Origin of the sequence: Pseudomonas syringae (assembly GCF_000737245.1) — a bacterium.
GTDB classification, from domain to species: domain Bacteria; phylum Pseudomonadota; class Gammaproteobacteria; order Pseudomonadales; family Pseudomonadaceae; genus Aquipseudomonas; species Aquipseudomonas syringae_J.
In genome coordinates, this window is the sequence record NZ_JPQU01000020.1 from 1 (window position 1) to 57,671 (window position 57,671).

Genomic DNA, 57,671 nt, shown 5'->3' on the forward strand with positions numbered 1-57,671 from the left:
AGAAAAAAGCGGCATAAACCGTAACCGGTGTCCGTGATTACTTGACCAGTTCAGCCTGCTCGCGAAGGGGCAAGAACCTTCACAAACTCGCTTGAATCCGATACCGCTTTCGCGAGCAAGCTCGCTCCCACACGATCTTCGTTTACTGAGCAACAGCGGGCCAAAAAAAGGGGGGGGCGGTAATAACCGCCCCCCCCTTTGCGTCCACCCGCTGGGTTATTCAGCCAGCTTGAAGGTGATGAAGCTCGCCCGGCCCTGACGCAGTACGCGCATGGAGACGGAGCGATTCTTCGGCAAGCCTTTAGCGACTTCGCTGAAGTTTTTTGCCGACGTGAGTGCCTGGTTATTCAGGTGAGTGATCACATCACCCGCTTGCAAGCCAATCAGTGCGGCCGGACCATCAGTCACTTCCTTGATGACCACTCCGCCCTTGATATCGAGGCTCTTCTGTTGCTCGGCTGTCAGATCGACAACCGATACACCAAGGCGATTGCTGCTGCGCTCGGCACCCGCAGATTCCGGCGTACCCATTTCCTGACCTTCATCCGGCAGCGCACCGACGGTGACCGTAAGAGTCTGGCGTTTGCCGTTGCGGATGACTTCCAGCTCAGCCTTGCTACCATCCTTGAGGTTGCCGATCAGATGCGGCAAATCAGCCGACATGATAATTGGAGTGCCGTTGGCGCTGAGGATAACGTCGCCAACCTGAACACCGCCTTTGGCCGCAGGACCGCTTTCCAGCACCTGAGCAACCAGTGCACCGGCTGGTTTGTCCAGACCGAATGACTCAGCCAGGTCCTTGTTGACCTCCTGAATCACCACGCCCAGCCAGCCACGATTCACTTTACCGCTGGCTTTGATCTGGTTCGCGACATCCATCGCAACGTCAATTGGAATGGCGAAGGACAGGCCCATGAATCCGCCGGAACGGGTGAAGATCTGGGAGTTGATGCCCACTACTTCACCATCCATGTTGAACAATGGACCGCCAGAGTTACCCGGGTTGATGGCCACGTCGGTCTGAATGAACGGCACGTAGGTGTCATTTGGCAGGCTGCGGCCCTTGGCACTGACGATGCCTTTGGTCACCGAATGGTCGAAACCGAATGGCGAGCCGATCGCCAGCACCCATTCGCCGACCTTCAGCTTTTCGGAATTGCCCAGCTTCACCGTAGGCAGATCCTTGCCTTCAATTTTCAGAACGGCAACGTCGGTACGTGGATCAGTACCTACCAATTTAGCTTTAAGCTCGCTGCGATCGGAAAGGCGAACCAGAATCTCATCGGCGCCATCAATTACATGGTTGTTGGTCAGCACATAGCCATCTTTGGAGATGATGAATCCCGATCCAAGCGACTGGGCCTCACGCTGGCGATCACTCTTCGGAGAGCCAGGCTTGCGCCCTTGTGGCGGAATTCCCCGCTCGAGGAACTCACGCAGCATCGGCGGCAAACCTTCCAGGTCAGGCATTTGCTGCTGAGCGACAGAGCGTTCCGGCATTTTCTGAGTGGTACTGATATTCACGACAGCGGGGGAAGCTTGCTCGACCAGCGTGGTGAAGTCTGGCAAGGCTTCGGCTTGAGCCGTGGCCATCTGCCCGAACATCAGCAGAGCGGCAACAAACGAGAAATAGGTTTTAAAACTGGGTATGGACATAGGGCTCCCGTGCACAACGAGCGAAGTTAAGCAATGCAGACCGAATAATCTGATGGGGGCTCACCTTCAGTTTTCAACCGGGGGTAAAACTCCATCAGCTAATTTTTCTGGCCTGAAAACAACAAAGGCCAGAGCGGCAAGGCTGTGACCTATAGAAAAAAACGAGAGTTTTTGCAACTCGCAAACCTCACCAAACGTTTCAGCGGAGGCGGCGAACATCCTGCAAAGGCTTGTGCTGCGGCGGAACGAGCCCAAGATGAAACCTTTTACACCTTGGGCCCTGCTATTCACTTTTCGAGCTACTTCTTGTTGGCTGGCGCATCAGCGCTGCGCAGTGAAAGCGCGATTCGCTCGGCGGTACCCAGGGGAATTTCACCTACGACGGTAACCATCGTGTCACCTTTTGGAGTCGTCAGTCGCCGCGATATGGCAACGGTCGGTCCGAGCTGCGTACGCGTATCAGTAATCGTCGGACCGCTCACGGGTGCGACAAACACCGAAAATCTCGCCAAGCCATCGTCGAACATCAAGTTGCTGATCTGAACTTTCGATTCAGCTTCCTTGCGCACTGCGCTGCTACTCAGCTCAAACCCGGGCGGCACCCACTCAAGACGCCAAGGGGCCGGCTTGCTGGCGGCCTTCTGCTTGGCTTTAACCGCTTCGACAGGCCGACATTCAGCGCTGGGTTGCAGCACGTCATCAGTGGGAACGCTGGTGCTCAGCTCGGTGAATTGAAAACGCTCAAGCAGCTGCCCCTTCTCGCTCAACAACAGCGATTTGACTGGCAGGCCGGTTTCGTTATCAACATGCAGTTCGACGCCGAAACGATGCTGGTCCTTGGGAGTAAGCGCGATGATCGTAGCGGGACGACCAGCCACCCGCGAACTGCCGACGGTTTTAATGTCGTACCACGCAGAGAGCTTCTTAGCGTCGAACCCGTGGACCGATGTCTCAGGCTGATTGGAGACTCCGCTTTCAAGCTTGCCGCTGACGCATTGGGTCAAACCGTCAGCACGAACGACTTCCTGAGCGGAACCATCGAGTTGGAGCAGGCGCTCACGAACCTTGCCATCGGTGACCCGATGCCAAATTCGATGAGTGGAGAAACTACCATTTCGTTCGTAAACGAAGGTGCCTTGAAAGCTTTGCTGCTGCTCAGCGTGCGCAAGACGCTTCAACGTGTCTTGCGCATCATCGGCGTGAGCGGGAAGGACGAGCCATCCACCAAGCAATAAAGGCAATAGAGGGACGGCGCGCATTATCTTCCTTAACGGTTTTCCAGGCTGGCGGCGCGTGCGTAAGGCAGAGCGCTTTCAGTTCCTTTCAATGCAGCTTGCTGGGCATGTTGACGCAAGTAACCTGGCAAACGCTGGTCTTGCGAACCTGCTTGACCTTGCAACACACCGTTGGCCATAGGACCTGGTGCCTGCTCAGTGCTTTCGGTGTAGCCAGCCAGTACGGCCGGACCTTTCACTTGCGGAACAGACAGGCTGGCAGGCTGCGGAGCCTGTTGCGCCAACTGTGCACCCGCGATGTCATCCTGGTTGTACAAACGTACGCCGGCCAGAACGGCAACAGTAACGGAGGCAGCAACTGCGAGACGACCCAGGCTACGCCATGGACCACGAGCAGCTTTCAACGGACTGACTTCATCGGCGATCGCGGCAGAGACTGCAGCCGTGATATCCAAGTGAGGGATCAACAGCTCTTTGTGCATTGCTGCACGAGCAATCTGATAACGCGACCATGTGGCACGTGTATCCGCATCGTCGATGGCATTCAATACCCGACGCAATTCCAATTCGTCCGCTTCGTTATCCATCACCGCGGACAGCGATTCCTGCAGGGCTTCACGACTCATGGCGGTTTCCTCTCTTGGCTATCGCCGCTGTCTCAGGATTCCTGCAACAACGGCTGCAGGGCTTTATCGATGGCTTCCCGAGCGCGGAAAATCCGAGATCGCACGGTACCCACCGGACATTGCATGACGCTGGCAATGTCCTCGTAACTCAGACCGTCGAATTCGCGTAAAGTTAGTGCCGTACGCAAATCTTCCGGGAGAAGCTGGATGGTTCGATGGACAGTGCCTTCGATCTCATCCCTCAACAATGCACGTTCTGGCGACTCGATGTCCTTGAGGCCATGATCGCCATCGTAGAACTCCGCATCTTCAGACCTTACATCGCTATCCGGTGGCCGCCGACCGCGCGACACCAAATAGTTTTTCGCCGTGTTAATGGCGATGCGGTACAGCCATGTATAAAAGGCGCTGTCACCGCGAAAGTTTCCTAGCGCACGATAGGCCTTGATAAAGGCTTCCTGCGCAACGTCCTGGGCTTCATGGGTGTCGTGCACGAAACGCACGATCAACCCGAGAATCTTGTGCTGATACTTCAGCACCAACAGATCAAAAGCTCGCTTGTCGCCGCGCTGTACGCGCTCGACCAGCTGCTGATCCTCTTCCTGGGTTAGCATGAACACTCCTCATTGAGCTTGAAGGAGCGCTGTACCAGCCACTGTGTTGGCTTGAATACATAGACTCGGGCTTCTCGCAAAAGTTCTCCCCTCCAGGCAAGTTTCCTGCTGGCACTCAATGGCCCGCACGAAAAACGCAGCTCGAACCAGGTCGGCTGCGCGAATAATCTGTCGTCGAATCCGCTGGCGGTAGCTGTTATCTAGCTCCGTTAAAGCCGACGCTTTCCCTTTACAGGCAACCTGCTATTGAGCCCGGGCCATGATGAAAAGTTCCCGAATTCAACTTGCAGGTGTAAGACCACCATTGCATCACCGTAGGAAAAATCCCGCGACAACGTGAAAAACTGCCGCCCCTATTGTGAGAATGGTATGCAGCAAGCGTCGGACTAAAGCACAATCCGGGCCCCGCTGTGGTACCACATTGCCATAAAGCGGGGCTATTGTGCCGCTCCCCCCTTACTTATACTAGTAGTCCGTCTCCCAAATACGCTCACTTCGGGCGAGTGGTTGATATTGTCAGACAAGGCGCGACGACCACTCATGGCTGGGCTCCAGGAAAGACTGGCAAGGTAGTCTGGCGAAATCAGGCGTCGCTCGAATGGCACCGCTTACTTTGCGAAACGGGCCACCAGTGGCCGCCGCACACGGAATTCAGACATGAGCCAATTTTTTCAACACGACGTACTGGTCATTGGCAGCGGCGCGGCGGGACTGAGCCTCGCGCTGACTCTCCCTGCTCATCTGCGTATCGCGGTCTTGAGCAAGGGTGACCTGGCCAATGGCTCGACGTTCTGGGCTCAGGGCGGGGTCGCGGCGGTGCTGGACAACGCGGATACCGTGCAATCTCACGTGGAAGACACGCTTAATGCCGGTGGTGGCCTGTGTCATGAAGACGCGGTTCGGTTTACCGTCGAACATAGCCGCGAAGCGATCCAGTGGCTGATCGATCTTGGGGTGCCCTTCACCCGTGATGACCAGTTGGGCACAGAAGACGGCGGGTTTGAATTCCACCTGACCCGTGAAGGCGGCCATAGTCATCGACGGATCATCCATGCCGCCGACGCCACCGGTGCAGCAATTTTCAAAACCTTGCTGGCCCAGGCCCAATCGCGACCGAACATCGAGTTGCTGGAGCAAAGGGTCGCTGTCGATCTGATTACCGAGCGCCGACTCGGCATAGACGGCCAACGCTGCCTGGGTGCGTATGTGCTTAATCGCAACAGCGGAGAAGTCGATACTTACGGCGCCCGCTTCACCATTCTTGCCTGCGGCGGTGCGGCGAAAGTCTACCTCTACACCAGCAACCCGGATGGTGCCTGTGGCGATGGCATCGCCATGGCCTGGCGGGCAGGATGCCGGGTCGCAAACCTGGAGTTCAACCAGTTCCACCCCACTTGTCTCTACCACCCACAGGCCAAGAGCTTTCTGGTCACCGAAGCCCTGCGCGGTGAAGGTGCCTATCTGAAACTGCCCAACGGTGAGCGCTTCATGCAGCGCTTTGATCCGCGCGCCGAACTGGCACCACGAGATATCGTCGCGAGGGCAATTGACCATGAAATGAAGCGTCTGGGCATCGACTGCGTCTATCTGGACATCAGCCATAAACCGGAAGACTTCATCAAAAGCCATTTCCCGACGGTCTATAAGCGCTGCCTGGAATTTTCCATCGACATTACTCGCCAGCCCATCCCGGTAGTGCCTGCCGCCCACTACACCTGTGGCGGAGTAATGGTCGACGAGCACGGCCGGACCGACGTCCCGGGGTTGTACGCCATCGGCGAAACCAGCTTCACCGGCCTGCACGGCGCGAACCGAATGGCGAGCAACTCGCTGCTGGAGTGCTTCGTTTACGGCCGATCGGCTGCAGCAGAGATTATCGGGCAACTGGCTAAGGTCGAGGCCCCGGCCAACCTGCCAGGTTGGGACGCCAGCCAGGTTACAGACTCAGACGAAGACGTGATCATTGCTCACAACTGGGACGAGTTACGCCGGTTCATGTGGGACTACGTGGGGATCGTACGCACCAACAAACGTCTGCAACGCGCTCAGCATCGTGTGCGGTTGCTGCTCGACGAAATCGACGAGTTCTACAGCAACTATAAAGTCAGTCGTGACCTGATCGAGCTGCGCAACCTGGCACAAGTGGCAGAGTTGATGATCGCTTCGGCCATGGAGCGCAAGGAGAGCCGTGGTTTGCATTACACTCTGGACTATCCGGACATGCTGCCGGATGCCATCGACACTATTCTGGTGCCACCCACCTACGTCGGCTGAATTTGAGCCGCACCCGCAATCGACGGTGCAAGTCCGGCGCCATGGCATCACAGGGGATGCAGATCCCCTGAGTCCTGCGCCAGCCACCACGGCCCTTCCCCGCGACCCGAAAACGCAGCACCACCAGCGGCGGCAGCGCGATGCTGTCGCGTTGTAACTGCACCGGCTGCCAACCGCCCTGCATGCTCCACAACTGCCAACCCTCACTGGTACGCCGCAACCCAGTGAAGGCCGTCGCACGACTGAGTGAGATCGAACCTGGCACCACCCACAGGGCATGGGCCAGGCAGGCAGCGAGCCCGATTGCAGACAGCCAGCCCGGGGCTGCCAACACATATAAAGCCACAATCGCTGCCAGCTGTACGGCCAGATAAGCCATCAGCAACCCTCGAGAGGGCTGCCAGTGGCATTCGAAGCAATCAGGCAGGCTGGACACGGTCCAGAATCATGCGGACCATTCGCTGCAGTTCCGCGTCTTCGGATTCGGCGCGCTGCATGAACCAGCCGAACATGTCCTGATCTTCACAGGTCAGCAGGCGGCGATACAGATCGCGGTCAACGTCATTGAGCGTCGGGTAAACTTCCCGGACAAACGGCACCAGCAGCACATCCAGTTCAAGCATGCCGCGGCGGCTGTGCCAGTAAAGGCGGTTGAGTTCGACTTCTTCGACCATGGAGCGCTCCTCAAAATAGGCGGCGAGTATACAACCGCAAGTCGAATCAGGGCACCGCGCATTGGTCGCAGTAGTTTTCAGGTACACATAAGCCGGACTCGGCACTATCATGTGCCCCAGACTTTTTCCGTTGCGATGACTCATGGCCGACTCAGCTTTCTACTGCCCGCTTTCCCATGAAGGTGTTCTCGCCGTCCGCGGCGTTGATGCCAGCAAATTTCTGCAGGGTCAATTAACCTGCAACCTTGATTACCTCAGCGACGCCAAAGCCACGCTCGGCGCGCGCTGTACGCAAAAAGGCCGCATGCAATCGAGCTTTCGCATCCTGCTCGAAGGCGACGGCTGCCTGTTGGCGATGGCCAGCGAGCTGATCGAAGCCCAGTTGGCCGATCTGAAGAAATACGCGGTTTTCTCCAAATCCAAACTGACCGATGAAAGTGCCGTCTGGGTGCGTTTCGGCGTACAAAACGGCGATGCAGCACTGGTGAATCTCGGACTCGATCTGCCGCAGGAGACAGACGCGGTCGCGCGCAGCAACGATATGATCGCCGTCCGCGTTTCCCCCGCCAGAGCAGAATTGTGGGTGCGTGCAGAGCAGGCCCCCGATATCCAGGCGCGTCTGGCGGCGCTGCTGACTGAGGGCTCGCTCAATGACTGGCTGCTGGGCCAGATTGAAGCCGGTATTGGTCAGGTGTTTGGCAGTACCCGAGAGGAATTCATCCCGCAGATGATCAATCTGCAGGCCGTTGGCGGCGTCAGTTTCAAGAAAGGCTGCTACACCGGCCAGGAAATCGTCGCGCGCATGCAGTACCTGGGCAAACTCAAACGTCGTCTTTATCGGCTGAGCCTGGCTGGTTACGACATACCTGAGCCGGGCGCGGCACTGTTTTCGTCGGTTCACGCCAGCGCCGTCGGCAATGTGGTGCTCGCCGCGCGTGCCGGAAACGGGGTGCAGTTGCTCGCGGTTCTACAGGCTGATGCAGCGGAAAGCGGTGACATCCATCTGGGCGCAGCCGATGGCCCGGCGCTGCAACTGGCCGAGCTGCCCTATATCCTGGACAGCAAGCTCGAAACACAGCGTTGATATGAATACGGTTGATATAACTACGAACGCCTTCATGCCGAGAATGTCTGCATATTGATTCCGCTTCCGTGCTCACCTAGAGCGCGGAGATGCGGGACGACCCCAACGCCTGTGAGATGCGACATGAGCCAGATGGCTGACGAGGTGCAGAGAAACTTGATCAAGGCCATCGACAGAGATGCCTTGTTTCTGCCAACCCTCCCTGAAGTAGCGCTAAAGATCCGCCTCGCTGCTGAGAACACCGAAATAAGTGTCGCCGCCCTGAGCAAAGTGATTGGCAGCGACACCGCGCTGTCCGCTCGCCTGATCAAGGTTGTAAACAGCCCCCTGCTGCGCCCTAACTTTGAAGTCAGTGACGTCAACACTGCGATCACTCGGTTGGGGGTCAATTACACCTGCAACCTGGCGATTGGCCTGGTCGTGGAACAAATGTTCCATGCCAAATCCGAGGTGGTAGAGCGCAAACTGCGTGAGATTTGGCAACAGAGCCTGCAAGTTGCGGGCATTGCTTACAAATTGAGCCAGAAGCGCGCGACGCTTAAACCTGACAAGGCAACCCTTGCAGGACTGATTCACCTGATTGGGGTATTGCCGATCCTGACCTATGCCGAAGATCACTTCGAACTGCTGTCTGACTCGGTCAGCCTGAATCATGTGATCGAACGCATTCACCCAGTGATCGGGGAGCGGCTGCTGCGCTCCTGGGATTTCCCCGAACTGTTGGCGACTGTGCCGACTAAATTTCAGGATTTCACACGGGTATCAACCAGCCCGGACTACATCGACCTGGTCCAGATCGCGACGGTGCACCTGCATCAGGGGACCAGCCATCCTTATAGCCAGATAGAAATGAGCAGCCTGCCAGCCTTCCATCAATTGGGGCTGGACCTGAGTGGCGGTCATCTGGGCGCGGAAATGGATGAAGCGAAGATGATGCTTTATTGAAGCCCGGCAAGGATTGCGGATTTCTGTGGGAGCGGTGCTTGCCCGCGATAAGGGCGATGCGGTCCATCAGGCAGGCCGAGGTGTTCTTATCGCGAGCAAGCTCAGCTCCCACAGGTAGATGAGCCCAACACATTACTACCCCACCACAAAACTCACCCGCACCTTCAACCCCCCAGCCGCACCATCATGCAGGCTGATCTGGGCCAGGTGTGCCCGGCAGATTTCTCCGACAATCGCCAACCCCAGCCCTGAGCCTTTGCCCTGCTGCTGGCTTCGGTAGAAGCGCTCGAACACTCGATCTCGCTCTGCTGCCGGAATGCCCGGGCCATCGTCCTCGACTTCGAGGATCCCCGGCGCACTGACGCGCAGGATCACGTTGCCGCCCGACGGCGTATGCGCCAGCGCATTGTCGATGAGGTTGCTCAGCAGTTCGTTGAGCAGCGTCGGCTCACCCAGCAACAACACCGGCTGATCGGCCTCCAGTGCCAACGACACCCCATGAGCATGCGCCAGGGGTGCCATCGCCATCCCCAGTTCCCGCGCCAACCGGCTCAAGTCCAGTGTTTGAGCGCCGCCTTCTGCAATGGCCCGCGCACCGTTTTCGATACGAGCCAGAGACAGCAACTGGTTGGCCAGATGAGTCAGACGATCAGTGCCCTGCGCAGCCTCTTCCAGCGTCGTGCGCCAGTGCGCGGGTTCAGGATCTCGCAGGCCTAATTCGACCCGAGCCTTGAGCGCTGCCAACGGGGTACGCAACTCATGAGCGGCGTCGGCAATGAACTGCGCCTGACGTTCGAATTGCTGACGCAGGCGCTCGGTAAAGTGATTGAGTGCGCTGACCAGCGGCCGCAGCTCGTGCTGCACTTCAACCAGCGGCAGTGAGCGCAAGTCATCCGGCTGACGCTCCTCCACTTCGGTCCGCAAGCGCTCCAACGGTTGCAATGCGGCGCTGACCGTAAACCACACCAGCAACAACGCGCCGGCGCCGAGCATCCCCAGACGCAGCAACGTATCGGCCATCAGGCTACGGGCCATGCTGACCCGGGCCTCTTCGGTTTCAGCCACGCGAATTTCAGCCATGCCGTTCATGTTCGGTTCGCTCACCGGCTTGAGCAGGTTGACCACGCGCACCGACTGGCCCTGATACCGGGCCGTATAGAAACTGGCCAGTGCCGGATAATCGTCAGTTCGCAAAGTGCCGGGAGGCGGTGAAGGAATGCCCTCGTAACCGGAAATCAGCTTTTTGTTGATGTCGTTGACCTGGTAATAGATACGACCGGCACTGTCATAGGCAAAGGTATCCAGCGCGATGTAGGGCACATCCGCGCTGAGGGTGCCGTCACGCTGGGAAACCCCGGCAGCGATGGTCCGAGCAGAGGCCAGCAGGGTTCGATCATAGGCAATGTCGGCCGCTTCCCTGCCGTTCCAATACGCGCTCAAACCACTGGCGAGCATGAGCACAGTCATCAGCAGCCCAAGGTTCCACAGCAGTCGCCAGCGAAGGCTGTTATGCCTGCTCATCACGGCTTTCCAACAGATAGCCAAGACCGCGGAATGTCACGATGGCCACGGGATGGCCGTCGAGTTTTTTGCGCAGACGATGCACATAAATTTCGATAGCGTCGGCACTCGCCTCTTCATCCAGACCGAAAACCTGGGAAGCCACCTGTTCCTTGCTCATCACTCGCCCAGGGCGAGCAATCAACGCCTCCAGAACCGCCTGTTCGCGGGACGTAAGCGTCAGCAGCTCATCACCCAGGGTGAAACGACGAGTATCCAGGTCGTAAGCCAGCACGCCGCACCGCTGCTGCCGCTCGCCACCCAGCACGCTGCGGCGCAACAGCGCCTTGACCCGCGCTTCCAGCTCGGAAAGCTCGAACGGCTTGGCCAAATAATCGTCAGCGCCCAGATTCAGGCCATGAACGCGATCCTTCACGTCGCTGCGCGCGGTCAGCATCAACACCGGGAGGTTTTTACCTCGGCCCCGTAAACGCGCCAGCACTTCAAAGCCATCCATGCGCGGCAGGCCAACATCAAGAATGGCGACCGCATATTCCTCGCTGCTCAGCGCCAGATCGGCAGCAACGCCATCATGCAGCACATCGACCGTCAGACCAGCGCTCTTGAGCGCCTGGGCTACGCTTTCAGCTAATTGCGGATGATCTTCAACGAGAAGAACACGCATCGACTTCTCCTGATTGCGTGACTTTTAGGAGTTCGGAGTTTACAGGCGACTTGTCGGCTGTGAAGCACGGAAACAACTCAAAACTCAATTTAGCTTGCCTGTGAAAGGTTATTGAAAGGTTTGCGAAAGCTTCGCTGTTTAGCATCGGGCAAACGGCCATCTCAGCGGCCGCAAGAAAGACGCCTCGAAGCGTTTTCAAAATAAGAACAAAAATGGAGTCAACCATGACGATGCCAACGTCCAGGGCCTTCTCGCCCACCCGCAACGACCCCCACTGTTTTTCAGAATGCACGCACATGACTGCGGGCACAGCTTCGCTCATCCCTTATTTGCGCTTCAAAGAGCGATGAAAACGTTGTCAGCCGCCAGGTCATGGCTGCTGGCATGAAAGGAAGCAATTCAAACCGCTGCACATCCAAAAACAAAAAACTCTGGAGACTGACCATGACTTTATCCTTGCGTCGCCTAGCGCTGGCCGCTGGCTGCATGATGTTCGCCACGCACCTGATGGCGGACGAACCCAAACGCCCTGAATGCATCGCCCCGGCCTCGCCCGGCGGTGGCTTTGACCTGACCTGCAAACTGGTGCAGAGCGCGTTGATGAACGAGAAGATCCTCTCCAAGCCGATGCGTGTTACTTACATGCCCGGTGGCGTTGGAGCGGTGGCCTACAACGCAGTGGTCGCTCAGCGCCCTGCCGATGCCGGCACGCTAGTGGCCTGGTCCAGCGGTTCGCTGCTCAATCTGGCACAAGGCAAGTTCGGTCGCTTCGATGAAAACGCAGTGCGCTGGCTGGCCGCTGTCGGCACCAGCTATGGTGCCATCGCCGTGAAAAGCGATTCGCCCTACAAAACCCTCGACGATCTGGTCAAGGCACTCAAGGCCGACCCAAGCAAAGTCGTGATCGGTTCCGGCGGCACCGTCGGCAGCCAGGACTGGATGCAAACCGCACTGATCGCCAAGGCCGCGGGCATTAACCCTCGCGACTTGCGTTATGTCGCCCTCGAAGGCGGCGGCGAAATCGCCACCGCCCTGCTCGGCGGTCACATCCAGGTCGGCAGCACCGACATCTCCGACTCCATGCCGCACATCCTCAGCGGTGACATGCGCCTGCTGGCGGTGTTCTCGGACAAGCGCCTGGACGAGCCGGAAATGAAAAACATCCCGACTGCCAAAGAACAAGGCTACGACATCGTCTGGCCAGTAGTACGTGGCTTCTACCTCGGGCCAAAGGTGACGGACGAAGAATACAAATGGTGGAAAGACGCCTTCGACAAGCTGCTGGCATCCGAAGACTTCGCGAAGCTGCGCGACCAGCGTGAGCTGTTCCCGTTCGCCATGACCGGCCCGGAACTGGACACCTACGTGAAGAAACAGGTTGCTGACTACAAGACCCTGGCCAAGGAATTTGGCCTGATTCAGTGATCGATTGACTGACTAGTGGTCGTCATGCCTGCGTGGCACGGCGACCCGGGAGTTCCACCATGGTGATCCAACGCATTTTCGCTGCCTTCCTGCTGCTGGTCTGTGCAGGTTTGGCGGTAATGGCCTGGCCCTATCAGGCACCGTTTTCCTACGAACCGGTTGGCCCGCGTGCTTTCCCGCTGCTGATGCTGGGGTTGATGAGCCTGGCGCTGATTTACATGCTGTTCCGTCCGGCACGCATCGTGCACTCCGATGATGAGCCACCGCTGGACCGCGAAACCATCATCAAGATCGTCGCTTGTGTCGCTTTGCTGCTTATTTTCGCTGGCACCTTCGAACCACTGGGCTTCATCGTCAGCAGCATTCTGATCGGTATCCCGATGGCGCGCTTGTACGGCGGTCGCTGGGTACCCAGCGTGATCGTGGTGATTCTGATGAGCGTCGGCCTTTACCTGCTTTTCGATAAAGCCATGGACGTTCCGTTGCCCTTGGGCCTGCTCGACGTTCTGGAGAACTGATCAATGGATACTTTCGGCTATCTGGGCCAAGGCTTCGGCGTTGCGCTCACCCCTTACAACCTCATCACCGCGCTGTGCGGCACATTGATCGGCACCGTGGTCGGCCTGCTGCCGGGCCTGGGCCCGATCAACGGCGTTGCGCTGTTGATCCCGATTGCCTTTGCGCTGGGTCTGCCGCCTGAATCAGCGCTGATCCTGCTGGCAGCTGTTTACCTTGGTTGTGAATATGGCGGCCGGATCAGCTCGATTCTGCTGAACATCCCGGGCGAAGCTTCAACAGTAATGACCACCCTCGACGGCTACCCAATGGCGCGTCAGGGTCTGGCGGGTGTTGCCTTGTCGCTGTCGGCCTGGAGCTCGTTCATCGGTGCCTTCATTGCGACCTGCGGCATGGTGCTGTTCGCCCCGCTGCTGGCGAAATGGGCGATTGCCTTCGGACCGGCGGAATATTTCGTGCTGATGGTGTTTGCCATCGTCTGCCTCGGCGGCATGGCTGGTGATCGTCCTATCAAGACCTTTATCGCTGCACTGATCGGCCTGTTCCTGTCAGCTGTCGGCATTGACGCCAACAGTGGCGTGTATCGCTTCACGGGCGACAACATCCATCTGACTGACGGTATCCAATTCGTCGTGCTGGTACTGGGCCTGTTCTCCATCAGCGAGATTCTGCTGCTGCTGGAAAAAACCCACCACGGCCAGGAAGCCGTGAAGGCTACCGGGCGCATGATGTTCAATGTCAAGGAAGCAGCTTCGGTATTTACGGTGAACCTGCGCTGCGGCGTGATGGGATTTGTGATGGGGGTGTTGCCGGGTGCCGGCGCAACTCTAGCCAGTGCGGTCGCGTACATGACCGAAAAAAGCATCGCGGGCAAAACCGGAAAATTCGGCCAAGGTGATATGCGCGGGCTGGCAGCTCCGGAAACGGCCATCGGTGGCGCAGCCTGTGGCGCATTGGTTCCCATGCTGACCCTTGGCGTGCCGGGTTCGGGCACCACGGCGGTAATGATCGGCGCATTGTCGCTGTACAACATCACACCTGGCCCGATGCTGTTCCAGCAACAGCCCGACCTTGTATGGGGCCTGATCGCGTCGTTGTTCATCGCCAACGTCATGCTGGTGATTCTCAACATCCCGATGATCCGCATCTTCACTCGCATCCTCAACGTGCCTAACTGGGCGCTGGTGCCAGTAATCGCGATCATTACCGGGATCGGCGTCTATGCGGTTCACGCCACCACCTTCGACTTGTTCCTGATGGTCGGCATCGGCATCTTCGGCTACATCCTGCGCAAGCTGGACTTCCCGCTGTCGCCGATCCTGCTGGGTTTCATCCTTGGCGGTCTGATGGAGCAGAACCTGCGTCGCGCCCTGTCGATCTCCAATGGCGCGATGGAAATCCTCTGGTCCAGCCCGATCACTATCGGCGTCTGGGTGCTTACGATCATCATGCTGGTGTTCCCGATGATCCGCATCTGGCGCAAGCGGGCAGCCCAGCGCAGTGCAGCGACAAGTGTCTGACAGACCCTTCAGAACCTGGTGGGGAACACCGCTGGTCGGCCTGCTTGGCGGATACCTCGCCAGCCAGGTCGGCTGGCCTTTGCCCTGGATGGTCGGCTCGTTGCTGGCGATCATCCTGGTCCGTTGCCTGACGCCCTGGCAACTGGCGGAAATACCCGGCGGCCGCAAATGCGGCCAATGGATCGTCGGCATCGGTATTGGCCTGCATTTCACCCCCATCGTGATCGAGCAGGTACTCGCGCATTTCGGATTGATTTTTTTTGCTGCGCTGATCACCAGCTTGTCCAGTGTGGTCGGCGTGTGGCTGATGCGTCGCAGCGGTGAAGACCGCGCGACTGCCTTTTTTTCCAGCATGCCTGGCGGGTCGGGGGAGATGGTCAACCTCGGTGCCCGCAATGGAGCCATTCTCAGCAGTGTTGCCGCCGGTCAAAGCCTGCGGGTGCTGATGGTGGTGCTGTGTGTCCCGGCGATTTTCAAATACCTGATGGGCAACGGCACACCGCTGGAGCATGCAGGCAGTGTCAACTGGCTATGGCTGGCGCTGTTGTTTCCCCTGGGGGCGGCGGTCGCCTGGCTTTGGCAACGTCTTAAACAACCCAATCCCTGGCTGTTCGGTCCGTTACTGGTCAGTGCCGTGATCAGCGTCAGCTTTGACCTGCATATCGGCTTGCCGGACGGCAGCAGCCAGATCGGTCAATGGCTGATCGGTAGCGGCCTGGGCTGCCACTTCAATCGCAAGTTCTTTCAGCGAGCGCCATCGTTCATTGGCAGAACCTTGCTGGGCACAGCCCTGACCATGATGATCGCCGCCCTCGCCGCGCTTGCGCTGAGTTCCGCCACCCATCTGGATCTGCGCTCATTGACCTTGGGCATGATGCCCGGCGGCATCGCCGAAATGAGCCTGACCGCCGAAGTCCTGCAATTGTCTGTGCCTTTGGTGACAGCAATGCAGGTCATGCGCTTGCTGTTTGTGCTGTTTATGGCTGAGCCGATTTTTAGATACTGGACGCGGCGCTCATCACTCTGAATCACGTCTAGCGCCCGTGGGAGCGAGCTTGCTCGCGAATTGTCCAGCACATCCAAAACATCTTTGGCTGAACCACCGCTTTCGCAAGCAAGCTTGCTCCCACAGGTCTTGCGCTTGGCTTTAAACCGGTGGCAACCGCCACTCAATCGGCACCATGCCATTTTGCTCAAGGTATTTGTTGGCCCGGCTGAAATGCCCGCAGCCAAGAAACCCTTTGTAAGCAGACAACGGTGACGGGTGCACCGAAGTCAGCACTAAGTGCTTGGTCGCATCCACCAGCTTCTGCTTGCTCTGCGCATGGGCGCCCCACAGCATGAACACCAGATGCGGTTGATGCGCGCTGACGGCTTCGATGACTTTGTCGGTGAAATGCTGCCAGCCTTTGCCCGCATGTGAAGCCGCGTTGGCGCGCTCGACGGTCAGCGTGGTGTTAAGCATCAAAACGCCTTGATCAGCCCAGGATTGGAGGTGACCATGGCTGGGAATGTCGATGTTCAGATCGCGCTTCAACTCTTTATAGATGTTGACCAGCGACGGCGGCGCAGGCACGCCGGGCTGAACCGAAAAGCACAAACCATGGGCCTGACCCGGGCCGTGATAAGGGTCCTGACCGAGGATCACCACTTTGACCTGGTCCAGCGGTGTTGAATTGAGTGCGTTGAAGATCAGCGGCCCTGGCGGATAGATCTCCTTGCCAGCAGCGTGCTCCTGGCGCAGAAATTCCCGCAGCTGGCCCATGTAAGGCTTTTCGAATTCTTCACGCAGGGCATGCTTCCAGCCTGCTTCGAGTTTGATACGGTCGTCGCTTGTCATGGTCACACCTTGAAAACAATGGGCGGACACTAGGAAAGCTGACCGCCAATGTCAAATTCAGCTCGTCGTGCGTCGCCATTTCCTACACTGCACCTCATGCAACTTAACCCGGCAGCGGGCAATCAAAACTTTGTTGGAAACCGCCCTCGAGAGGTCACGATGAATCTGCAATTTGAAGAACTCCCGGCCCAGGATGGCGCACGCATCGGCATTGCCACGCTGGATGCCGAGCAGTCATTGAACGCCTTGTCGCTGCCCATGCTCCTTGCCTTGCAACATCGGCTGGATGCCTGGGCCAGTGATGAGAGCATCGTTTGCGTACTGCTACGCGGCAATGGCGCCAAGGCGTTTTGTGCCGGGGGGGATGTCAGGTCGCTGGTGGACGTCAGTCGTGAACACCCTGGAGAAGTTCCACCTTTGGCCGCGAGTTTCTTTGCCGCCGAGTATCGACTCGACTACAGCTTGCACACCTACCCGAAACCGCTGATCTGCTGGGGTCACGGCTATGTGCTCGGTGGCGGCATGGGGCTGTTACAGGGCGCGAGCATCCGCATCGTGACCCCGAGCAGCCGGCTGGCCATGCCGGAAATCAGCATCGGTTTGTTTCCCGACGTTGGCGCCAGCTGGTTCCTGTCGAAGCTACCCGGCAAGCTCGGGCTGTTTCTTGGCCTGACCGGCGCGCATATCAATGCCCACGATGCGCTGGATCTGGATCTGGCTGATCGCTTCCTGCTCGACGAACAACAAGACGAACTGATCGAAGGCCTGCAACAGCTCAACTGGCAGGAACAGACCGCCGTTCAGCTCAACAGCTTGCTCAAAGCGCTCCAGCAAGAAGCCATCGGCCAATTGCCAGAGGCCCAGTGGCTTCCGCGACGAGCGCAGATCGATGAACTGCTGGACGTGGGTAACCTGCCCTGCGCCTGGAACGCCATCAGCCATCTGCAACACAACGAGGACGCCCTGCTCGCCCGAGCTGCAAAGACAATGGTGTCCGGTTGCCCGCTGACCGCCCACCTGGTGTGGGAACAACTACACCGCGCCCGCCACATGTCTTTGGCCGAAGCCCTGCAAATGGAATTCGCCATGAGCCTCAACTGCTGCCGCCACCCGGAATTCAGCGAAGGCGTCCGCGCCCGGCTGATCGACAAGGACAACCAGCCGCATTGGCACTGGCCGGACGTGGCAAGCATTCCGCTGGCGGTGATCGACGCGCATTTTAGTAAGGCTTGGGAGGGACGGCATCCGTTGGCGGATTTGTCGGGGTATTGATGGCTGCCCCTGAATTGACTATCCTCCTTACCACAAAGTAAGGAATCCACTTAAACGGAGGTAGCCATGGTTGCTGCGACTGTCACATCAAAAGGGCAAATCACCATTCCCGCTCAAGTGCGGGCTTCACTCGGTCTGGATACAGGAGACAGGATCGAATTTGTCGATATCGGCAATGGCAAATTCGCGATTATGGCCGCCACACACTCTGTGCGGGATCTTAAAGGGCTGATACGGAAACCAGCTAAACCGATCAGCATTGAGGATATGAACCTAGCCATCGAAGCGCAGGGGGCAAAAGCCAGATGATCGGTTTGGATACCAATGTGCTAGTGCGTTACGTTGCTCAAGATGATCCGAAACAGTCTGCAATCGCATCTGAGTTGATTGAATCGCTCACTGCATCCTCGCCTGGCTTCATCGCATTAGTCTCAGTCGTAGAGCTGGTATGGGTGCTGCAATCGAGTTATCAATCCAGTAAACCTGAAATTATCGTGGTGCTTGAAACACTTCTGCGTACCCGCGAATTAATACTGGAAAACGCTGAAACGGTATGGCAGGCGCTGAGACGGTTCAGTGAGTCCAATGCTGATTTTGCAGACTGTTTGATTGAACGTTCTGCAAATGCGGCGGGCTGTGACCATACCGTCACGTTCGATAGTAAGGCATCCAAAACCGCAGGAATGCAGCGGCTGTCTTGATGGAGGAGCGCTTTCCCATGAACACATTTCTTCAGTACAGAGGCTTCCACGGTTCGGTCGAAGTCAGCCCTGAGGACAACTGCCTCTTCGGGAAGCTTCAGTTCATCTCGGCACTGGTCAGCTATGATGGCCAGACCGAAGGCGAACTGTACCAAGCGTTTCGTGACGCAGTGGATGACAGTCTTGCAACCGGCGCTCTTTGCGAACCCGTTTCTTCCTGACGGATAAACCATTCATGAATGATCCGACCGATTTCGAACGCCCACAAAAAACGGCGCCTTAATCAGCGCCGTTCTTGATCCAACATCTACCTACCTATGCCCGCCTCTCCCATCTCCTCCGCGACCACCTCGTCCATCGCCGCGACCATCACCTCTTCCGCCTCGACCTGGCCCGTGGCCTCGGCCGTCGCCATGTCCGTCACCCCATGAAGGGCCGGGGCGGCCGGGGTGGTTGCGGTAGTCGTTGCGTGGGTTGCGATATCCCGGGTATGGGCGGTGGCGGTTATCGCCCCATCCGTATCCCGGTGGGCGGCCCGGCTGGTAGTAGCGCGGGACCGGTGGCGGCGAGTAATACCGCACGGGCGGCGGAGCGTAGTAGCGCGGTTGTGGCGCTACATAGATTCGCCGCTCCTGATAATAGGGACGATAGCCGTTGTCGTAGGCGTAAGCACCGCCTCTTGAATATCCCGACTGGGTGTAGACCTCGGATTCATAAAAGTCGGAGCCTCCGTAGCAACCTGCGAGAGTCAGAGCCAATACAACGATGAGCAAGGTTCGTCGATACATGGCGGCCTCCTGGACCGCGATTGGGCACAAACCAGCGACGCTGGTCGGCGTCCTGCCAATAGATGGCGGACCTGAAATGAGACAGTAAAAAGACTATCGAGTGCCCCAGGCCGGAGAGTATCTGACGAGTTACCGCCCCATTGCAGTGCGCTTGTGCACCACCGAGCGGCGGAATCCAACCACTTTCTACGCAGCGATATGCTGCTGCCCGCGCCACACGCCGCCTCCAGCAAGTTGGCACAACTCTCGCTTAACAAACGTTGTGCAGGAGTTAACTCAGGTTCGCGGCACCACAATTTGCAATAGCTGACTAGGGTTCCGGCTCGCCTTTGGCGAGTGGCTGGTCCGAGAGTTGGCGACCTCCAGTAGGGGTTACACGGCGGGATAAAAGCCCGGGAGACAGGACACCAGTGGTGTCGCGTAGCTCCTGATCGCCTTTCTTTCGCTACTGGAGGTAATTACATGCAAAAGTCCCGTCTATTGGGTCTGCTCACCGCAGGCCTCATCGCTGCATTAAGCCTCTCCCCGGCACAAGCTGCCGTTAAGAAAGAGTTCAACGTCTGCTGGACGATCTACGCTGGCTGGATGCCCTGGGAATACGCAGGCGCTCAAGGCATCGTCGATAAATGGGCAAAGAAGTACGACATCAAAATTGATGTCACTCAGCTCAACGACTACGTCGAATCCATCAATCAATACACCGCTGGCCAATTCGATGGCTGCACCATGACCAACATGGATGCCCTGACCATCCCGGCAGCGGGCGGCGTGGAAAGTACCGCGCTGGTGGTCAGCGATTTCTCCAATGGCAACGACGGCATCGTCATCAAGGGCACCGGCAAAAAAGTCGCCGACCTCAAGGGCATGAACGTCAATCTGGTGGAGCTGTCGGTCTCCCATTACCTGCTGGCCCGGGCGCTGGACAGCGTGGACCTCGCTGAAAAAGACCTGAAAGTCGTCAACACTTCGGACGCCGATATCTCGGCCGCTTTCAACACCAATGACGTGCAGGCCGTGACCACCTGGAACCCAATGCTGGCCGATATTAAAGCCAAGCCAGGCGTGACCGAAGTGTTCAATTCCAGCCAGATCCCTGGCGAGATCATGGACATGATGGTGGTCAACACTCAGACCCTTAAAGACAACCCCGCGCTAGGCAAAGCCTTGACCGGTGCCTGGTTTGAAGTGGTCGCGCTGATGAACGCGAAAAACGCCCAGAGCAAGGCCGCACTGGAACACATGGCAAAAGCCTCCGGTACTGATCTGGCCGGTTTCCAAGCGCAACTGGACACCACCAAGCTGTTCGCCACGCCCAAGGAAGCTCTTGAGTTCGCCACCAGCAAACAGCTGCCGGACACGATGCGCAAGGTTGCCAACTTCTCCTTCGAGCACGGTTTGCTGGGTGAAGGCGCCAAGGATTCCAGCGCAGTCGGCATGACCTTCGCCAACGGCGTGATTGCCGGTGACAAGGCCAACCTGAAACTGCACTTCGATCCGAGCTACGTGCAGATGGCTGTCGACGGCAAGTTGTAATCCGGGTCCAGAAAGGTCATTGCCATGCGCTTGATAAATCGCCGCCCGGATCGCGCCAGCCGCCTGATCCTGGTGCTCCTGCCGTTTGCCTTGTTGCTGTTCGCCTATTTCACAGGCTCGGCGACCCGGCTGACGGAAAACCCCAACGACAAGCTGCTGCCCAGCGCTGTGCAGATGGCCGATGCGGTAAAACGCATGGCCTTCACCGAGGACCAGCGCAGCGGCGGTTTTCTGCTGTGGCAGGACACCGGCTCCAGCCTGCAACGTTTGGGCATCGGCCTGGGCATCAGCGCGCTGTTGGGTCTGTGCCTGGGGATTGCGTCGGGCATCCTGCCGTTGTTCGGCGCCCCGCTATCACCCCTGCTGACGGTGCTGTCGATGGTACCGCCGCTGGCGATCCTGCCGATTCTGTTCATCGTCTTCGGCCTTGGAGAGCTGTCAAAAGTGATGCTGATCGTGATTGGCATCACCCCGATTCTCGCCCGGGATCTTGAACAGCGGGCACGAGAAATCCCTGTCGAGCTGCTGATCAAGGCTCAGACCCTGGGCGCTTCGACCTGGACGCTGATCCTGCGGGTGATCCTGCCGCAGTTGCTGCCACGCCTGCTGATTGCCCTGCGTCTGGTGCTGGGTTCGGCGTGGTTGTTCCTGATCGCGGCAGAAGCCATCGCCTCAACGGACGGTCTGGGTTATCGGATATTTCTAGTGCGCCGTTATCTGGCCATGGACGTGATTTTGCCCTACGTGGTCTGGATCACCCTGCTGGCCTGGCTGATGGATTGGGGCCTCAAGACGCTGACCCGCAAAGCGTTCCCCTGGTATGAGGGGGCACGGGCATGAGCTTCATTTCGGTCAATAACGTCTGGCAGCAGTACGACGATCTGGTAGTGCTCGAAGGCCTGAACCTCAGCGTCGCCGAAGGTGAATTCTGCACACTGGTGGGCGCGTCGGGTTGCGGCAAATCCACCTTCCTGCGCCTGTTGCTGGGTCAGGAAGTGGCGAGCAAAGGCAGCATCACTCTGGACGGCAAAGCGCTGGCCAGTGAGCCGGACGCCAGTCGCGGGGTGGTGTTCCAGCGTTATTCGGTGTTCCCGCATCTGTCGGTACTGGACAACGTGGCGCTGGGCCTGGAGTTGCCACGTTCGGCGCTGCTCGGTCGTTTGTTTGGCAACGCCAAACGCGAGGCTCGTGAACAAGCCGCTCAGTTGCTGCACAAGGTCGGCCTCGGTCACGCCCTGGATAAATACCCGGCGCAGCTTTCCGGTGGCATGCAACAACGGCTGGCCATCGCCCAGGCCTTGATCATGAAACCTCGGGTATTGCTGCTCGACGAACCTTTCGGCGCCCTCGACCCCGGCATTCGCAAGGACATGCACGCCTTGCTGCTGGAGCTGTGGCGGGAGACGCAACTGACGGTGTTCATGGTCACCCACGACCTGTCCGAAGGTTTCAATCTGGGCACTCGCTTGCTGGTTTTCGACAAGGTGCGCATCGACCCGCACGCCCCCGGTGCCTATGGCGCACGCATCACTTACGACATTCCCCTGAACAGCGACCGCCGCGCAGCACGCGCCGCGCTTGATTCGCTGCAACAGGCTTGAAGGATTCTTGCTCATGACCACATCAAACACGCTCTTCCCTGTATTCGCCGAAGAACTGCTGCCCGGCGGCGGCCATCGCTCGTTCGTCCTCAAGCGTGGCGAACTGCTGCGCCTGACCGACCTCAACGGCAACGCCAACGTCAGCCTGACAATGCTCAACGCTCATGAAAAAACCGAGCGCCTGAATCTGCCCGACAGCCTCAAATGCCAACACACCGCCAAGCTCACCAACGGCCACTGCCTGTATTCGGACATGGGCCGCGTACTGGCGGCAATCACAGCAGACACCTGCGGCTGGAGCGACAGCCTCGGCGGCGTGCTCTGCGCGGATGAAGTGGCAGAGAAATACGGTGAGGGCCGCTATCAGGAACTGCGCAACGGCTTCTTCCGCAACGGCGTGGACAACCTACTGGTGGAACTTGGCAAGTGGGGGTTGGGCCTGTCCGACCTGCTGATGACCTTGAACCTGTTCAGCCGGGTCAGCGTAGACGACACGGGCAAGCTGCACTTCGTGGCGAACAACTCCAAAGCGGGTGATTACATCGAGCTCTATGCGCCGATGGACACGCTGGTAGTACTCACAGCCTTGCAACACCCAATGGATCCGAACCCCGAATACGCGCCACAGCCTGTCAATCTGAGCTGGATGAAAGCCGACGCCAGCGTCGCCGAACACTGCCGCACGTCCCGCCCGGAAAACGAGCGCGGCTTCATCAACACCGACCGCCTGTTCGCCTGAGGAGCATCGTTATGAGTCTGCATTCAAACATCCCGACAACCACCACCCACATCCCGGCAGGCGAGCCGTCACTGACCGAACTCAGGGCCGGGCAAACCCTGCGGATTCTCGATCTGCAAGGTAATCAGGCGGTCGATACGCTGTTTTTCAGCCTCGCCAACCCGCGCGAGCGTTATGACGTTCAGCGTACGTTGCGGCGTCAGGGCAGCGTGTACCTGACCACCGGCAGCGTGCTGTATTCCAACCTCGGCAAGCCGATGCTGACCATCGTTGATGACACCTGCGGTCGCCACGACACCCTCGGCGGCGCGTGCGCACAAGAGAGCAACACCGTGCGCTACGCCCTGGAAAAACGCCATATGCACAGCTGCCGCGATAACTACCTGCGGGCCTGCGTTCACGATGGTCGTCTGGGTAAGGGCGACATTGGGCCGAACATCAATTTCTTCATGAACGTGCCGGTCACGGCGGATGGCGGGTTGACCTTCGAAGACGGGATTTCCGCTCCGGGCAAATACGTGGAACTGCGCGCCGAGATGGACGTGATTGTGCTGATTTCCAACTGCCCGCAATTGAACAACCCGTGCAACGGCTACAACCCTACGCCGGCTGAGTTGCACGTCTGGAATTGAGGCGAGGGGCTTATCCCTGTTGGAGCGAGGCTTGCCCGCGAAGAACGATAACGCGGTGTATCTGCCTATCTGGGGTGACTGATTCGCGGGCAAGCCTCGCTCCAACAGGTCAGATTGCGACTGAAAAACCCACGACGGACGACCGGCGTGCAGCCACATCAATAGCGGGACGGCCCGCTTCCCAGTTCGAGGTCGAGCTGATCGACTTCCGGGGTTCAAGACATGTTCGACAAACTGCTGATTGCCAACCGTGGCGCGATTGCCTGCCGTATCCTGCGCACCCTGCGTGCCCTGCACGTCGAAGGTGTGGCGGTGTATTCCGAAGCCGATGCCGCCAGCCTGCACCTGATGGAAGCTGACGAAGCCCACAGTCTGGGCGAAGGCGGCGCGGCCGGGACGTATCTGGCAGTGGATAAGATCCTCGCCATCGCCAAAGCCAGCGGCGCCAAGGCGATCCATCCTGGCTATGGCTTCCTGTCGGAAAACGCCGCCTTTGCCCAAGCCTGCGAAGATGCAGGCATCGCTTTTGTTGGTCCCACGCCCGAGCAACTGCGTGTGTTCGGGCTCAAGCACACCGCCCGCGCGCTGGCCAAAATGCACGGCGTGCCGATGCTCGAAGGCACCGAGCTGCTGGACAGCGTTGATAGCGCACTCAGCGCCGCTGAAGTCATCGGTTATCCGGTCATGCTCAAGAGCACCGCAGGCGGTGGCGGCATCGGCATGCGCGTATGCCGCAGCGCTGCGGAGTTGAGCGAATCCTTTGAGGCCGTCAAACGCCTCGGGCAGAACAACTTCAGCGACGCTGGCGTATTTATCGAAAAGTACATCCAGCGCGCTCGCCACCTTGAAGTGCAGGTGTTTGGCGACGGTCGCGGCGAGGTGCTGGCCCTGGGTGTGCGTGATTGCTCAGTACAGCGGCGCAACCAGAAAGTCCTCGAAGAAACCCCGGCACCGAACCTGCCCGACGGCATGGGTGAAGCGCTGTGCATGGCGGCGATCAAGCTGGCCAAGGCGGTCAACTATCGCAGCGCCGGGACTGTGGAATTTGTGTTCGACAGCGACGATCAGCGCTTCTACTTTCTGGAAGTGAACACTCGCTTGCAGGTCGAGCATGGCGTGACCGAGCAGGTCTGGGGCGTGGATCTGGTCAGGTGGATGGTGCAACTGGCCGCTGGCGACTTGCCGCCGCTGGCCGAACTGCAAGCTGCGCTCAAGCCCAGCGGCCACGCCATTCAGGCACGTCTGTATGCCGAAGATCCAGGCCGCGACTTCCAGCCTTGCCCTGGCTTGCTGACGGCGGTGAACTTCCCGGCGGTGGATGGCAAAAGGCTGCGCATTGATACCTGGGTGGAAGCCGGGTGCGAGATCCCGCCCTTCTTCGATCCAATGATCGCTAAGGTCATCAGTTGGGCGCCGAATCGTCAGCTGGCCAGTGATGGCCTGGCAAATGCCCTGAGTGAAACCCGCCTGTATGGCGTGGAGACCAATCGCGACTATCTGCGGCAGATCATCGCCGATGTTCCTTTCGCCAGCGGCCACCCATGGACCCGGTGTCTGGAAGGTCTGGTTTATCACGCCGACACCTTTGAAGTGCTCAGCGGCGGTACCCAGACCAGCGTGCAGGATTATCCAGGCCGCCTGGGTTACTGGGCCGTGGGCGTGCCACCGTCGGGTCCCATGGACAGTCACGCGTTGCGTCAGGGCAACCGTCTGCTGGGCAATGCCGAAGGTTGCGCCGCTCTGGAAATCACCATGAGCGGGCCGCTGTTGCGCTTCAACACAGACGCCGTCGTGGCGGTGACAGGCGCGGTCATTCCGCTGACCCTCAACGGCGAGGCTCAGCCGCTCAATACCGCAGTGTTCGTACCCGCCGATTCTCAATTGGCGCTGGGCACGATTGCCGGGGCCGGAGCACGCAGTTATCTGTGCGTACGCGGTGGGCTGGATGTGCCGGATTATCTGGGCAGTAAAAGCACCTTCACGCTGGGGCAGTTCGGCGGTCATGGCGGCCGGGCTTTGCGCGCTGGCGACGTGCTGCACATTGCGCCTTTGGCTGAGCGTAGCGCGGGGCAGAAAATCCCATCGGACCAGCTGGAAAACCTGGCTGATGTGCGCCACATCCGGGTGATCTACGGCCCCCACGGTGCGCCGGAATATTTCACCGAAAACTACATGCAGACGTTCTTCGCCACGGCCTGGGAAGTGCATTTCAATTCCAGCCGCACCGGCGTGCGCCTGATCGGTCCGAAGCCGGAATGGGTACGGGCCGATGGTGGCGAAGCGGGCCTGCATCCGTCGAACATCCATGACAACCCATATGCCATCGGCGCGGTGGATTTCACCGGCGACATGCCCGTCATCCTCGGCCCGGACGGCCCGAGCCTGGGTGGTTTCGTCTGCCCGGTGACGATCATTGAGGCGGACCTGTGGCAGTTGGGCCAGCTCAAGGCTGGGGATAAGGTGATGTTTGAGGCGGTGAGTATTGCCGAGGCACGCCGCTTGTTCTGTAGGAGCGGCATTCCGTCTGATACATCTCCCGAGTCTGGCCTGACGCCATCGCGGGCAAGCGCGCTCCTACAGGGGATCGGCATTCCGTCTGGTGCATCTCCTGAGTCTGGCCTGACGCCATCGCGAGCAAGCTCACTCCTACAGGGGAGCGGCATTCCGTCTGATACATCTCCCGAGTCTGGCCTGACGCCATCGCGGGCAAGCGCGCTCCTACAGGGGATCGGAGTAATGCAATCCCGTGGGAGCGAATTCATTCGCGAAAGCGCCAGCTCAGACACCGCGTCGCCTGCTTCGCGAATAAATTCGCTCCCACAGATTTCACCCCGACTCACGTCACCCATCGTGCTCGACATCGGCACCCACGACACCCGCCTGGTCGCCCGCCTCTCCGGCGACACGCACCTGCTGCTGGAAATCGGTGCGCCGGAGCTGGATCTGGTCTTGCGTTTCCGGGGTCATGCATTGATGCAGGCGCTGGAAGCCAAACAGCTGCATGGGGTGATCGACCTGACGCCGGGAATCCGTTCGCTGCAAGTGCATTACCAGCCCGAACAACTGCCGCTGACGCAACTGCTGGACATCGTCGCCGGGGAATGGGACGCGGTCTGCGCGGCCAAGGACCTGCAAGTGCCGTCACGCATCGTGCACCTGCCGCTGTCTTGGGACGATCCGGCCTGTCAGTTGGCCATCGAGAAATACATGACCACGGTGCGCAAAGATGCGCCCTGGTGCCCCAGCAATCTGGAGTTCATCCGCCGCATCAATGATCTGCCCAACCTCGACGAAGTGCAGCGTACGGTTTTCGAAGCAAGCTATCTGGTCATGGGCCTGGGGGATGTGTACCTCGGTGCACCGGTTGCCACGCCACTGGATCCGCGTCACCGCCTGGTGACCACCAAGTACAACCCGGCGCGCACCTGGACGGCGGAAAACTCGGTGGGCATCGGCGGCGCTTACATGTGCGTCTATGGCATGGAAGGCCCTGGTGGCTATCAGTTCGTCGGGCGCACTTTGCAGATGTGGAATCGCTACCGCGAGGTTGCCGCTTTCGACGGCAAACCCTGGCTTTTGCGTTTCTTCGATCAGATTCGCTTCTATCCTGTCAGTGCTGACGAATTGCTGAGGATTCGCCGCGATTTTCCCTTGGGCCGCTTCCCGCTGCAGATTGAACACAGCACGCTGAACCTCGCCGATTATCAGGCCTTCCTCAATCGCGAGGCCCAAGGCATTGCTGCGTTCCGCAGTCAGCAACAGGGTGCATTCAACGCTGAACGCGAACGCTGGATCGCCAGCGGTCAGGCCAATTTCGAGAGTGAGGAAGCGGTTGCGCCCTTGACCGAAGAGGCGCCACTCAACACAGGCGAACACAGCATCGACAGCCACATAGCCGGTAATCTCTGGCAAGTACAAGTAGAACCCGGCCAGCGCGTAGAAGCGGGCGATGCACTGGTGATTCTTGAGTCGATGAAAATGGAGATTCCGCTGCTGGCCCCCATTGCCGGCGTCGTGCGCGAAGTACGGGTACAACCCGGTTCGGCGGTTCGCGCCGGGCAACGCGTGGTGGTTTTGCAAGCCGACTGACTTTTGACTTTTACCGACGGAATCCAACCATGAGCCTTGAAATGCTTTTAGCCGATCTACGCCTGGACTCGGTGCGAGCCGCCTACGAGTCGGGCAGCATCACGCCACGCCAGTTGATCCTTGCCCTGCGGGAAAAAGCCGCCGCGCTGAACCCGGAATACCAGCTGTTCATCTACTTGCTGGACCCGAGCGAACTGGAACCCTACCTCGGTTCTCTGGAAGGCCGCGATATCAAGGATCTGCCGCTGTATGGCATCCCGTTCTCGATCAAGGACAACATCGATCTGGCCGGGATTCCGACAACTGCCGCCTGCGTTGCGTATTCGTACACGCCCAAGCGTTCGGCGACCATTGTCGAACAGTTGCTGGCGTTGGGTGCAATCCCCATGGGCAAGACCAACCTCGATCAATTCGCCACTGGGCTGAACGGCAGTCGTTCACCTTTTGGCGCTTGCCCCAACAGCGTACTCAAGGACTACCCGTCCGGCGGCTCCAGCTCCGGCTCGTCCTTGGCTGTGGCGCTTGGGGTCAGCAGTTTCTCCCTGGGCACCGACACCGCAGGTTCCGGCCGTGTGCCTGCCGCGCTGAACAATCTGGTCGGCATGAAGGCCAGCAAGGGTTTGATTTCCACCGCAGGCGTCGTACCCGCCTGTCGCACGCTGGATTGCGTCACCACGTTCACCGCCACCGCACGGGAAGCCAGCCAGTTGCTGAGCCTGACCGCCCGGCTCGACCCGCGTGACGAATACAGCCGCAGCAATCCTTTGTGGAACGACGCCTCGGCATTCGGCACACCCCGGCCATTTCGGTTCGGCGTACCGCGAAGCGCAGACCTGGAGTACTTCGGTTGTTCCGAGGGACCGCAGTTGTTCGACGACGCCATCCAACGCATGAAGGCGCTGGGTGGCGAAGCAGTGACCCTCGATTTGTCGCCCTTTCTTGAAGCAGCAAGCCTGCTCTACAACGGCCCATGGGTCGCCGAGCGCTACAGCGTTGCCGGCGAACTGATGCAAAGCAATCCTGAGGCGGTGTTGCCGGTGATCCGCGCGGTCTTGGCCAAAGCCCCGACAGTGACCGGCGTGGACACCTTCCAGGCGCAATATCGCCTGCAACAACTCAAGGCGATCTGCGACCAGGCGCTGGAAGGTCTGGATTGTGTGGTCACACCCAGCATCGGTCGTCCGGTGACCAATGCCGAGCTGGAAGCCGAGCCTGTGCTGCGCAACTCGGAACTGGGCTACTACACCAACTTCGTCAACCTGCTGGACTACGCCGCCGTCGCCGTGCCCAGCGGGGTCATGGACAACGGCCTGCCGTGGGGCGTGACGCTATTCGGGCGGACCTTCACCGATCAATACCTGCTGAGCCTGGCCGATGCCTTGCAACGTCAATCCGGTTTGACATTGATTGGCGGCTTGAGCACAGAACTCAGCGCTCCTGCTGGCGTGGCGCGCAATGACATGGCGCGGGTCGTGGTCTGCGGTGCCCATCTGGATGGCCTGGTGTTGAACTGGCAGCTCAAGCAGCGTGGCGCAAGACTTGTGCAGAGCACCCAAAGCTCACCCGACTACCAGCTTTACGCCTTGGCGGGCGGCCCACCATTTCGGCCGGGCATGGTGCGTGTCGATCAAGGCGGCGTGGCCATCGAGGTAGAGGTCTGGGAGCTGCCGAGCCGCGAGCTGGGCTCGTTTCTCACCGGCATTCCCGCGCCACTTGGGCTCGGCAAGGTACAACTGGCCGACGGCCGCTGGGAATGCGGTTTCATCTGCGAGGCCTATGGCCTGGAAGGCGCGCAAAACATCAGCCATCTGGGCGGCTGGCGGGCTTACTTGCAAACGCTGTAATTTCACAAGCTATAAGTAGTTAGCACAGGCAAAAAAAACCAGCCGACATAGTGAGCTTTCAACTCATTCTGTCGGTTTTTTTCATGAACGATCATCCCCCGCACACCGAAGCCCATCGAAAGCATCTTGAAACACTGACTAAAAGCCCCGGTTTCAGGCTGATCGCCCATTCGACACTGCTGCTCAAAGCCAGCCAGCTGGACATGGATTACCCACCACGCTTGCGCGATTACATTCGCGAACAGTTGAAGCCGCTGTTGAAACGCATGACCGGCAAGGCACTTTCCCCCGACAAACTGAGTATTCGCTTCAGCAGCGAGACAAACCCCGAAGTGGATGATCTGGGCCATGAGCGTTACTCGCGGCGCATGACACTGACTGATATCGGCATTTTGTCGTTCGACGGGACGATGATGCACGCGCTCATGCAGCACACCTTTGCTGACAAGCCACTGGACGACTCAACGCCAGTGCTGACTGCCAGATCGGCTCTGGCGATGATCATCAACGCCCGATGGCCGTTCGACTATCCGGCCATGATGGAAAACTTCTGGGACAAACACCGAGACACTTATCGAGCACTCGCCAAACTCTCTTTTCTCGATGAACTGGCCAGACAATACGCGCGCAAGCAGATCACTCGCGAGGGCTATGAATTGGCCCTTGAGGCCGTGGGGCTTGAAGCATTTCCGGAGTCTGGGGCTTGTCTGCACCTGGCGGTCAGAGGCACGTGGTCAACCGCGAGCATGCTGTCGATTGACGACCAGCTCATCCCCGAGGCCTTTCAACTGCGATCAAAAAACACCTCGCACTGTTACATTCACCTGCCTGGAGCGAGAACGCCTGCCGTGGAATACATCGGCGACGAGCCACGGCATATGGCACACAGAATGGTCGACGCCCTGAACGCTGCCCGAGGCAGGCAAGAAGTGTCCGGGCGCACTAGCCTGAGTGAAATCCAGGGAGATGTGTTTACGGTAATTACCGCCGCGCAGGAAAGACGTTCTCTGCACTACCTTGAAAACCAGTCTGGTCTCGCCCCCCAGCCTGATCCCTTCAGCATCATCGAGCGCGGCCTGACCCTGCTCAGCGCGGTGGACATCTTTCAATCCGAACCTGGCATTCTGCAAAAGATACCCATGCCGTTGGCGACCGCAGCCAGCGTAATGGCCAGAGCCCTGCACGACAAACATGGTTGGGTGGTTAATCCCGATCAGGTTTTCATCCGTTATCTGCGCGGCACTTCCACCACCCCGCTGGGCGATGCCCGGCATCCCACCCTCGACTTGCAGGTGCCAGACGAAAAACCTATCAGCCTGAGCGAGGCCCTGGTCAGCAATTATCGCGTGGCGTCGCCCGTCGGCTACATCGATCATGGCGGGCGCAACGCCGTGTATCTCGACAGCACTGGCAAAGGTGTGTGGTCGGCCAGCCAAGAGTTGCCGATTGATGCTCAGGCCATTGAAAACGTTGTCAGGGAAATCAACTTCCTTGACCTGATGCACCGGCAAATCGATCAATTCTGGGAGCTGCACGGAACAGCCATAGATCAGATGCTGCAGGCTCACTTCACGACCCAGGCGCTGTTATGCATCAAGCACGGCACCTTGCAGCGCAGCGGGTTTGACCTGATCGTGCGGGCGCTGGATCAGCAGGACACCTCTGAGCGAAGCAACCGGGTCGAGTGGTCAATGCCGGGCTTTTTTTTGCAGCACGCCCTCTTTGAAGGGCCTAACGCGCAAGACTGCCCTAGCCTGCTGATCCTCAGCCATCCCGGCCGACCGCAGCGAGTGCTTTATCAGGCGGGCACGCTCAAGGCGTTCATCCAGTTCGCCAACGAAGAGGAACTCAACCGTTACTTGCGTCAGGCAGCGCGTAGCCAGACATGGCGCGAATCAGTGCTCAACTACGTTCCAGTGCGGCACCAGCAGCGACTCAGCTACATACTCAAGCTCTGGACGGGTGATCAGGCGCCCAGTCAGCCGGTTTCGGTATTTCGGCCATGGACCGACGTCCTGCTCAATCAAGATGCCCGCAAGGCCCTGGCACAGGAGCGCAGCGACCAGCGTTTCGCGGGCTCGCCCTTTGTTCATATCCGCGACATGCTCAGGCGCAACGCTCGCTGGGACGCGGATGACAGCATCGTCACGTCTCAAGAGATCTCCCTGCGCTACTGGACTCGCCAGCTCAGCCATCTGCAATTTCTGCTCGCGCCTATGTCCGTATTGCTGACCCCGGCGTTGATTGCGGCCCTGGCAACCGAGCTTGGCATTGCAGCGTTGAATATCGGTTCAGCGAATCTGCCAGGCGCGCGTTATGACGAAAAACGCCAGGCCTGGCTCAGTGTTTTGTCCCTCGGGCTGTTGCAACTGCCACCGTTGATGCCGCGCCTGAGCCATGCCCTGCGTAAGCTGGCGACACCGGTCAAACCTGCGTTGCGGCCGGCCCTGACCTCAGCGATGAACACCAGAAGCTTCTCCACCTGGCTCGGTCGTTCAATGCGTAACCGGGAAACCCGTCTTGAGCTGTTCTTTCATACCGACGCCATGCTGAAAGTCTGGACGATCCCCGGCCACCGCGGGTTCTCGACGCTGGCAGTCAAAGCCTGGAAGCTGCAACGCCAGTTTCTGCTGTGGACCGCCGAGGGCCGCCAGGCGCGAACGCTGGTGGTCAGTAGTCACGGCTATTCCCTGCCCTGGAGCAAAAACGCAGTAATCCCCAACGGCACGGAATTGGGCGTTTATGCACCCCACGGTTTTGAACTGGTCGATCCGCGGCTGCATCGAGTCGTCAGCAAACAAGCTGTGCCGTTCGCGCTGCTCAACACGCGGTACAACACACTCACCGCGCCGCTGGATCAGCCTTATGAACTGACCGAAAGACTGCTGGCAGGCACCACCCGGCAAGGCATGATCAAGAACTACAGCCTGGCAAAATTCCAGACGCCTCACGGTGAAACCTACCGGGATATCAGCCACATCGTGCGCAACTCGAACCAGTCACCGTTCATGAGCACCCTGCCGCCCAGCCCCATGGATGTCCTGACCGTCAGAAACCGCTTCGGCATGCCGACGCCAACTCTGGAGCGGCTGTTCGCCGCCCTGTTTGAGACGGGCATTCACTACGACCGGATTCTGTTGGTGCATTGCCGTTGCTCTGCCCTCAAATCGCTATTGGGTATTGCACCGGTCCATCGAGTCCCCTGACTGCAAAAGCCCTAATGTTTGCGGACCACGGGGCGAAATGCATCGAAAACAGGCAACATCGCGATAGCGCAAGCAGTGGCGGCGCGCTAGCATGCTGCCACTATATGGGTATTCAACTACGGACGTTTCATGCCTTTTCGCACCCCGGCGTATTCGCAGCGTTCGCTGTTGCTGACGTTAATCATTGTGCTCGGCAGCGGCTTTCTGGCGACTTTACTGCTCAGTTATAACGCCTCGCGCGCGGCCATTCGCGACAACATCATCAATACCGAGCTGCCGCTGACCTCCGATACGGTGTATTCGGAAATCCAGAAAGACCTGGTCCGCCCTGTGCTGATTTCCTCGATGATGGCCCGGGATACCTTTATGCGTGACTGGGTGATGGACGGTGAGCGAAACCCCGCAAAAATGAGCCGCTACCTCAAAGAGGTCATGGATCATTACGGCGCCTTTACTTCATTTTTCGTCTCAGACAAAAGCCTGACTTACTACCAGGCCAAAGGCGTGCTGAAGAAAATCGACGCCCGCGAGCCGCGTGACGTCTGGTATTACCGGGTCAGGGACATGCAAGCGCCTTTCGAGATCAACCTCGATCCCGATATGGCCAACAAAGACAACCTGACCTTCTTCATCAATTACAAAGTGTTCGACTACGACAACAAATTCATCGGCGCCACCGGCGTCGGCCTGACCGTGGACGCGGTGATCAAGCTGATTGATCGCTACCAGCAGCGTTATGAGCGCAGCGTGTATTTCGTTGATACCTTCGGGCGCATAGTGCTGACCGGCGCAGACGGCGGCCCTCAAGGTGCTGCCATCGGTGATTCACTGAGCAACCTGCCAGGCATCGCCGACCTGATCAAGCAGATGCCCAAACCGCTTAGTGGCACTTATGAATACCAGAGCAACCATCAACACTGCTTTCTCAACGTGCGCTATATCCCTGAGTTGAATTGGTTTCTGTTCGTTGAGAAAGAGGAAGAGTCAGCACTGAGCCAGGCGCGGCATTCGCTGTACTTGAACCTGTTGATCTGCCTGATCATCACTCTGGTGGTGGTCTATCTGCTGCACCATCTGATGACCCGTTATCAGCAACGCATCGAAACCCAGGCAACGCTGGATAGCCTGACCGGCCTGCCCAACCGACGCGGCTTCAACCTGATGGCGGACAAGACACTCAAAGACGCCGCGCGTGAGTCAAAGCCGCTGTCCGCGATGCTGCTGGACCTGGACCACTTCAAATACCTGAACGACACCCGTGGGCATCTGGCGGGGGATGAAGTGCTGATGGGCTTCGGCGATGATCTGAGGCGGTGTTTGCGTCAGTCGGACATCGTTTGTCGCTGGGGTGGCGAAGAGTTCATCATCCTGCTCAAGGGCAGCGATAGCCAAAGCGCCCGACGCGTCGCCGAGAAAATCCGCCTGCTGGCCGAGCAACATACTTATGTGTTCGCCAATGAGCCTGTGCAAGTGACCGTCAGCATTGGCCTGGCCGAGCTGCAGCCCGACGACACCCTGCACAGCCTGATCGCACGAGCCGACAGCGCGCTTTACCGCGCCAAACAAAGCGGCCGCAATCAGGTATGTATCGAGGAACCGCTCCCGGCATGAGTACCGCATCTGCGACCCCGGCTTTGTGTCCGGCCTGTGGTGCCAGCAACGATTGCGCCCAGGCAGACCCGAAAACTGCTGACCAGGCATGCTGGTGTTTTTCAGTCAGCATCGATCCGGCAATCATCCAGGCATTGCCGGACGAACTGCGCAATAAAGCCTGCCTGTGTCCACGTTGTGCGGGTGTCAATGACGCGCTTTCAGGCAAAAACAATCTCTGAGACTCTACGTTTGCCTTCCGAACCAACGCATAGGTGGGTCCGGGATCCGGGATCCGTGGAAGCGAATTTATTCGCGAAACCAATATCAAGACCAATGAAGATCTGGCGGATGTAGTGGCCTCTTCGCGAATGAATTCGCCCCCCACGGTTTGGGTGACCCGTTGCGGGAGATCCTATATCTGTCAGCAAACGTCGCAGTTCATGGAACCTCAAGCAAGCGAGTAACATATCCGCCCTCCTCGCCCACATTGATTATCCGTGCCATGCGTCTCGACCGTTTCCTGAGTAACCTGCCGCGCTTCAATCGCAAGGACGTACGTCTGGCGCTGATCGCCGGACGCATCAAGGTGGATGGACAAGTGATCGGTGATCCCCATCACGATGTACGTGAATTCAGCCGTGTGGAGTTCGATACCGAAGTGCTGCAGGCCGGCAAGCCCGCACGCTACTTCATGCTGCATAAACCGCCAGGTTGCGTTAGCGCAACGTCTGACCCGCAGCACCCGACGGTCCTTGATCTGCTGGACGAACCGGACAAGCAAGAGCTGCACATCGCCGGGCGGTTGGACTTCAACACCACCGGCCTGATGCTCATCACCAATGACGGCCAATGGTCGCGCCGTCTAACCCAGCCGCAGACCAAGCAGCCGAAAGTCTATTACGTCGAAACCGAGCAAGTGATCGACGAGCGCTATGCGGAGAAATTCACCGAAGGTTTTTACTTCGCCTTCGAAGACCTCACCACCCAACCGGCAATACTCACCGTGCTGGGACCCCGCTGCGCACGCTTGAGCATCGTTGAAGGCCGCTATCATCAGATCAAGCGCATGTTCGGCTATTTCGACAATAAGGTGCTGCGACTGCACCGCGAAAGCATGGGCCCTCTGACGCTGGACCCCGCGCTAGAGCCCGGGCAGTACCGATTGCTACAGGCCACGGAAATAAAAGGCGTCTAGGCCTCGCTCGACCGCTCGGCAGAACGCCTTCGGCAAACTACGAACGGCACTTGCGGGCAACCCGATCCCCTGCTTGAATCCAATCGTCGGTCCACATGTGACCGGCGAGTCATTTGTGTATTCTAAGAAACCTTTTGCCGACCAGAGCACACGCTCACGGCAAATCGCCCGCCAATAATAAAACACCTGTCGGACAGATCGTTCGGATCGACAAGGGCCCCTTAAGGCAATGCCTACCTGTCACGAAACTCGTGCAATTTCGATTGCGCGCAAATCTGTTTACGCCAGGAGACATAGATATGAGGCCAGAAATCGCTGTGCTCGATATACAGGGACAGTTTCGGGTTTACACGGAGTTTTATCGCGCAGATGCCGCAGAAAAGACCATCATTCTGGTCAACGGCTCGCTGGCCACCACTGCGTCATTCGCCCAGACGGTGCGCAATCTGCACCCTCAATTCAACGTGGTGCTTTATGACCAGCCCTATGCGGGCAAGTCCAAGCCTCACAACATGAACGAACGGCCACTGACCAAGGAGCTGGAAGGCCAGATCCTGCTGGAGCTGATCGACCATTTCAGTGCAGAACACATCTTGTCGTTCTCCTGGGGCGGCGCGGCGGCACTGGTTGCGCTGTCTCATCGGCCGCACCGGATCGAAAAAGCGGTGATCAGCTCTTTCTCCCCCGTGATCAACGACCCCATGCGCGACTACCTCGAACGGGGCGTGAAGCACTTGAGCGTCCACGACCGCTACGAAGTCGGCAACCTGGTCAACGACACCATCGGCAAACACTTGCCGCCGTTGTTCAAGCGCTTCAACTATCGTCACGTGAGCAGCCTGGACACCCATGAATACGACCAGATGAACTACCACATCAACGATGTCTTGAACCTTGACGCCCAGAGTTACCTGAGTGCGGCCAGGAACATCAACGTGCCGGTCCTGTTCCTGAACGGCGAATGGGACGAATACACTGCAGCCACCGACGCCCGACTGTTCGCGCCGGTTGTCCAGCACAGCACCTTCACCACCATTCAGAGCACCGGGCACTTCCTGGACATGGAACACAAAGCCGCTTGCCGCGATTCGCGTTTCGCCCTGATGGACTTCCTCACCCCGCAAGCTCCGGCCCGTAACCGGTCAACCTACCACTTCAAACAGGTGCAGACCGTACATGCATTCGCCCTGTGAGCTTCTCGTTCGACCAGGCAAGCAAACCCATTCGCCAGCGCAACACACCACAACTGGCGAGTGGGCCTGGTTCGGATTCGGTTCTGAAGGGGGGCATAAAAGCAGGGAAAGAGAAATTAGCGCTTCAATTCAGCGTGCCGTTCTGGTACAAAGTCAGCCGTTTCAAAGCGGGTGTAGTTTAGTGGCAAAACGAAAGCTTCCCAAGCTTTAGTTGAGGGTTCGATTCCCTCCACCCGCTCCATTTCTTTCAAGCTTCAAATCCCTTCTGCTTCATCCAGCCAGCCCCCACTGAGACCGCATGCCTACCTCACGGGCCTATTTTCTGTGGGAGCGAATTCATTGGTGAATGCGGCCGCCTTGCGATCCTTGAGTGCCTGACACTCCGCTTTCACGAATGAATTCGCTCCCACAGGGTTGTCACCAAAGTGCTATGTCATACGTGAGATAAAGCCGATTGCTGTCGCGGCCACGGGAGAAGTCCGAGCGGTAGACGTAGTTACGCAGTTTCACGCCCAACCCCTTGAAGGTCCCGCCTTGCAGCACGTAGGCCAGCTCTGCATCACGTTCCCATTCTTTCAGTTGTTCCGAGCCGGCTTTGCCGTTGTCGCCACTGATGTAGCGCGTCGAGAACGTCAGGCCCGGCACACCGACGCGGGCGAAGTCATAGGCGTAGCTGAGCAGCCAGGTTTTTTCATCTTCTTCGATGAATTTGCCGATACCTACGTTACTGAATGAGTACACGGTTGCGCCGCTGATGTACGGCAGACCAGCGTCGCCGCTGAGGGTTTGATAGCCGCCGCCAAAGCTGTGTCCGGCAAGGGCGTAGGTCAGTTGACCGCTGAGCATGTCGTTATCGATTTTGCCATCACGCGCGTTTCCGGCACCGACGCTGTGAAAATAGCGCAGATCGCTGGTCAGTACTCCAGGCCCCAAGGGCAAATCGTGCTGGATCGATGCGAATTGCTGGCGGTAAAAGTTCTCGAGTTCGCCATAGAAATAGCTTAGCCGGATGCTTTTGCCGAGTTTGTAATCGCCACCGGCATAGGAAAAATCCGAGCCTCTGCCGGTAAAACCGTCGGGAACGATTGAGCGACTGTCCGAGGAATCTCGCAGTTTGAATTGGTCCAGGCGCCCGCCGGTCAGGGTCAGGTTGTCGATTTCGGTGCTGGAGAACTGAGCACCCTGATATGTCTGGGGCAGCAGCCGTGCATCGTTATAGATAAGCACCGGTGTCTTGGGCAACAACGTGCCGTATTTCACCGTAGTTTTGGACAGCCGCACCTTGGCGGCCGCACCCAGACTTGAGAATTCATCCGCCGCGCGGCCATCGGCGTGTACAGGCAGCAAGCCAGTGCCGCTGCGACCTTTACCCGAGTCGAGCTTGACCCCCAGAAGGCCCAGGGCATCAACGCCAAAACCCAGCGTGCCTTGTGTGAAACCGGACTGATAGTCGAGCAAAAAGCCCTGCGCCCACTCGGTTCGCTCGCTTTTGGCGGTACTTGCGGCACGTGCACTCAGGCCGTTTTCGTCGCGGAAGTTCTCGTTGATATACACGTTACGCAGTTGCAGCTTCAGTTTGCTGTCTTCGATGAATCCCGCCGCATCGGCACCCGCCCAAGGCAGTATGCCCAGTAGCGGCGCGCTCTTTATCAGGGCCGTGGCTCCACGCTTGAAAAACATACTCATGCTCGGTACTCGTCGTTGTTGTTATTTGGAGATGCAGTGGCCCGCGCGCCTTGGGCAAGGCGCGTGAGAAATTGGCTATCAGGGATTAAGCGATCAGGCGATCAGGCGATCAGCGTGATGGCACCGGTCAGCAGCGCCAGGCCCGTGACCACCAGAGAAGTCAGCACCGCCCACTTCACCATGGCTTTCTGGAAGTCGCCGATGTCGCGGTCGATCATGCCCACCAACAGCAATGTCGACGCCACCAGCGGACTCATCAAGTGCACTGGCTGGCCCAGGATCGACGCCCTGGCAATCTCCAGCGGGCTGATGCCATAGGCAGCTGCGGCATTGGCGAGGATTGGGACCACGCCGAAGTAGTACGCGTCGTTGGAGAGGACAAAGGTCAACGGCATGCTGGTCAGGGCAACGACCAATGGGAACAGATGACCCCACTCGGGCGGAATCCAGGCCACCAGGGTCTGAGCCAATGCATCGACCATCTTGGTGCCCGAGAAAATCCCGGCGAACACACCGGCAGCGAATACCAGCAACACCACCGTCATGGCATTGCCGGAGTGGGCCAGAATGCGTTCTTTCTGAACATCCAGCTGCGGGTAGTTGATCATCAGCGCCAGCACGAAACCGATCAGAAACAGGATCGCCGAATGCATCAGGCCCATGACCAGCGCGATCATCACAGCGATGACCAAGGCCAGATTGACGTAGGCAAGTTTGGGGCGTTTGTGCGGGGTATCGCCCAGAATCGCTTCGATGTAGCAGTTGCCACCACCACTTTGCAGGTCGATGTTACCGATGCGTTTACGTTCGGCACGGCCCAGCAGAAAGGCCGTGAAGACCACCCACGCAGCGCCACCGATCATGGTGGGCAATAGCGGAATGAAATACTCGCCCGCGTCCAGCCCCAGCGCTGCAATCGCCCGCGTGGCGGGGCCGCCCCAAGGGGTCATGCCGCTCATGATGCTCAACGACAGCATGGCCACGATCCCCAGGATCATCGGGTTCATGCCAATGCGTTTATACAAAGGCAGCATCGCCGCGCAAGTGATCATGTAGGTGGTGGTGCCATCGCCATCGAGCGCTACGGTGAGCGACAACAGCGCCGTGCCTATTGCGATCTTCATCGGGTCGCCGTTGACGCGCTTGAGGATCTTGCGGATCAGCGGATCGAACAGCCCGGAGTCAATCATCAGGCCGAAGAACAGGATCGCGAATAGCAAAAGCGCTGCAGAGGGCGCGACCATTTTCAGGCCGTCGAGCATCATCTTGCCGGTGGTGCCGCCAAAACCACCAATGACTGCAAATACTATTGGAACGACCGTCAACGCAACGATAGGCGACAAACGTTTTGACATGATCAGGTAGGTGAACACCACAACCATGGCCAAGCCAAGGAAGGCAAGCATATGGATATTCTCTTGTTGTTATTTATGGGCAAGCGAATGCTGTCAGGCTTGCCGAGTACCGCGGAAGCGATACTCGGCGCGCTCGAATGGCTATCGATTGGAGTATGGGTTGTTAACTGCGCTCGGCGACCTGCGGGACATTGTCCCATTGGACGCTATCGGGACTGATTGCTGCCGGTTTGCCATTGAGTCTCTGCAAGAGCACCTGGCGATCACAGGCGTTTTCAGACAGAGAGATCACTACGGTGGCGACCGCGTTGCTGGCCAGACTGGTCAACGCCCGGGCTTCGGACATGAAGCGGTCAATACCGATCAACAAGGCCAGGCCCGCCAGCGGAATGTCGTGGATAACAGACAGCGTCGATGCCAGCGCGACAAAACCGCTACCAGTCACCCCCGCCGCGCCTTTGGACGACAGCAACATGATCGCCAGCATGGTCAGGGTCTGGGTCATGCTCAGCTCAATGTTGCAGGCCTGAGCGATGAACACAGCGGCCAGTGACAGATAAATCGCAGTGCCGTCCAGATTGAACGAGTAACCGGTGGGAAGCACCAGGCCGACCACGCCTTTCTTGCAGCCCAGGGCTTGAAGCTTCTCCAGCATGCGCGGCATCACCGGTTCGGTAGACGATGTGCCAAGCACCACCAGAAACTCTTCGCGAAAATAGCGCAGCAGCTTCCACAGGCTGAACCCGTTGGCCCGGCAGATCCCGCCCAGCACCACGAACACAAAGAAGCCGCAGGCGATGTACAAGGTCATGATCAGCTTGGCGAGCGACCCCAGCGAGGTAATGCCGTACTGGCCAACGGTGAATGCCAGCGCACCAAACGCGCCGATCGGGGCGAAACGCATCAGGTACGAGAAAATCTTGAACACCATGTGCGAAGCTGATTCCAGTACGTTGAGCACTGGCTTGCCACGCTCGCCCAGCGACGACAAGGCGAAACCGCAGAGCACCGCGATGAACAGCACTGGCAGCACTTCACCCTTGTTGAACGCGCCAACGAACGTGTCTGGAATGATGTGCATGAAAAAGTCGACGACGCCGAGTTTCGCGGCGGACTCGGTGTACTGACTCAACCCGGCAGTGCTCAATTTCGTCGGATCAATGTTCATGCCGACACCCGGCTGGATCACATATACCGCAACCAGTCCGATGAACAGGCTGACAATCGTCAGGGCAAGAAACAGCAGCATGGTCTTGCTCATCAAGCGGCCGAGGGAGCGCTTGTCACTCATGCCGGCAATGCCCGTGACGATGGTGCAGAACACCACCGGCGCGATCATCATTTTGATCAGCTTGATGAACGCATCACCCAAAGGCTTGAGTGCCACGGCTTGCTGACCCCAGAAATGCCCGACCAGGATCCCGAGGACCACGGCGCAGATAATCTGAAAGTAGAGCGATTTTGCGATTTTCATGATGCATCACCCATTATTGGAGTTGTTCTGATGCGGTACCTGGTGTCATGTCATTCAAGGCACGGTGCAGCCAGCGACCGTTAGCCCGCCAGACGCTGCGGGGCAGGCGCGTAGACCTCACCGGAAAACAATCGTCGTGCGGTCCGCACCACTGAGGCACGGATCGTCTGGCCGTTTTCACCGACGTAAGCCAGGGCAACCTGAATCGAACCGCTCGGATGTTCAATCCGAACCTGATGCAGACGCGGCGTATCAGCGCTGATACCCAGCAGGTTTGCAACCACAGTGCCATCGCTGACACAGGCCGTCGCCAGGCCGATAGAGCCGGTGATGGCCAACGCCTTGTGACAGTTGTGCGGCATGAAGTAACGAACCTTGAGGGTCCCACCCTCATCAGGCCGGGAAATCAGTACGGGTTTTGGGATCACTTTGTCACTGACATCGCCCAAGCCCATGGCCATACCCGCACGCAAGCGAATGGCTTCGAGCTTGCGTAAGAAATCTTTGTCGCCATCCAGCTCGGCAGGGGTCTCGTCGCCGCGCTTACCCAGCAAAGACGCTTCGATGATAACCATGGGCATCGCCATATCGATGCAGGTCACCGGCACTCCATCAATGATGTCAGTCTGCTGGCCGGTTGGAAACATTTTGCCGGTCTTACTGCCCGCGGCGTCAAGGAACGTGAGCTGAACGGGAGCAGCCGACCCAGGTACGCCGTCAATACTTGTCTGACCTTCGTAGCTGACTTGACCACCCGGTGTACTGACGTCAGCACAGACGAAAGTCCCGGTATTGAGGTTGCGAATCCGCACCTGTGTGACATCTGCGGTGGCCTTGACCAACCCCTGTTCCACCGCAAACGGACCGACCGCGCAGAGCATGTTGCCGCAGTTGGGCGCAGTATCGACGCGGCGCTGGGACACCATGACTTGCACAAACAGGTAATCCACATCGGCATCTTCGTGGTCGGAGGGGCTGACGATGGCCACCTTGCTGGTTTGCGGGCTGCCGCCACCGATGCCGTCAATTTCCAACTCGTGGCCTGAGCCCATGAGCGCCAGCAAAAGTTCGTCACGCTCTGAAGTCGTGGCGGGTAGATCGCTGGCAAGGAAGACCGGCCCCTTAGAGGTGCCGCCGCGCATCAGAACGCAAGGAATCGGTTGCATAATGGCTGACTCTTATTGATCAATTGGGGTAATTGATGTGTTGGAAGCAAGAGTCCCATGGATTTTTGACCTTATCCAATGCAAAGATCGTAGCCATTATTCCACTTCACACAATAATTGCTAAGCCAGTTCTGAGCCCATTCGCAATCCACCCGAGGAGAATAAATGTGGAATATGAGCTTCAAGATATCCGATCGTTCGTGAAAATCGCCGAACTTGGCAGCTTTCACGAAGCTGCCGAAGTGCTGCATATTTCCCAGCCAGCGCTGACTCGGCGTATCAAAAAACTTGAACAGGGATTGGGCACATCACTGCTCGACCGCACGACGCGCCGCGTCAGCCTGACCAGCGTAGGCCGGGATTTCTTCCCCAAGGCAAGGCGCCTGCTCGATGATTTCGAAGACTCTATTCTGAACATCCGAGAACTGGCAGAACGGCAGATTGGTCAAGTCACCCTCGCCTGCATTCCCACTGCAGCCTTCTATTTCTTGCCGTCCGTGATCCGTCTCTATAACGAGCGCTACCCAAAGATTCGCATTCGCTTGCTGGACCTCAGCGCCAACGAAGGTCTGGAAGCGGTGCTGCGTGGCGAGGCAGATTTCGGCATCAACATGATGAGCGGCCAACACCCGGATATTGAGTTTGTGCCCTTGGTCAAAGAGCCTTTTGTGCTCGCTTGCCGACGCGACCACGAACTGGCCGAACGCGAGTCCGTGTCCTGGATTGAGCTCAGTGAATATCGCCTGATCGGGGTTGGGCGTTTGAGTGGCAACAGGATGATCCTCGACCACGCTCTCGCCGGTTTGACCTGGCGCCCCAAATGGTTTTATGAGGTGCAGCATTTATCGACCTCACTGGGCATGGTCGAGGCCGGCCTGGGCATATCCGCCATGCCGAGCCTGGCGATGCCGGCCGAAGGTCACCCGACCCTGGTGAGCGTGCCGCTGGTCGACCCTGTGGTGGACAGAACGCTGGGGCTGGTTTCCCGGCGCGGCGCGTCATTGTCCCCAGCGGCAGAAAAGTTCGTCGCCATGTTGCTGGAGCAGTGGCCGCAGTGATGCGTGAGATGTCGCTGAAAAAATCAGAGCCTGGAGGAGCGCACGAGCACCGCGAAGCTGAGATAGCGGACTGACTGTTACACCGCTATCGCGGCCTCGCGGTGCTCGTGCGCTCCTACAGTCAGCGTTTTTTTCACCAGAGATCGCACGCACCACTGTCAACCCAAACACGACAATCAATCCATTCCCACCTCGTTATTCTTTCCAATTCAACGCCGTATAGTTTTGCCATGAGTGAGCGGCGGCGAACAAAGCGCTGCCCACTGCGCTGTTACCTGGAAGTAACGCTCAAGTTTGAGCCGGACTAAAACCGGCGAAAACCCAAGTTCAGCGTTAACAACAAACAACAGCACATTCGTTACATCGGCACGGGTTATTACACGGTCAACTCGGTATAGATTTCCCATCAAAATCTGTAGCCAAAAATCCTTGAAGCAACTGTCACGGCTGGGTGAGCAAATGCTGATTCTTGCCTGCAACCGCGGTCGCTTCAACCAACGCTCAGGATTGAGCTAACGTCTTTAGGCTGACTCTCGTGCAATGCCGAGAGCTGGAGGTTCTGTGTCAGATACTAACAACACGCCAATGAGTTCCCGCAGGCAAGTTCTCAAGGTTGGCGCTACTGCGCTGGCCGCCGGCTCACTTTCGTCAATCGCCCTCGGCAGCACTGCTGCTCAAGCGGCAACTAAAGCCCCCACTGGAAAAGGACAAAACGACATGACAAGTTTCACGACCAGCGACGGCACTGAAATCTTTTACAAGGATTGGGGCACCGGTCAGCCCATCGTCTTCCACCACGGCTGGCCCCTCAGTTCAGATGACTGGGATGCACAGATGTTGTTCTTCCTTTCCAAGGGTTATCGGGTAATCGCCCACGACCGTCGCGGCCATGGTCGCTCGACTCAGACCGCAACCGGCAACGAAATGGACACCTACGCCGCCGATGTTTCAGCGCTGGTGACCCATCTCAAGCTCAAGGACGCTGTGCATATCGGCCACTCCACGGGCGGTGGTGAAGTTGCTCGCTATGTTGCTCAACATGGTGCTGGCCGCGTGGCCAAGGCAGTATTGATCGGCGCGGTTCCGCCGATCATGGTCAAGTCGGACAAAAATCCAGGCGGCCTGCCCATGGACGTGTTCGACGGCTTCCGCGCTGCACTCGCAGCCAACCGTGCCCAGTTCTACAAAGAAGTGCCGACCCCGTTCTACGGTTACAACCGCGAAGGTGCCAAGGTCTCTGAAGGTATCAAGGACAACTGGTGGCGCCAGGGCATGATGGGCGGCGCAAAAGCCCATTACGACTGCATCAAGGCGTTCTCGGAAACCGACTTCACCGAAGACCTGAAAAAGATCACCGTGCCCGTACTGATTCTGCATGGCGATGATGACCAGATCGTACCCATTGCCGACTCGGCAGAATTGTCCATCAAATTGGTGAAAAACGGCACGCTTAAAGTCTACAAAGGCTATCCACACGGCATGTGCACAACCCACCCGGAAGTCATCAACGAAGACTTGCTGGCCTTCATCAAGGGATAACTGAAAACTGACGGGGAAGGCTCTAGATAGCGGGTTTTCGCAGATAGCTCGACAAAAAACCGGCGATCTGGAGCTTATTTTCATCTATTACTGGATATTTCCGGAAAACCTGCTAATCAGCCTCAAGCTGAATCGTTTCATGTCGATAGGGTACTAACGTCTACCTTGACAGGCCCCTCGCATGAATCTGAGAACTTTCAATATCGCTCCCCGGTCGCTGCTCTGCTTTGGCTTTTTTGCCGTGCTGATCACCGCCCTGGGCCTTTTTTCGTTGGCGCAGTTATCTGGTCTGAAAGCGTTACGAGAGATGTTGCAGGACAATGTCTTACCTACCGTTCAGTCCACCGAACACATCAAGACTGATCTGGTGACCATCCGCCTGGGCAATGCCGGCCTGCGTTCGGCGTCGGATGCTGATGGCGCCAAACGCCAGGTAGAACGTATCAGCCAGGCCCGCAGCAGCCTGCAGGCCGATGTCAACAAGCTCAAACCGTTGTTGATCACTGAAGCTGGCAAAGCGGCGTTCAGCACAATGGATCGCAACCTGGCGGCTTATCTGGCAGTGCACTCCCGGTTCCTGGATGCGGTTGCACAGAAGCGTGAAGACGTCGTCAGTGCATTGACCGCTACCAACGGCGAGATGACCGTGGCAGCGGAACAGCTAAGCAAGGACATCGCGGAAGTTTCTCGCCTGGCCAACCTGAAGATGGCCGAATCCGATGCGACTGCGGACTCGACCTATGCCCAGTCCCGCAATATCACCATTGGAGCGATCGTCATCGCGTTGGCTGCAACCCTGGCCCTGGCCGCCTTGTTCACCCGCAGCCTGGTTGCGCCCATCGCCAAAGCCTTGGCAGTTGCCCAGCAAATTGCGGCCAACGACCTGAGCAAACCTATCGATGTGGACGGCAAGGATGAACCGGGGCGCCTGCTTGAAGCGCTGTCCGTTATGCAGCAAAACCTGCGCCACACGCTGGGCGAGCTGGGCGATTCGTCAACACAGCTGGCTTCGACCTCTGAAGAGCTGACCGCCGTGACCGAGGATTCATTGCGTGGCGTGCAGCGTCAGAACGACGAAATCAACCAGGCTGCAACCGCAATCAACCAGATGACGGCAGCGGTGGAGGAAGTCGCGCGCAATGCATCGCTGGCTTCGAATGCCGCGCGGGATTCCAGTCAGTCGGCAGAAAATGGCCGTCAGCGTGTGGGCGAAACCGTAAGCGTAATCAACGAGCTGCATAAAGCGGTCGGCGTCACGGCGGTTGAAATTGATGGCCTGGCGGTACAGGTGCAAGGCATCAGTGGTGTACTGGACGTGATTCGCGGTATCGCTGACCAAACCAACCTGTTGGCCCTCAACGCGGCTATCGAAGCGGCACGGGCCGGTGAAGCCGGTCGTGGCTTTGCGGTGGTAGCCGATGAAGTCCGTGCGCTGGCCCATCGTACCCAGCAGTCGACTGCAGAAATCGAAAAGATGATCGCCTCGATCCAGAGCGGCGCCGGCAAGGCCGTCAGCGCCATGGGTCACAGCAGCGAACGCGCACGTGCCAGCCTGGATGTGGCGGAATCCGCCGGTCAGGCCTTGGCGGAAATTACCGCCGCGATTGTGCAGATCAATGAACGCAACATGAGCATTGCCTCGGCCACGGAAGAGCAGGCGCAAGTCGCCCGTGAAGTCGACCGCAACCTGACCAGTATCCGCGACCTGTCCCTGCAGACATCCGCAGGCGCCAACCAGACCTCGGCAGCCAGCAGCGAGCTGTCACAACTGGCGGTAGGGCTGAATCAATTGGCGATGCGGTTCAGGATGTAATAACAGCTTATTGGCGACACGCCCCTTGTAGGAGCGCGCTTGCCCGCGGTGGCGTCAGATCAAACGATAAATCGTTGTCTGACACACCGCCATCGCGGACAAAGCGCACTCCTACAGATTTAGCCTGGACCTCAAACCTTCACCCGCCGCTCCACCACAATCTCCGGCAGATCCACACGACGCATGTACACCCGTAGCGGTTCGCTGATGCGCAGGCGGTCGTCGATGTTCTGCTCCAGCAACAATTGCAGGCGCTGACGGCTGAGGGTCATCAACTGGTTGGCGGCGGGTGACCAGACAAACTCGCAGGTCGGGGTGATGGTCTCGTCCTTGACGTCCATGCCGAATGAATCTTCGCTGAAACGCACGATGTGACGTCCTGCCTTGTGGTGGTAGCCCACAAAGCCGGCAAGTTGGTCGGCGGCTTCGCAAATAGCGCTTGATGTGGTTTTCATCAACAGTCCTTTGGCGATTGCAGACCCGCGACGTTATCCACCGCGGGCCATGCTCGTTAACGGTGGTTGGCAATCACAGGGCGCTGCGGAAGATGCCTTCTATTTGCAGTTGGTCAGCAGGACGCGGGTTGGTCAGGCCACAGGCATCTTTCAACGCGTTTGCAGCCAGGATCGGGAAGTCTTCTTCCTTCACGCCCAGCGCCTTCAGCCCCGGCGGAATGTCGATGGAAGCGGACAGCGTACGGATCGCGGCAATTGCCGCACGAGCGCCCTCTTCTGGCGACACTCCGCGCGTATCGGCGCCCATGGCGTGTGCCACATCAGACAGGCGAACCGAGCTCACGGCCGCGTTGAAGCTCTGTACGTGCGGCAGCAATACCGCGTTGCATACGCCGTGAGGCAAGTCATAGAAACCACCCAGTTGGTGCGCCATGGCGTGCACAAAACCCAGCGAGGCATTGTTGAAGGCCATGCCCGCCAGGAATTGCGCGTAAGCCATATTTTCCCGCGCTTCCATGTCCGAGCCGTCACTCACCGCTCGTGGCAGATAAGCGGCAATCAGCGACATCGCCTTGAGGGCGCAGGCATCCGTGATCGGTGTGGCAGCAGTGGACACATAAGCTTCGATGGCATGGGTCAGGGCATCCATGCCGGTCGCGGCGGTCAAGGACTTCGGCATTTTGGCCATCATGGCCGGGTCGTTGACGGACAGCAGCGGCGTCACGTTGCGATCAACGATGGCCATTTTTACGTGACGCGCTTCGTCGGTAATGATGCAAAAGCGGGTCATCTCACTGGCGGTGCCAGCAGTGGTATTGATGGCTATCAACGGCAATTGCGGATTCCGCGAACGGTCCACGCCCTCGTAATCACTGATATGCCCGCCATTGGTCGCGCACAGTGCAATGCCTTTGGCGCAGTCATGGGGCGAGCCGCCACCCAGAGAGATCACGAAATCGCATTCGCGCTCACGCAACAGGGCCAGGCCGTTTTCTACGTTGCTGATGGTTGGATTGGGTTTCGCGCCGTCGTAGACCACCGAGTCGATGCCCTGCTCGACCAGCAAGCCCGCGATCTCGGCGGCCAGACCAGCTTTGGCAAGCCCGGCGTCAGTGACGATCAGGGCTTTGAGAAAGCCGTATTTACGAATGGCCTGCATGGCTTCGTCGATACAGCCCAGGCCCATGATGTTCACGGACGGAATGAAAAAAGTGCTGCTCATGATGGATCCTCGGCGTTGTCGCCTGCGCGTGGGAGATGCTTACAGCATGCGCGCGCCGAGGAAGGCGGGATTGATCTGGCTCAATCTATTGGAGGCAAATACTAACTGTAGGAGCTCACGAGCAGCGCGAGGCAGCGATAGCGGCGTGTCAGGCAAACCGCCATCGCTGGCCTCGTAACCTCGGTGAGCTCCTACAGGGATCTGTTGCTAGCCAATAAACCCATCAGCGAGCAACAGAGTTTCCAGGCACTGTTCCTGAATGCCGTAGAACACTTTGAGCTCCTGGATTTTCGCCAGGATGTCTGCTGATTTAAGGGGTTCGGCGCGTTTCACGGCGAGGATCATTTTGTTCTTGTTGGTGTGCTCCAACGAGATGAACTCGAACACTTTGGTCTCGTAACCACAGGCTTCCAGCAGCAATGCACGCAAGCTGTCGGTGACCATCTCCGCTTGCTGGCCCATGTGCAGACCGTATTGCAGCATGGGGCGCAACAGGGTCGGGCTCTGAATTTGCAAGCGGATCTGTTTATGGCAGCACGGCGAACACATGATGATGGATGCGCCGGAACGGATGCCCATATGAATGGCGTAGTCGGTAGCGATATCGCAGGCATGCAGCGCAATCATTACATCCAGGGCGCTGGGCGCAACGCTGCGCACGTCACCACACTCGAACACCAGGCCCGGATGTTCAAGCCGGGCGGCTGCGTTGTTGCACAGCGTGACCATGTCTTCGCGCAGTTCAACACCTGTGACCCGCCCCTCGGCCTGCAAGGTATTACGCAGGTAATCGTGGATGGCGAAGGTCAGATAGCCTTTACCAGACCCAAAGTCCGCGACCTTTATCGGCTGATCGAGTTTGAGTGGCGAAGACGTCAGGGCATGGGAAAACACTTCGATGAACTTGTTGATCTGCTTCCATTTGCGCGACATGGACGGGATCAGCTCGTGCTGCTTGTTAGTCACACCCAGATCCGTCAGGAAAGGCCGGCTCAACTCCAGATAGCGCTTCTTCTCACGATCATGTCCGGCCGAAGGCGCTTCGCGCTCCTGCTGAGCCTTGCTCCTGAACAGGGTGCTTTTGCCTTTCTTGCTGAACTCCAGCTGCACTTCGTCGGTGAGCGACAGCAGATGCGCATTCTTGAAAGAGTCCGGCAACAGCTCGGCGATCACCTGAACGGCCTCGGCCAGCGGGAAGTTCTTGGTGATGTCCCGGGTTTTGTAGCGATAGACGAACGACAGACAAGGCTGATCCTTGACCGTTAGCGCCTTGATGATCACCCGCTGCAATTCGACTTCAGCGCCCACGTACTTGGCCAGTACCAGTTTGATGAACGAGTTCTGGGAGAGGCTGTTTTCCAGCAGGCTCAGGAACTGCGCACGATGATCCGGCGCGGTCTGGGTGGGAGTGGCAGTGACTGACATCGGAAAAGCGCCTCGGGGCGAACTGAAACAAAGGCGGCTATTTTAGGCGGGTTGTGGGAGTGGGGGTTGGATTAATTAACGCTTGTTGGAGCGAGGCTTGCCCGCGAAGAACGAAAATGCGGGATGCCTGACTCACCGAGGCGGCTGATTCGCGGGCAAGCCTCGCTCCAACAGTGTCACCCCAGAGGCTCAGCTCAACACCACCAACCTGTTCGGCAATTCATTGCGCGCCTGGGTTACCGGCACGTGCTCGGCGAGCACTTCGCCGCAGGCCTGGATGCAACCGAGAAAACCCTGCAACGTTTGCCCGTCGCGAACCTGGCGGGTGAAGACGTCGATCATGGTTTTCCAGGTGTCATTGCTCAAGCGGCTGGAAATCCCGTGGTCGACCAGAATTTCCACATAGCGCTCGGCCTCGCAGACGAAGATCAATACACCGGTGCCGCCAGCGGTGTGGTGCAGGTTCTGTTCGAGAAACTGCCGACGCGCCAGATTCCCCGCGCGCCAGCGCCGAACCTTGACTGGCACCAGATACAGCGCCCAGCCACTGAAATGGCAGACCAACGCCACAACGATAAACGTCGCAATCTGCGCCAACAGCAGGTGATTGGCATCGAGCCACAGCGGATAGAAATTGATCAGCCCCGGCAGCAGCAAGCCAATGATCCCCGCCCAGATCAGCGGCACGTAGGTGTAATCATCGGCCTGGGCCGCAAGCACGGTGACCAGCTCGGCATCAGTGTTGCGTTCAACCTGAGCGATCGCGTCGGCAACCTGCCGCTGTTCGTCTTGATTCAGTAAAGCCATGAGGACATCACTCTTTGTGTACTTCTTGAGCACTTAAACTACCAATTGCCCGACGAGCCACCGCCACCGAAACCGCCGCCACCACCGCTGAAACCACCACCGCCTCCGCCGCCAGAACCACCACCCAAGCCGCCGCCAAAGCCGCCCAGCCCGCCAGCACCGATGAACCCCCCACCGCCGCCACGTCCGGAACCGCCGAAGCCGCTCATGTTCAGTACCACAATGGCCAACACAATCAGGCCCAGCAACAACAGCCCGTGCTCGACGAAGAAATCATCTTCATCTGTGGCCGCAGTCGGCTCCGCCAGGGGATTGCCGCCCAGCACCTGAATAATGGCCTCGGTGCCTCTGGTAATGCCGCCAGCAAAGTCGCCATTCTTGAACGCTGGCGTGATCACCTGATTGATGACCACCGAAGACTGGGCATCAGTCAGGCGCCCTTCCAGGCCGTAGCCCACTTCGATCCGCACCTTGCGGTCGTCACGAGCCACGATCAGCAGCGCGCCAGTGTCCTTGCCTTTTTCGCCTATGCCCCAGCTTCGCCCTAGCTGATAACCGAAGTCCTCGATGCTGGCGCCTTGCAGGTTGGGCAGCGTGACCACGACCACCTGCTCGCCCGAGGCTTGCTCATGGGCCTGAAGCATTTGGGTGATTTGCGCGCGCGTCTGCCCATCGAGCATCTGCGCGTTATCTACCACGCGACCGGTCAGCTCGGGGAATTGCAGCGCCGCCTGCGCGACCATGGCGCAAGACCAGAGCAACGCAAGGAATAAGGCCCTGCTCAAAACCGGGCGCAGGCCCCGCATCAGAACTTAACTTCCGGCGCTTTTTCCGAGCCGGGTGTCGTGGCTTCGAAGTTCGGCCGAATCGGCAGATCGCTGTACATCACGGTGTGCCACAACCGTCCTGGGAAAGTGCGGATTTCGGTGTTGTAACGCTCAACCGAGGTAATGAAATCCCGACGCGCCACAGCGATGCGATTCTCGGTGCCTTCAAGCTGCGATTGCAGGGCGAGGAAGTTCTGGTTGGATTTCAGATCAGGATAACGTTCGGAAACCACCATCAGGCGGCTCAATGCACCGGTCAGCTGCCCCTGCGCATCCTGGAACTGTTTGAGTTTGGCCGGATCGTTCAAGGTGCTGGCATCGACCTGGATCGACGTCGCCTTGGCCCTGGCTTCAATCACAGCGGTCAGGGTGTCCTGCTCCTGCTTCGCGTAGCCTTTAACGGTTTCCACCAGATTGGGGATCAGGTCTGCGCGGCGCTGATACTGATTCTGCACCTGAGCCCAGGCGGCCTTCACCTGTTCGTCGTAAGTGGGAATGTTGTTGATGCCGCAACCGGTCAGCATCGTACTGAGCACCATCAGTAGACTGGCGGCCCATGTGTAACGGCGGCCTCGGAAAGCCTCGCTGCGCTGTATTTGCATTATGTATGTCCCTTGTTTGTTACTTTTTGATTCTGAATGGCAAAGTGGCTTTAGCCAAAACAGCAGTTCCCCGGCATAATCCGTCGCCTGCGCCGTTTGAAAACCTGTGCGCTACAGATGCTCGGTGCGACAACAAGTTCAGCGGTCATCTGCCGCCCTGATGACAATAAGCACCAAAGGTCAAAATTCCCAAATAATGGCTGCCTGTTATTTAACGAGAGTTGCGGGCCAAAGCCTTGAGAAATCATTCATGAATAAGCTGTGTTTACTCGGCCTTATGGTCGGTCTGGCAAGCCAGTCGGTGTTTGCTGCAAGCAATGTCAGCGCGCCGGCGGCTAATAGCCAGGCAACGTTGCAAGCCAAAAACGCGTTCATCGGCAATCTGATGAAACAAATGACCCTCGACGAAAAGATCGGTCAATTGCGATTGATCAGTATCAGTCAGGAAGTGCCACAGCCGCTGATCCTCAAGGAAATTGCCGCAGGTCGCATCGGCGGTACGTTCAACTCCATTACACGCTCGGAGAACCGCCCTCTGCAAGAGGCCGCCGTCGCCAAGAGCCGTCTGAAAATTCCGATGTTCTTTGCGTATGACGTGATCCACGGCCATCGGACTATTTTTCCCATCAGCCTGGGTCTGGCTGCCAGCTGGGACATGGCCGCCATTGCCGAGACCGGGCGGATTTCGGCTATTGAAGCTAGCGCCGACGGCCTGGACATGACCTTCGCGCCGATGGTCGATATTTCCCGCGATCCACGTTGGGGCCGTAGCTCCGAGGGCTTTGGTGAAGACACCTATCTGGTTTCGCGCATCTCGACCGAAATGGTCAAGTCGTTCCAGGGCCAGAAAGTCGCGTCTGCAGACAGCATCATGGCCGCCGTCAAGCACTTCGCTCTGTATGGCGCCGTCGAAGGCGGTCGCGACTACAACACGGTGGACATGAGCCCGACGCGCATGTACCAGGATTACCTGCCGCCCTATCGTGCAGGGATCGATGCAGGTGCGGGCGGCGTGATGATCGCCCTGAACTCCATCAATGGCGTCCCGGCAACCGCCAATAAATGGCTGCTGCAAGACTTGCTGCGCAAGGATTGGGGCTTCAAAGGCGTGACCATCAGCGACCACGGGGCGATCAAGGAACTGATCGACCATGGCATCGCCAAGGATTACCGCGAAGCCGCGAAGCTGGCCATCAAGGCTGGCGTTGACCTGAGCATGAACGACAAGGCTTACGGCGAAGAACTGCCGGGGCTGGTCAAGAGCGGCGAGGTTTCGGTCAAGGAAATCGACAGCGCCGTGCGTGAAGTGCTGGGCGCCAAGTACGACATGGGCCTGTTCGCCAACCCGTACCTGCGCATCGGCGATGCAGCCCAGGACCCGGCGGACACTTACTCCGATGATCGCCTGCACCGCCCGGAAGCTCGGGACGTTGCGCGCAAGACGCTTGTCCTGCTGAAAAACGATAATGAAACCCTGCCGCTGAAAAAGCAGGGCACCATCGCGGTGATCGGCAGCCTGGCGAAAAGCCAACTGGACATGCTCGGCAGCTGGTCTGCCGCCGGTCGCCCGAATCAGTCGGTAACGGTATATGACGGTCTGGCCAATGCAGTGGGCGACAAGGCGAAACTGCTTTATGCCCGTGGTGCCAACGTCAGCGATAACGAACACATCCTCAACTACCTGAACTTCATTGAACACGAAGTCGACGTTGATCCACGTCCGGCCCAGGAAATGATCGATGAAGCGGTCAAGACCGCTGAACAGGCTGACGTGATCGTGGCGGTAGTGGGCGAATCCCGTGGTATGTCCCACGAATCCGCCAGCCGCAGTAGCCTGAACATTCCAGGTAAGCAGCAGGACCTGATCAAGGCCCTGAAGGCTACCGGCAAGCCGTTGGTGCTGGTGTTGATGAATGGCCGTCCGCTGGTATTGGTCGACGAAGTTCAACAAGCCGATGCGATGCTGGAAACCTGGTTCCCTGGCACTGAAGGCGGCAATGCAGTGGCTGATGTACTGTTCGGCGACTACAACCCGTCGGGCAAGCTGGCCATGTCCTTCCCGCGCTCAATTGGCCAACTGCCGGTTTACTACGCGCACCTGAACACCGGTCGTCCGCTCACACCGGGCAAACCTGGCAACTACACCTCGAATTATTTCGAGGAAACCAACGGCCCGCTGTTCCCGTTCGGTTTCGGCCTGAGCTACACCCAGTTCGACGTTTCGGATATCACGCTATCGGCTAAAGACCTGCCACGCAAAGGTAAACTGACCGCCAGTGTCACCGTGAAGAACACCGGCAAGGTGGCGGGTGAAACAGTGGTTCAGCTGTATCTGCGTGATGTTGCAGCCTCCATCAGCCGTCCGGTGAAAGAGCTTAAAGGCTTCGAGAAAGTCATGTTGCAGGCGGGCGAAGAGAAAGTGGTGAGCTTTACCCTGAGCGAAGACGATCTGAAGTTCTTCAACCCGGAACTGAAATACGCAGCCGAAGCGGGCGAGTTCAAGCTGATGATCGGCCTGGATTCCGAAGCGGTGAAAGAGACGAGTTTCAATTTGCTCTAAAGGCAGCAGCAGAGCCTGTGTGGGAGCGGTGCTTGGTCTGGGCGGCATTCCGACGATAAGGCTGGACGAAATCTAAGGTGAATCGCGTCCAACCTTATCGTCGGAATGCCGCCCAGACCAAGCACCGCTCCCACAATGCCTGTAACTAATAATATTCAGGCAACAATCCGATGCCCTTCACCTCTCGCACCCTACGCATCACCCTTTACAGCGTGCTGATTCTCGCTGGCGCGGCGGTTTCGGCCGGGTTGGCGGTGCACCAGGCCCGTCTACATGCGGTGCAAGACGATGCAGCACGGGCAGGCGAGCAGTTATCGCTCTACGCCAACACTTTGCACACCCTGATTGAACGTTATCGTGCCTTGCCCGCGGTCCTGGCGCTGGATCCGGAGCTGCGTGCCGCTTTGAACGGCCCGATCAATGCCCAGACTCAAGACGCGCTGAACCGCAAACTGGAGCGCATCAACGGTGCGGCACAGTCATCGACCCTCGAATTGCTCGACCGCAACGGTCTGGCCATAGGTGCCAGCAACTGGCGCATGCCCAGCAGCTACGTGGGCCACAATTACGGCTTTCGTCCTTATTTCCTGCAAACCAAAGCCACCGGTGTCGGGCGCTTTTATGCGGTGGGCGTGACCAGTGGCATCCCGGGTTATTTTCTGTCCAACGCGGTAATCGGCGACGACGGCAAGTTTCTTGGCGCCATGGTGGTCAAGCTGGAGTTTCCGGACCTCGAACATGAATGGGCACAAGGCGATGATCTGTTATTGGTGAGCGACGCCAAGGGCATCGTGTTCATCGCCAATCAGCCCGGCTGGCGTTATCGCGAACTTCGGCCGATTTCGACGCAGGATCGCGCCGAACTGCTCGCCACTCGGCAGTACGACAAGCAGCCGCTGTCACCGCTGCCCCGCCGCGAGTTACGTACGTTTAACGAAAACAGCCATCTCACCCGCGTCGACGGACCGAATGGGACCGCCGACTACTTATGGGGGTCGCTGCCACTGCCCGGTGAGAACTGGACCCTCCACCTGCTGCGCAAACCTCAGGTCGCCAGCGAAGACACCCGCAACGCAGCCCTGGCGGCAGCGGGCACCTGGCTGACGTTGGTGTTTCTCGGGCTGTTCCTTTACCAACGCTGGCGCCTGGCACGGATGCGCGAGCGCAGCCGCGACGAACTGGAACGTCTCGTGCAAGAACGCACCCGAGACCTACACACCGCTCAAGAAGGTCTGGTGCAATCAACCAAGCTCGCTGCGCTGGGGCAGATGTCGGCAGCGCTGGCTCATGAAATCAATCAGCCGCTCACCGCCCAACGCATGCAACTGGCGACATTACGGTTGCTGCTCGATCACGGTCGCATCGACGATGCCTACAAAGCCATTGCGCCGCTGGACCAGCAACTGACGCGCATGGCGGCGTTGACTGGGCACCTCAAAACCTTCGCTCGCAAAAGCCCCAACGGCCTGCGCGAACGGCTGGATCTGGCGGCGGTGGTCGATCAGTCGCTGCTGTTGCTGGATTCACGACTGCGCGATGAGTGCGTCGACTGCGTCTTGACCCTTAGCCGACCGGCCTGGGTGCGCGGCGATGCGATCCGCCTTGAGCAAGTGATGATCAATCTGTTACGCAATGCGCTCGATGCCCTGCGCGACAAGCCTGCCAAACGGCTGGAAATCCGCATTGACGCTCAGGACAAACGCTGGCGAGTCAGTGTTGCCGACAGCGGTGGCGGGATCTCTGCTGAGAACCTGGGCAATATCTTCGACCCGTTTTTTACCACCAAACCCGTAGGTGACGGCCTGGGGTTGGGGCTCGCGGTGTCGTATGCCATTGTCCATGAACTGGGCGGCAAACTGAGCGCCGAAAATCAGGGCAGCGGCGCGCTGTTCTCGTTCAGCCTGCCTAACGACTATCTGGAGCCAGACCCTGCATGTTGAACTCGGTGATTGTGGTCGATGATGAAGCGCCCATCCGCGAAGCCGTGCAGCAATGGCTGACTTTGTCGGGCTTCAATGTTCAAGTATTCAGCCGTGCCGAGGATTGCCTGGCGCATCTGCCTGAGCATTTTCCCGGGGTCATCATGAGCGATGTGCGGATGCCGGGCATCAGCGGCCTGGAGCTGCTGGCCAGAATTCAGGCGCTGGACGCCGATTTGCCAGTGATTTTGCTGACCGGTCACGGCGACGTGCCTATGGCGGTCGATGCCATGCGTGAGGGGGCTTATGACTTTCTGGAGAAGCCTTTCAGTCCCGAAACCCTGGTGCGCAATCTGCGGCGGGCACTGGAGAAGCGTGAGCTGATTCTGGAAAACCGCCGCCTGCACGAGCGGGCCGATGCCCGATCACAACTGGACGCGACATTGCTCGGCGTATCGCCCAGCCTGCAAACCTTGCGCAGCCAGGTGCTGGACTTGTCCCAACTGCCGGTCAACGTGGTGATTCGCGGTGAAACCGGCAGCGGTAAAGAGATGGTCGCCCGTTGCCTGCATGACTTCGGCCCACGTGCAGCCAAACCTTTTGTGGCCCTCAATTGCGCGGCGATCCCTGAGCAATTGTTCGAGGCCGAGTTGTTTGGCCACGAGAGCGGCGCCTTTACCGGAGCGCAGGGCAAGCGAATCGGCAAGCTCGAATACGCCGACGGCGGCACCCTGTTCCTCGATGAAATCGAAAGCATGCCGCTGGCCCAGCAGGTCAAATTGC

Annotated in this window: 49 protein-coding genes, 1 tRNA gene, 2 pseudogenes and 1 riboswitch (1 of these 53 running past the window's edge); of the genes and pseudogenes, 31 read left to right on the top strand and 21 right to left on the bottom strand. The window is 58.4% G+C overall.

Annotation, left to right across the window (positions count from 1 at the left end; genetic code table 11):
- Nucleotides 1-216: 216 nt before the first annotated feature.
- The 4 genes from IV01_RS20005 to rpoE all read right to left on the bottom strand — a co-directional run bounded on the left by IV01_RS20005 (nucleotide 217) and on the right by rpoE (nucleotide 4,131).
- Complete coding sequence (locus IV01_RS20005; RefSeq protein ID WP_229636092.1) at nucleotides 217-1,605, bottom strand: DegQ family serine endoprotease; 1,389 nt, start codon at nucleotides 1,603-1,605, stop codon at nucleotides 217-219.
- A 350-nt stretch (nucleotides 1,606-1,955) separates the two neighbouring features.
- Complete coding sequence (locus IV01_RS20000) at nucleotides 1,956-2,915, bottom strand: MucB/RseB C-terminal domain-containing protein (protein WP_032626555.1); 960 nt, start codon at nucleotides 2,913-2,915, stop codon at nucleotides 1,956-1,958.
- A gap of 8 nt (nucleotides 2,916-2,923) precedes the next feature.
- Nucleotides 2,924-3,517 (bottom strand): sigma-E factor negative regulatory protein, encoded by a 594-nt coding sequence (locus IV01_RS19995; protein WP_032626556.1) that lies wholly within the window; start codon nucleotides 3,515-3,517, stop codon nucleotides 2,924-2,926.
- 32 nt (nucleotides 3,518-3,549) lie between these two features.
- On the bottom strand, nucleotides 3,550-4,131 hold the full coding sequence (gene rpoE / locus IV01_RS19990) for an RNA polymerase sigma factor RpoE (RefSeq protein WP_020288878.1): 582 nt from the start codon (nucleotides 4,129-4,131) through the stop codon (nucleotides 3,550-3,552).
- A gap of 657 nt (nucleotides 4,132-4,788) precedes the next feature.
- Between rpoE and nadB the strand changes: the two genes are divergently transcribed.
- Nucleotides 4,789-6,405: an L-aspartate oxidase gene (gene nadB, locus IV01_RS19985; protein WP_032626558.1), complete on the top strand. Its 1,617-nt coding sequence runs from the start codon at nucleotides 4,789-4,791 to the stop codon at nucleotides 6,403-6,405.
- On the opposite strand, the gene IV01_RS19980 is transcribed toward nadB, so the two are convergent.
- Both IV01_RS19980 and IV01_RS19975 read right to left on the bottom strand, forming a co-directional pair.
- Nucleotides 6,374-6,841: a protein YgfX gene (locus tag IV01_RS19980; protein ID WP_032626560.1), complete on the bottom strand. Its 468-nt coding sequence runs from the start codon at nucleotides 6,839-6,841 to the stop codon at nucleotides 6,374-6,376. The two genes, nadB and IV01_RS19980, sit on opposite strands and share 32 nt — an antisense overlap.
- Nucleotides 6,825-7,079, bottom strand: coding sequence for a succinate dehydrogenase assembly factor 2 (locus IV01_RS19975; protein WP_032626562.1), 255 nt, complete (start codon nucleotides 7,077-7,079; stop codon nucleotides 6,825-6,827). The genes IV01_RS19980 and IV01_RS19975 overlap by 17 nt, the downstream gene beginning before the upstream one ends.
- Before the next feature lie 142 nt (nucleotides 7,080-7,221).
- On the opposite strand from IV01_RS19975, the gene IV01_RS19970 reads away from it, so the two are divergent.
- Complete coding sequence (locus IV01_RS19970) at nucleotides 7,222-8,163, top strand: YgfZ/GcvT domain-containing protein (protein WP_032626564.1); 942 nt, start codon at nucleotides 7,222-7,224, stop codon at nucleotides 8,161-8,163.
- A 123-nt stretch (nucleotides 8,164-8,286) separates the two neighbouring features.
- Nucleotides 8,287-9,108 (top strand): HDOD domain-containing protein, encoded by an 822-nt coding sequence (locus IV01_RS19965; RefSeq protein WP_032626567.1) that lies wholly within the window; start codon nucleotides 8,287-8,289, stop codon nucleotides 9,106-9,108.
- A gap of 135 nt (nucleotides 9,109-9,243) precedes the next feature.
- Here the strand turns inward: IV01_RS19965 and IV01_RS19960 are convergent, their stop codons facing one another.
- Genes IV01_RS19960 through IV01_RS19950 form a run of 3 tightly spaced genes read right to left on the bottom strand, consistent with a single transcriptional unit; the run spans nucleotide 9,244 to nucleotide 11,615 of the window.
- Entirely contained in the window at nucleotides 9,244-10,629 is a 1,386-nt protein-coding gene (locus IV01_RS19960) for a sensor histidine kinase (protein ID WP_032626569.1), read from the bottom strand.
- The gene (locus IV01_RS19955) at nucleotides 10,616-11,293 is read right to left on the bottom strand and encodes a response regulator (protein WP_032626571.1); all 678 of its coding nucleotides are present in this window, start codon (nucleotides 11,291-11,293) and stop codon (nucleotides 10,616-10,618) included. The genes IV01_RS19960 and IV01_RS19955 overlap by 14 nt, the downstream gene beginning before the upstream one ends.
- The gene (locus IV01_RS19950) at nucleotides 11,274-11,615 is read right to left on the bottom strand and encodes a hypothetical protein (protein WP_032626574.1); all 342 of its coding nucleotides are present in this window, start codon (nucleotides 11,613-11,615) and stop codon (nucleotides 11,274-11,276) included. The genes IV01_RS19955 and IV01_RS19950 overlap by 20 nt, the downstream gene beginning before the upstream one ends.
- A 116-nt stretch (nucleotides 11,616-11,731) precedes the next feature.
- On the opposite strand from IV01_RS19950, the gene IV01_RS19945 reads away from it, so the two are divergent.
- Genes IV01_RS19945 through IV01_RS19930 form a run of 4 tightly spaced genes read left to right on the top strand, consistent with a single transcriptional unit; the run spans nucleotide 11,732 to nucleotide 15,781 of the window.
- Nucleotides 11,732-12,718: a Bug family tripartite tricarboxylate transporter substrate binding protein gene (locus IV01_RS19945; protein WP_195758753.1), complete on the top strand. Its 987-nt coding sequence runs from the start codon at nucleotides 11,732-11,734 to the stop codon at nucleotides 12,716-12,718.
- Between the two features lie 59 nt (nucleotides 12,719-12,777).
- Nucleotides 12,778-13,236: a tripartite tricarboxylate transporter TctB family protein gene (locus IV01_RS19940; protein ID WP_032626577.1), complete on the top strand. Its 459-nt coding sequence runs from the start codon at nucleotides 12,778-12,780 to the stop codon at nucleotides 13,234-13,236.
- A gap of 3 nt (nucleotides 13,237-13,239) precedes the next feature.
- Nucleotides 13,240-14,754, top strand: coding sequence for a tripartite tricarboxylate transporter permease (locus IV01_RS19935; RefSeq protein WP_032626578.1), 1,515 nt, complete (start codon nucleotides 13,240-13,242; stop codon nucleotides 14,752-14,754).
- The gene (locus IV01_RS19930) at nucleotides 14,747-15,781 is read left to right on the top strand and encodes an AbrB family transcriptional regulator (RefSeq protein WP_032626580.1); all 1,035 of its coding nucleotides are present in this window, start codon (nucleotides 14,747-14,749) and stop codon (nucleotides 15,779-15,781) included. The genes IV01_RS19935 and IV01_RS19930 overlap by 8 nt, the downstream gene beginning before the upstream one ends.
- A gap of 120 nt (nucleotides 15,782-15,901) precedes the next feature.
- Here the strand turns inward: IV01_RS19930 and ung are convergent, their stop codons facing one another.
- A complete protein-coding gene (ung, locus tag IV01_RS19925) occupies nucleotides 15,902-16,594 on the bottom strand; it encodes a uracil-DNA glycosylase (protein WP_032626583.1) in 693 nt (230 codons plus the stop codon).
- Between the two features lie 159 nt (nucleotides 16,595-16,753).
- Here ung and IV01_RS19920 point away from each other — a divergent pair, with 159 nt between their 5' ends.
- The 4 genes from IV01_RS19920 (at nucleotide 16,754) to IV01_RS0124630 (ending at nucleotide 18,788) form a co-directional block, all read left to right on the top strand.
- Nucleotides 16,754-17,866: an enoyl-CoA hydratase/isomerase family protein gene (locus tag IV01_RS19920; RefSeq protein WP_032626585.1), complete on the top strand. Its 1,113-nt coding sequence runs from the start codon at nucleotides 16,754-16,756 to the stop codon at nucleotides 17,864-17,866.
- A 66-nt stretch (nucleotides 17,867-17,932) separates the two neighbouring features.
- On the top strand, nucleotides 17,933-18,175 hold the full coding sequence (locus IV01_RS19915) for an AbrB/MazE/SpoVT family DNA-binding domain-containing protein (RefSeq protein WP_032626586.1): 243 nt from the start codon (nucleotides 17,933-17,935) through the stop codon (nucleotides 18,173-18,175).
- A complete protein-coding gene (locus IV01_RS19910) occupies nucleotides 18,172-18,567 on the top strand; it encodes a PIN domain-containing protein (protein WP_032626588.1) in 396 nt (131 codons plus the stop codon). Before IV01_RS19915 ends, IV01_RS19910 begins: the two co-directional genes overlap by 4 nt.
- Before the next feature lie 17 nt (nucleotides 18,568-18,584).
- Nucleotides 18,585-18,788 (top strand): hypothetical protein, encoded by a 204-nt coding sequence (locus IV01_RS0124630; protein ID WP_195758751.1) that lies wholly within the window; start codon nucleotides 18,585-18,587, stop codon nucleotides 18,786-18,788.
- A 90-nt stretch (nucleotides 18,789-18,878) separates the two neighbouring features.
- Here IV01_RS0124630 and IV01_RS26995 read toward each other — a convergent pair whose 3' ends face one another.
- Entirely contained in the window at nucleotides 18,879-19,355 is a 477-nt protein-coding gene (locus tag IV01_RS26995; RefSeq protein ID WP_080290219.1) for a hypothetical protein, read from the bottom strand.
- Nucleotides 19,356-19,654: 299 nt separating this feature from the next.
- Nucleotides 19,655-19,756, top strand: a riboswitch (guanidine-I (ykkC/yxkD leader).
- Nucleotides 19,757-19,817: 61 nt separating this feature from the next.
- On the opposite strand from IV01_RS26995, the gene IV01_RS19905 reads away from it, so the two are divergent.
- The 13 genes from IV01_RS19905 to IV01_RS19850 all read left to right on the top strand — a co-directional run bounded on the left by IV01_RS19905 (nucleotide 19,818) and on the right by IV01_RS19850 (nucleotide 37,221).
- The gene (locus IV01_RS19905) at nucleotides 19,818-20,888 is read left to right on the top strand and encodes a putative urea ABC transporter substrate-binding protein (RefSeq protein WP_032626589.1); all 1,071 of its coding nucleotides are present in this window, start codon (nucleotides 19,818-19,820) and stop codon (nucleotides 20,886-20,888) included.
- Between the two features lie 24 nt (nucleotides 20,889-20,912).
- Entirely contained in the window at nucleotides 20,913-21,728 is an 816-nt protein-coding gene (locus IV01_RS19900; RefSeq protein WP_032626590.1) for an ABC transporter permease, read from the top strand.
- Nucleotides 21,725-22,489, top strand: coding sequence for an ABC transporter ATP-binding protein (locus tag IV01_RS19895; protein WP_032626591.1), 765 nt, complete (start codon nucleotides 21,725-21,727; stop codon nucleotides 22,487-22,489). Before IV01_RS19900 ends, IV01_RS19895 begins: the two co-directional genes overlap by 4 nt.
- 13 nt (nucleotides 22,490-22,502) lie before the next feature.
- On the top strand, nucleotides 22,503-23,228 hold the full coding sequence (locus IV01_RS19890; protein ID WP_032626593.1) for an urea amidolyase associated protein UAAP1: 726 nt from the start codon (nucleotides 22,503-22,505) through the stop codon (nucleotides 23,226-23,228).
- Between the two features lie 11 nt (nucleotides 23,229-23,239).
- Nucleotides 23,240-23,860, top strand: a complete 621-nt coding sequence (locus IV01_RS19885) for an urea amidolyase associated protein UAAP2 (protein ID WP_032626595.1) — start codon at nucleotides 23,240-23,242, stop codon at nucleotides 23,858-23,860.
- A gap of 222 nt (nucleotides 23,861-24,082) precedes the next feature.
- The gene (locus tag IV01_RS19880) at nucleotides 24,083-27,949 is read left to right on the top strand and encodes an urea carboxylase (protein WP_032626597.1); all 3,867 of its coding nucleotides are present in this window, start codon (nucleotides 24,083-24,085) and stop codon (nucleotides 27,947-27,949) included.
- A 29-nt stretch (nucleotides 27,950-27,978) separates the two neighbouring features.
- A complete protein-coding gene (gene atzF / locus IV01_RS19875; protein WP_032626599.1) occupies nucleotides 27,979-29,793 on the top strand; it encodes an allophanate hydrolase in 1,815 nt (604 codons plus the stop codon).
- An 83-nt stretch (nucleotides 29,794-29,876) separates the two neighbouring features.
- Nucleotides 29,877-32,999, top strand: coding sequence for a dermonecrotic toxin domain-containing protein (locus IV01_RS0124635; protein ID WP_154232183.1), 3,123 nt, complete (start codon nucleotides 29,877-29,879; stop codon nucleotides 32,997-32,999).
- A gap of 129 nt (nucleotides 33,000-33,128) precedes the next feature.
- The gene (locus IV01_RS19870) at nucleotides 33,129-34,610 is read left to right on the top strand and encodes a sensor domain-containing diguanylate cyclase (protein WP_032626601.1); all 1,482 of its coding nucleotides are present in this window, start codon (nucleotides 33,129-33,131) and stop codon (nucleotides 34,608-34,610) included.
- The gene (locus tag IV01_RS19865; RefSeq protein ID WP_032626602.1) at nucleotides 34,607-34,831 is read left to right on the top strand and encodes a cysteine-rich CWC family protein; all 225 of its coding nucleotides are present in this window, start codon (nucleotides 34,607-34,609) and stop codon (nucleotides 34,829-34,831) included. Before IV01_RS19870 ends, IV01_RS19865 begins: the two co-directional genes overlap by 4 nt.
- A 263-nt stretch (nucleotides 34,832-35,094) precedes the next feature.
- On the top strand, nucleotides 35,095-35,787 hold the full coding sequence (locus IV01_RS19860) for a pseudouridine synthase (protein ID WP_032626604.1): 693 nt from the start codon (nucleotides 35,095-35,097) through the stop codon (nucleotides 35,785-35,787).
- Nucleotides 35,788-36,086: 299 nt separating this feature from the next.
- The gene (locus IV01_RS19855) at nucleotides 36,087-36,980 is read left to right on the top strand and encodes an alpha/beta fold hydrolase (RefSeq protein WP_032626605.1); all 894 of its coding nucleotides are present in this window, start codon (nucleotides 36,087-36,089) and stop codon (nucleotides 36,978-36,980) included.
- Nucleotides 36,981-37,147: 167 nt separating this feature from the next.
- A tRNA-Gly gene (locus IV01_RS19850) sits at nucleotides 37,148-37,221 on the top strand.
- Between the two features lie 176 nt (nucleotides 37,222-37,397).
- Here IV01_RS19850 and IV01_RS19845 read toward each other — a convergent pair.
- The 4 genes from IV01_RS19845 to IV01_RS19830 all read right to left on the bottom strand — a co-directional run bounded on the left by IV01_RS19845 (nucleotide 37,398) and on the right by IV01_RS19830 (nucleotide 42,661).
- A complete protein-coding gene (locus tag IV01_RS19845) occupies nucleotides 37,398-38,666 on the bottom strand; it encodes an OprD family porin (protein WP_032626607.1) in 1,269 nt (422 codons plus the stop codon).
- A 101-nt stretch (nucleotides 38,667-38,767) separates the two neighbouring features.
- Nucleotides 38,768-40,072 (bottom strand): CitMHS family transporter, encoded by a 1,305-nt coding sequence (locus IV01_RS19840; protein WP_032626609.1) that lies wholly within the window; start codon nucleotides 40,070-40,072, stop codon nucleotides 38,768-38,770.
- Nucleotides 40,073-40,184: 112 nt separating this feature from the next.
- On the bottom strand, nucleotides 40,185-41,495 hold the full coding sequence (locus IV01_RS19835) for a dicarboxylate/amino acid:cation symporter (RefSeq protein WP_032626611.1): 1,311 nt from the start codon (nucleotides 41,493-41,495) through the stop codon (nucleotides 40,185-40,187).
- Between the two features lie 80 nt (nucleotides 41,496-41,575).
- Complete coding sequence (locus tag IV01_RS19830; protein ID WP_032626613.1) at nucleotides 41,576-42,661, bottom strand: 4-oxalomesaconate tautomerase; 1,086 nt, start codon at nucleotides 42,659-42,661, stop codon at nucleotides 41,576-41,578.
- Between the two features lie 167 nt (nucleotides 42,662-42,828).
- Here IV01_RS19830 and IV01_RS19825 point away from each other — a divergent pair, with 167 nt between their 5' ends.
- The 4 genes and pseudogenes from IV01_RS19825 to IV01_RS27365 form a co-directional block, all read left to right on the top strand.
- Complete coding sequence (locus tag IV01_RS19825) at nucleotides 42,829-43,719, top strand: LysR family transcriptional regulator (protein ID WP_032626615.1); 891 nt, start codon at nucleotides 42,829-42,831, stop codon at nucleotides 43,717-43,719.
- Nucleotides 43,720-44,436: 717 nt separating this feature from the next.
- Nucleotides 44,437-45,258, top strand: a complete 822-nt coding sequence (locus IV01_RS19820) for an alpha/beta fold hydrolase (protein WP_229636090.1) — start codon at nucleotides 44,437-44,439, stop codon at nucleotides 45,256-45,258.
- Between the two features lie 181 nt (nucleotides 45,259-45,439).
- Nucleotides 45,440-46,165, top strand: a pseudogene (locus IV01_RS27360) (MCP four helix bundle domain-containing protein); the annotation flags it as partial.
- 306 nt (nucleotides 46,166-46,471) lie between these two features.
- A pseudogene (locus tag IV01_RS27365) lies at nucleotides 46,472-47,071 on the top strand (methyl-accepting chemotaxis protein); the annotation flags it as partial.
- A 131-nt stretch (nucleotides 47,072-47,202) separates the two neighbouring features.
- Here IV01_RS27365 and IV01_RS19810 read toward each other — a convergent pair.
- The 6 genes from IV01_RS19810 to IV01_RS19785 form a co-directional block, all read right to left on the bottom strand.
- Nucleotides 47,203-47,526 carry a DUF2025 family protein gene (locus IV01_RS19810; RefSeq protein WP_032626621.1) on the bottom strand — a complete coding sequence of 108 codons (324 nt, stop codon included), beginning with the start codon at nucleotides 47,524-47,526 and terminating at the stop codon, nucleotides 47,203-47,205.
- A gap of 73 nt (nucleotides 47,527-47,599) precedes the next feature.
- Complete coding sequence (gene yiaY, locus IV01_RS19805; protein ID WP_032626623.1) at nucleotides 47,600-48,748, bottom strand: L-threonine dehydrogenase; 1,149 nt, start codon at nucleotides 48,746-48,748, stop codon at nucleotides 47,600-47,602.
- Between the two features lie 207 nt (nucleotides 48,749-48,955).
- Nucleotides 48,956-50,173, bottom strand: coding sequence for a class I SAM-dependent methyltransferase (locus tag IV01_RS19800; RefSeq protein ID WP_032626625.1), 1,218 nt, complete (start codon nucleotides 50,171-50,173; stop codon nucleotides 48,956-48,958).
- A gap of 189 nt (nucleotides 50,174-50,362) precedes the next feature.
- On the bottom strand, nucleotides 50,363-50,980 hold the full coding sequence (locus IV01_RS19795; RefSeq protein ID WP_032626627.1) for a TPM domain-containing protein: 618 nt from the start codon (nucleotides 50,978-50,980) through the stop codon (nucleotides 50,363-50,365).
- 38 nt (nucleotides 50,981-51,018) lie between these two features.
- Nucleotides 51,019-51,786, bottom strand: coding sequence for a TPM domain-containing protein (locus IV01_RS19790; RefSeq protein WP_032626629.1), 768 nt, complete (start codon nucleotides 51,784-51,786; stop codon nucleotides 51,019-51,021).
- A complete protein-coding gene (locus IV01_RS19785; RefSeq protein ID WP_418903509.1) occupies nucleotides 51,786-52,346 on the bottom strand; it encodes a LemA family protein in 561 nt (186 codons plus the stop codon). The genes IV01_RS19790 and IV01_RS19785 overlap by 1 nt, the downstream gene beginning before the upstream one ends.
- A 313-nt stretch (nucleotides 52,347-52,659) precedes the next feature.
- On the opposite strand from IV01_RS19785, the gene bglX reads away from it, so the two are divergent.
- From bglX to IV01_RS19770, 3 genes are all read left to right on the top strand, one after another.
- Nucleotides 52,660-54,969 (top strand): beta-glucosidase BglX, encoded by a 2,310-nt coding sequence (bglX, locus tag IV01_RS19780; protein WP_032626631.1) that lies wholly within the window; start codon nucleotides 52,660-52,662, stop codon nucleotides 54,967-54,969.
- A gap of 170 nt (nucleotides 54,970-55,139) precedes the next feature.
- The gene (locus tag IV01_RS19775; protein ID WP_032626634.1) at nucleotides 55,140-56,909 is read left to right on the top strand and encodes a sensor histidine kinase; all 1,770 of its coding nucleotides are present in this window, start codon (nucleotides 55,140-55,142) and stop codon (nucleotides 56,907-56,909) included.
- On the top strand, nucleotides 56,903-57,671 hold the 5' portion of the coding sequence (locus tag IV01_RS19770; RefSeq protein WP_032626636.1) for a sigma-54-dependent transcriptional regulator. The gene runs 560 nt beyond the window's last position; 769 of the gene's 1,329 nt are visible here — the first part of the coding sequence; its start codon is at nucleotides 56,903-56,905; its stop codon lies off the right edge, out of view. The genes IV01_RS19775 and IV01_RS19770 overlap by 7 nt, the downstream gene beginning before the upstream one ends.

Bases quoted from the DNA above. Each gene is read 5' to 3' on its own strand.
- IV01_RS20005 (WP_229636092.1), bottom strand. From the start codon at position 1,605: ATGTTCGGGCAGATGGCCACGGCTCAAGCCGAAGCCTTGCCAGACTTC.
- IV01_RS20000 (WP_032626555.1), bottom strand. From the start codon at position 2,915: ATGCGCGCCGTCCCTCTATTGCCTTTATTGCTTGGTGGATGGCTCGTC.
- IV01_RS19995 (WP_032626556.1), bottom strand. From the start codon at position 3,517: ATGAGTCGTGAAGCCCTGCAGGAATCGCTGTCCGCGGTGATGGATAAC.
- rpoE (WP_020288878.1), bottom strand. From the start codon at position 4,131: ATGCTAACCCAGGAAGAGGATCAGCAGCTGGTCGAGCGCGTACAGCGC.
- nadB (WP_032626558.1), top strand. From the start codon at position 4,789: ATGAGCCAATTTTTTCAACACGACGTACTGGTCATTGGCAGCGGCGCG.
- IV01_RS19975 (WP_032626562.1), bottom strand. From the start codon at position 7,079: ATGGTCGAAGAAGTCGAACTCAACCGCCTTTACTGGCACAGCCGCCGC.
- IV01_RS19970 (WP_032626564.1), top strand. From the start codon at position 7,222: ATGGCCGACTCAGCTTTCTACTGCCCGCTTTCCCATGAAGGTGTTCTC.
- IV01_RS19965 (WP_032626567.1), top strand. From the start codon at position 8,287: ATGAGCCAGATGGCTGACGAGGTGCAGAGAAACTTGATCAAGGCCATC.
- IV01_RS19960 (WP_032626569.1), bottom strand. From the start codon at position 10,629: ATGAGCAGGCATAACAGCCTTCGCTGGCGACTGCTGTGGAACCTTGGG.
- IV01_RS19955 (WP_032626571.1), bottom strand. From the start codon at position 11,293: ATGCGTGTTCTTCTCGTTGAAGATCATCCGCAATTAGCTGAAAGCGTA.
- IV01_RS19950 (WP_032626574.1), bottom strand. From the start codon at position 11,615: ATGAGCGAAGCTGTGCCCGCAGTCATGTGCGTGCATTCTGAAAAACAG.
- IV01_RS19940 (WP_032626577.1), top strand. From the start codon at position 12,778: ATGGTGATCCAACGCATTTTCGCTGCCTTCCTGCTGCTGGTCTGTGCA.
- IV01_RS19935 (WP_032626578.1), top strand. From the start codon at position 13,240: ATGGATACTTTCGGCTATCTGGGCCAAGGCTTCGGCGTTGCGCTCACC.
- ung (WP_032626583.1), bottom strand. From the start codon at position 16,594: ATGACAAGCGACGACCGTATCAAACTCGAAGCAGGCTGGAAGCATGCC.
- IV01_RS19920 (WP_032626585.1), top strand. From the start codon at position 16,754: ATGAATCTGCAATTTGAAGAACTCCCGGCCCAGGATGGCGCACGCATC.
- IV01_RS19915 (WP_032626586.1), top strand. From the start codon at position 17,933: ATGGTTGCTGCGACTGTCACATCAAAAGGGCAAATCACCATTCCCGCT.
- IV01_RS19910 (WP_032626588.1), top strand. From the start codon at position 18,172: ATGATCGGTTTGGATACCAATGTGCTAGTGCGTTACGTTGCTCAAGAT.
- IV01_RS0124630 (WP_195758751.1), top strand. From the start codon at position 18,585: ATGAACACATTTCTTCAGTACAGAGGCTTCCACGGTTCGGTCGAAGTC.
- IV01_RS26995 (WP_080290219.1), bottom strand. From the start codon at position 19,355: ATGTATCGACGAACCTTGCTCATCGTTGTATTGGCTCTGACTCTCGCA.
- IV01_RS19905 (WP_032626589.1), top strand. From the start codon at position 19,818: ATGCAAAAGTCCCGTCTATTGGGTCTGCTCACCGCAGGCCTCATCGCT.
- IV01_RS19900 (WP_032626590.1), top strand. From the start codon at position 20,913: ATGCGCTTGATAAATCGCCGCCCGGATCGCGCCAGCCGCCTGATCCTG.
- IV01_RS19895 (WP_032626591.1), top strand. From the start codon at position 21,725: ATGAGCTTCATTTCGGTCAATAACGTCTGGCAGCAGTACGACGATCTG.
- IV01_RS19890 (WP_032626593.1), top strand. From the start codon at position 22,503: ATGACCACATCAAACACGCTCTTCCCTGTATTCGCCGAAGAACTGCTG.
- IV01_RS19885 (WP_032626595.1), top strand. From the start codon at position 23,240: ATGAGTCTGCATTCAAACATCCCGACAACCACCACCCACATCCCGGCA.
- IV01_RS19880 (WP_032626597.1), top strand. From the start codon at position 24,083: ATGTTCGACAAACTGCTGATTGCCAACCGTGGCGCGATTGCCTGCCGT.
- atzF (WP_032626599.1), top strand. From the start codon at position 27,979: ATGAGCCTTGAAATGCTTTTAGCCGATCTACGCCTGGACTCGGTGCGA.
- IV01_RS0124635 (WP_154232183.1), top strand. From the start codon at position 29,877: ATGAACGATCATCCCCCGCACACCGAAGCCCATCGAAAGCATCTTGAA.
- IV01_RS19870 (WP_032626601.1), top strand. From the start codon at position 33,129: ATGCCTTTTCGCACCCCGGCGTATTCGCAGCGTTCGCTGTTGCTGACG.
- IV01_RS19865 (WP_032626602.1), top strand. From the start codon at position 34,607: ATGAGTACCGCATCTGCGACCCCGGCTTTGTGTCCGGCCTGTGGTGCC.
- IV01_RS19860 (WP_032626604.1), top strand. From the start codon at position 35,095: ATGCGTCTCGACCGTTTCCTGAGTAACCTGCCGCGCTTCAATCGCAAG.
- IV01_RS19855 (WP_032626605.1), top strand. From the start codon at position 36,087: ATGAGGCCAGAAATCGCTGTGCTCGATATACAGGGACAGTTTCGGGTT.
- IV01_RS19845 (WP_032626607.1), bottom strand. From the start codon at position 38,666: ATGAGTATGTTTTTCAAGCGTGGAGCCACGGCCCTGATAAAGAGCGCG.
- IV01_RS19840 (WP_032626609.1), bottom strand. From the start codon at position 40,072: ATGCTTGCCTTCCTTGGCTTGGCCATGGTTGTGGTGTTCACCTACCTG.
- IV01_RS19835 (WP_032626611.1), bottom strand. From the start codon at position 41,495: ATGAAAATCGCAAAATCGCTCTACTTTCAGATTATCTGCGCCGTGGTC.
- IV01_RS19830 (WP_032626613.1), bottom strand. From the start codon at position 42,661: ATGCAACCGATTCCTTGCGTTCTGATGCGCGGCGGCACCTCTAAGGGG.
- IV01_RS19820 (WP_229636090.1), top strand. From the start codon at position 44,437: ATGACAAGTTTCACGACCAGCGACGGCACTGAAATCTTTTACAAGGAT.
- IV01_RS19810 (WP_032626621.1), bottom strand. From the start codon at position 47,526: ATGAAAACCACATCAAGCGCTATTTGCGAAGCCGCCGACCAACTTGCC.
- yiaY (WP_032626623.1), bottom strand. From the start codon at position 48,748: ATGAGCAGCACTTTTTTCATTCCGTCCGTGAACATCATGGGCCTGGGC.
- IV01_RS19800 (WP_032626625.1), bottom strand. From the start codon at position 50,173: ATGTCAGTCACTGCCACTCCCACCCAGACCGCGCCGGATCATCGTGCG.
- IV01_RS19795 (WP_032626627.1), bottom strand. From the start codon at position 50,980: ATGGCTTTACTGAATCAAGACGAACAGCGGCAGGTTGCCGACGCGATC.
- IV01_RS19790 (WP_032626629.1), bottom strand. From the start codon at position 51,786: ATGCGGGGCCTGCGCCCGGTTTTGAGCAGGGCCTTATTCCTTGCGTTG.
- IV01_RS19785 (WP_418903509.1), bottom strand. From the start codon at position 52,346: ATGGTGCTCAGTACGATGCTGACCGGTTGCGGCATCAACAACATTCCC.
- bglX (WP_032626631.1), top strand. From the start codon at position 52,660: ATGAATAAGCTGTGTTTACTCGGCCTTATGGTCGGTCTGGCAAGCCAG.
- IV01_RS19775 (WP_032626634.1), top strand. From the start codon at position 55,140: ATGCCCTTCACCTCTCGCACCCTACGCATCACCCTTTACAGCGTGCTG.